Below are 46800 nucleotides of genomic sequence, written 5' to 3' on the forward strand. Positions count from 1 at the left end.
TGCCCACCCCGCCGCCGTCCCCGTCGCTCGGTCACCAGCCGATCGGCGGGGACGGCGGCCGGGCCCGTCATGGCATGCTCGACCCCGTGACCGTACGTGCCGCCAGCTCCGTCCTCGTCGGCCGCCAGCGCGAGATCGCCGTGCTGCGGGCCGCGCTGGGTCGGGCCCGGGCCGGGGAGCCCAGCACCGTGCTGGTCGGTGGTGAGGCGGGCGTCGGCAAGACCCGGCTGCTGGAGGAGTTCGCGGGCTGGGCCACCGACGGCGGCGCCCGGGTGCTGGTCGGCCAGTGCCTGGAGCTGGGTGAGGCCGGCCTGCCGTTCGCCCCGTTCGCCGCGGCCCTGCGCGCGGTGCTGCGCGCCGACGGCGCCGAGGTCTTCGCCGGATACGAAGCGGAGTTCGCGCGGCTCCTGCCGGAGCTGGGCCGGGTGTCCGCCGGGCTGGCCGCGCCGGCCGTGGCGCCGCTCACCGACGCGCCGCGCGGGTACCTGTTCGACCTGGTGGCCGAGCTGTTCCAGCGGCTCGCCGACGCCCAACCCCTGGTGCTGGTGATCGAGGACCTGCACTGGGCCGACCGATCCACCCGGGACCTGATCGGCTTTCTGGTCCGGGCCGCCCGGCCGGGCCGGCTGCTGCTGGTCAGCACCTACCGCACCGACGAGTTGCAGCGGGGGCACCCGCTGCGTCCGTTCCTGGCCGAGCTGGACCGGGCCCGCGGCGTCGAGCGCGTCGAGCTGGGCCGGCTGGACCGTGACGGCACCGGCGCGATCCTCGCCGACCTCCTCGGCGCCGAGCCGGCTCCCCGTGCCGTCGACGACATTCACGACCGCACCCAGGGCAACCCCTTCTTCGTTGAGGAGCTGGCCGTGGCCGGCGACCCGATCGGCTGTGCCGCGCTGCCCGACACCCTGCGCGACCTGCTGCTGGCCCGGGTGGACCGGCTGCCCGAGCCGTCCCAGCGGGTGCTGCGGATCGCAGCGGCCGGCGGCACCCGCTTCGCCCACGACCTGATCGCCGAGGTGGCCGGGCTGCCCGAGGCCGAGCTGGAGGACGCGCTGCGCGCCGCCGTCACCGCTCAGCTCGTGGTGGTCGACCGGGACGGCGACTACGAGTTCCGGCATGCGCTGGTCCGCGAGGCCGTGCACGACGAGCTGCTGCCCGGTGAGCACGCCCGGCTGCACGCCCGGTTCGCCGCCGCGATCGAGGCCCGGCCGCACCTGGTCGCCGAGGGCCGGGCCCCGGCCGAGATCGCGCATCACTGGTACGCCGCGCACGATCACCCCCGGGCCCTGGTCACCGCACGGGCCGCCGCCTGCGCCGCCGCTGACCGGTACGCCTACGCCGAGCAGCGCCGGCTGCTGGAACGGGTGCTGGAGCTGTGGGAGCTGGTGCCCGACGCGGCCGACCGGCTCGGCATGGACCACCTGGCGCTGCTGGAGCAGACCCTGGAGGCCGCGGTCACGGCGGGTGACTTCAGTCGGGCGATCACCCTGACCCGCGCCGGGCTGGCCGAGGTGGACGTCGACGCCGCGCCGCTGCGTGCCGCCCGCCTGCTGAACCAGCGGGGTCGACTGCTGGCCCTGCTCGGCAAGAGCGACGGCAGCAGCGAGTTGGGTGAGGCGTACCGGCTGGCGGCGGGCGGTCCGGCCGGCGTGGAGCGGGTACGGCTGCTCGCCGACATCGCCGCGCACCTGGTCAAGATCGACCCGCAGCAGGCGGCCCGGGTGGCCGCCGAGGCCATCACGGACGCCGAGGCTCTCGACGAGTACGTGGCTCTGCTGCCCACGCGGATCGCCCTGCTCTGCCACGGTGAGCGGGACCTGGAGCAGGGGCTCGCGGAGCTGCGCCAGGCCGAGTCCGTCGCCCGCGCGGCCGGGGACGCGCCGGCCCTGGTGATCGCCATGGTGTACCGCTCGGACGTGCTCTGCGAGCTGGGCCGTTACGCCGAGTCCGCGCAGGCGGCCGAGGCCGGCGTGGCCGAGGCGCGACGGGTCGGGATCAGCCGCTCCACCGGGGCGTACCTGCTGAGTAACCGGGCCGAGGCGCTGATCGCGCTGGGCCGGTGGGACGAGGCGGAGGAGGTGTGCGCGGAGGCCGCGCGGATCGATCTGTCCGGCGTCACCGGGCTGCACTGGCTCCAACTGGGCGCCGGGCTGCGTCTGGCCCGTGCCCACCCCGGCGCCGACGAGCTGGTCGACCGGGCGCTGGCCTTCCTCGGCCGGCCGTATCTGTGGCCGAACCACCGGCTGCCCCTGCACGAGCTGGGGATCGAGTCGGCGCTGGCCGCCGACGACAAGGTCGAGGCGGTTCGGGCGGCCCGCGTCGCGCTGGCCGATCAGAGCCTGCCGCAGCTGCCCCGCGAGGGCTGGCCGGTGCTCAGCGCCGTCGCGCGTACCGCCGTGCGGGTGGGGGACCGGGAGCTGGCGACCGCCGTCGCGGCGCTCGCCGCCGACCTGCCGGCTCGGTACCCGGCCGCGCGGGCGCACGCCGCGCAGGTCGCCGCCCTGCTCGCGACCGGGGCCCGGGCGCTGCCGGCCTGGCGTGCGGCGGTGGACGCGTGGCGGGTCGACGGGCAGCCGTACCCGCTGGGCCGGGCGCTGCTGGCGCTCGCCGAGGCGGCCGCCGCGGGTGGAGAGCGGGACGAGGCGGCCGCGGCGGTCACCGAGGCCGCCGAGATCGCCCGCCGGCTGGGCGCGACGCCGCTGGGAGAGGCGGCCGCCACCCTGGCCCGCCGGGTGGGCCTGCGCGGGCCGGGCGCGGTCGGGCCCGGCACCGACCTGCTGACCTCGCGGGAACGGGAGGTGCTGCGGCTGGTCGCCGAGGGGCACAGCAACAGCCGGATCGCCGAGCAGCTGTTCATCTCGCCGAAGACCGCCAGCGTCCACGTGTCCCGGATCATCGCGAAGCTGGGCGTGACCAACCGGGGGGAGGCCGCCGCCCTGGCCCACCGCCTCGGCCTGCTCGCCGAACCGGCCGCACCCCGCTGACCAGCACCGGCGGTCGGCCCATCCTCAGGCGCGCGGCAGGTAGATCCGCCAGCCGTCGAGGGTGACCAGGTCCAGGCTGTCCGGGGCGGCGCGCAGCCGTTCGTCGAGCCGGGCCGCCAGCGGAGACCCGGTCGGCGCGACCCAGGCCGGCGCCGCCGCGCGCTCCACCTCCCGCCGGTACGGGGGATAGCGGTCGAAGCCGGGGCGCAACGTGTCGTCGACGACCGCGCAGACCACCTCCTCCGCGCTGGCGAAGGTGAGCCGGTTGCAGGTCCAGTAGCCTGCGCGAACGTGCCGTACCCCGAGCTGGCGCAGGGTGGTGACCAGGTCGGCGTGCCGGGCCTCCGCGGCCCGGGTCGCCGGGGCGGTCTGCGCCGACCGCCAGGTGGCGTGGACGGCGGTGCCCACCGTGGCGGCGAGCACCACCAGCGCGACCGGCCGGGCGAACGCCCACCGACCCGGACGCCGGACCACCGTCCACAGTGGCCACAGCAGCACCGGTAGGGAGACGAGCAGGCACGACAGGTAGCGGGAACTCTCCACGGGGGTGAGCCCGGCGGCGCTGCTCAGGGTGTACGCGCCGAGGGTGGCCACCGCGCCCAGCACCAGAGCGAGCCGCATCGCCGCCGCGACCCGCGGCGACGGACCGGCCTCCGCGGTGGCCGGCCGGCGCAGCACCCGCCAGGCGGTGCCGGCGGCGACGGCCAGCAGCACCGGCAGGGCGAGCGCCCACCACAGCTGCCAGGTGGCACACCGCCCCGGCGCGCAGAAGCCCATGCCCAGCGGCGGGCCGAGCAGCAGCCCGCCGTGCAGCCGCTCCACCCAGCCCGCGCTGGCGTCCGCCCCGCTGGCGCCGAGCACCGCGTGCAGCGGGTTCCGCCCGGTCACCAGGCTGTGCGCCAGCAGCGGAGCCGCCCCCAGCGCGGCGGCCGCCCCGAGCAGCACGCCAGCCGTCCCGCGAAGTTCCCCACGGCAGAACGCGAGCAGCACCGCGCCGGTGGCGAGGACGTACGGCAGCACGAGCGGGTCGACCCAGAGCATCAGGCCGGCCAGGAACCCCCACGCCGCCCAGCGCAGTCGCCGACCCGGCCGTCCGGTGGCCAGGTCGAGGGCGAGCAGGGCGAGCGCCACGCCGGCCGCGTTCATCTCGGGATAGCCGCCGCCGGCGATCAGCTGGTTCTTGACGATCCGGTCGGAGCCGAGGGCGAGCAGCGCCACCACCAGCAGCCCGAACCAGCGGTCCCCGGTCAGCCGCAGGGTCAACCGCCAGGCCAGCAGCAGGAACAGCGCGTACAGCGCCAGCGTGGGCAGCCGCAGACCGAGCAGCGACGGCTCGCCGGCCAGGGCGAACACCGGCGCGGCCAGGTACGCCTCCAGCGTGCCCATGTACTGCTGGCCGTAGAACCAGACCGGGAAGCCGTCGCCCCGGGCGATGTGCAGCGCGGCCAACCCCATGGTGGCCTCGTCGCTGTTCGTCGGCGGCGTGGCGTGACCCAGCAGCCAGAGGCGGTAGCCCACCCCGGCGAGCAGGGCCAGCCCGGTGAGCCAGCCGACCAGCCCGGCGCGCGAGCCGGGCCGCGGGCGCGGAGAGCCCGCGCCGCGAGGCTGCTCGCGTACCCCGACGGTCATCGCACGATCATGGCACCCGGGCGCCGGCCTCCGGCGCGTTGGAGGCCGGCGGGTCAGCCGGCGGTGCTGACGGGGGCGCCGGCGCGGGCGTCGAGAGCCTGGCGGTAGAGCCGGCCGGCCCGGTACGACGAGCGCACCAGCGGCCCGCTCATCACCCCGGCGAAGCCGATCTCCTCGGCCTCCTCGCGCAGCTCCACGAACTCCTCCGGCTTGACCCAGCGGGTCACCGGGTGGTGCCGGGGCGAGGGACGCAGGTACTGGGTGATGGTGATCAGCTCGCAGCCGGCCTCGTGCAGGTCGCCCAGCGCCTGCGAGACCTCGGCCCGCTCCTCGCCCATGCCCAGGATCAGGTTGCTCTTGGTCACCAGGCCGTCGGCGCGGGCCTGCCGGATCACGTCGAGCGAGCGGTCGTAGCGGAACGCGGGGCGGATCCGCTTGAAGATGCGCGGCACCGTCTCCACGTTGTGCGCCAGCACCTCCGGGCGGGAGCCGAAGACCTCGGCCAGCTGCTCGGGGACGGCATTGAAGTCCGGGATCAGCAGCTCGACGCCGCAGCCCGGCTGGAGGGCGTGGATCTGCCGGACGGTCTCGGCGTACAGCCAGGCGCCGCCGTCGGGCAGGTCGTCACGGGCGACACCGGTGATGGTGGCGTAGCGCAGCCCCATCGAGACCACCGACTCGGCGACGCGGCGGGGCTCGTCGGCGTCGAACTCGGCCGGCTTGCCGGTGTCGATCTGACAGAAGTCGCAGCGCCGGGTGCACTGGTCGCCGCCGATCAGGAAGGTGGCCTCGCGGTCTTCCCAACACTCGTAGATGTTGGGGCAGCCGGCCTCCTGGCAGACGGTGTGCAGCCCCTCGCGCGAGACGAGCCCGCGCAGCTGGGTGTACTCCGGGCCCATCTTGGCCTTGACCTTGATCCATGGCGGTTTGCGCTCGATCGGCGTCTCGGCGTTGCGCGCCTCGATCCGCAGCAGACGCCGCCCCTCGGGGGCGGCCGTTGCGGTGCGCGCTGCCTGGCCGGTCGTCGGCGCGGAGTGCTCGATCGTCACGAAAACGAGCCTACGCCCGACGGCCACCATCTATGTGCGTCGGGCGACCGGCGTCACGCCGTGGATGTTGTGACGCCGGACACCGACTGGCCGAAATTGGCGTCACAGCCGCCGGGATCGGGTGTTACGGTCTCCGCCAACAGCGATGACGGAGCCGAGTAGCGCCCGACCCGCCAGTGCAGAGAGCCGCCGGTGCTGAGAGGCGGTCTGGCCCCGGTGCGCGAAGACCCTCCCGAGCTGCGGGAAGAACGGTTGCGGTCACCCCGTGCCCAGTAGAGCCCGCCCGGCTGGCCCCGGTCATCAGGCGACGAACGAGGCCTCCGCTCCGGCGGGGGCGAAGGTGTGGTGGCACCGCGAGGTTCCCGCTCGCCCACACCTCCCTGGGGCTGATGCGACGCTTCGCCACCCCAGGGCGGCGACGGCGTGGCGATCGACCGAGGAGCAGCCCGCCATGCAACGAACCCTGTCCCACCAACTGCCCACCAAGGTCGGCGCGACCGTGCGGATCGCCGGTTGGGTGCACCGCCGCCGACTGCTCAAGTCGGTGGCCTTCCTGATCGTGCGGGACGCCGCCGGCCTGGCCCAGGTCGTCGTCACCGACCCGGCCGCCCGCGCCGAGCTGGAGAAACTCACCGAGGAGACGGTCGTCGAGGTCACCGCGACGGTCACCGCGAACGACACCGCGCCCGCCGGGGTGGAGCTGACCAGACCGGCGGTACGTCCCCTCGGCCCGCCCGCCGTGCCGCCACCGTTCGACCTGTACCGGCCGGCGCTCACCGCGAGTCTGCCCACCCAGCTCGACCACGCGCCGACCGCGTTGCGGCACCCCACCCGATCCGCCGCGCTGCGGGTCTCGGCGGCGGCGGTGGCCGGGTTCCGTGCCGCGCTCGACGCCCGGGACTTCGTGGAGGTCCACACGCCGAAGGTGGTCAGCTCCTCCACGGAGAGCGGGGCGAACGTGTTCGCCCTGGACTGGTTCGGCCGGCCCGCGTACCTGGCCCAGTCGCCGCAGTTCTACAAGCAGCTGATGGTCGGTGTCTTCGAACGGGTCTACGAGGTGGGGCCGGTCTTCCGGGCCGAACCGCACGACACCGTCCGGCACCTCGCGCAGTACACCTCGCTCGACGTGGAGCTGGGCTTCGTCGCCGACCACCGCGACGTGATGGTCGTGCTGCGGGACACCCTGGCCGGGATGCTCGGCACGGTGGGCGAGCGGGCCGGAGGGGCGCTGGCCACGCTGGGCGTCGAGGTGCCGGCCGTGCCGGCCCAGATCCCGGAGGTGCACTTCACCGAGGCGCTGACGATCGCCGGCGCGCCGGCCGACGAGCCGGACCTCGCGCCCGCCCATGAGCGGGCGCTGGGGGAGTGGGCCCGGCGCGAGCACGGGTCGGACTTCCTCTTCGTCACCGGCTACCCGATGGCGAAGCGCCCGTTCTACACCCACCCGGACCCGGCCCGGCCGGCCTACTCCAACGGCTTCGACCTGCTCTTCCGGGGCCTGGAACTGGTCACCGGCGGGCAGCGGCTGCACCGGCACGCCGACTACCTGGCGGCGCTGGCGGCCCGGGGGGAGCCGGTCGAGCCGTACGCCGGCTACCTGGACGCGTTCCGGCACGGCATGCCACCGCACGGCGGTTTCGCCATCGGTCTGGAACGCTTCGTGGCCCGCCTGGTCGGCGCGGCCAACGTCCGGGAGGTCACCGCGTTCCCGCGCGACCTGCACCGCTTGACCCCGTGAACGGACGCACGGGCCGGGGGCACCACGCCGCCGGCCCGTGCGCCGGGAGTGTCAGACCTCGACCAGGGTGGACAGTCGGCGCTCGACGACCGGGAGCACGTCGGCGACGGTGATCGGGCGGCCCAGCTCGGCGGTGAGTGAGGTGACGCCGGCGTCGCGGATGCCGCAGGGCACGATCCGGTCGAAGTACGTCAGGTCGCAGTCGCAGTTGATCGAGAAGCCGTGCAGGGTGACGCCCCGAGCGACCCGGATGCCGATGGCGGCGACCTTGCGGGCCGGCCCCCGGTCGTCCTCGGGCACCCAGACCCCGCTGCGCCCCTCGATCCGGCCGGCGGCCAGCCCGAACTCGGCGCACACGTCGATCAGCAGCTCCTCGGTGCGGCGCACGTACGCGACCACGTCCACCGGGTCGGGCAGTCGCAGGATGGGGTAGCCGACGAGCTGCCCCGGCCCGTGCCAGGTGATCTTGCCGCCGCGGTCCACGTCGACGACCGGGGTGCCGTCCACCGGCCGGTCCCACGGCTCGGTGCGCTTGCCCGCGGTGTAGACGCTCGGGTGCTCCAGCAGCAGGACGGTGTCGCCGCGCTCGCCGGCCACCACCGACTCGTGCAGGCGCCGCTGCTCGTCCCAGGCGGCCTGGTAGTCGAGCAGGCCGGCGCGGACGGCCGTCAGGCCGGAGGTCGTCGTCGTCACGCCTTTCAGCCTAGTCCCGTGACCGGCAATGATCGCTGGTGAGCCGCCTCACCAGGGTGTCGCCGGCCCCGGCCGCCACCCACCGTCAGGCCTCGGGCTGCGGGGTCGGGCCGGGGCCCGTGTCGGCGGCGGAACCGCGCCGGCGACGCCGGTGGCGCACGAGGAGGGCGCCGGCGAGCAGTGTCGGCACGGCCAGCGCCAGATAGAACCAGAGCGGGGCCGCGAACGGCGACGGCCGGCGCTCCGGCCCACCGAACGCGGCCCGGGTGAGCAGGTCGCCCGGGACCGCCAGGTCGGTCGACCCGGGCGGCGCGGTCACCAGCACTTCTCGGGTGCCCCCTGGTGACAGCGCGGCGAGGATGGCCTGTCGGTCCCCGTCGTCGCCGTCCACCGCGATCGACTGCTTGGCCACCGGGTCGCCCCCGCGCCAGCCGACGATCTTCGTGGTCGAGTCGGCGACGGGCAGCGGCTGACCGACGGCTCGGCCGGTGGCGGCGTCCAGGAACTCGATCTGCCAGGTGCGCTCCGCCACCTGCTCGGGCGTGCAGTGCGGGCCGGCGCAGCCGTCGAAGGCGAGCAGCGCGATCCGCCGGCCGTCCGGGTGCCAGGCGGCCGGACCGGCCAGCATCCGCCGGTCGCCCAGGTCGACCTCCCACTGCGGGCTGGCGGACGTCGGATCGGTGACCACCAACCGCTGGCGCTCGGCGAGTTGCGCGGGCACGTCGGGCGGACCGGCCACCGCCACCAGGTCGCCGCCGGGTGACCAGGCCGCCGCGGCGTGCGCGGCGAACGTGCCGGCCTCGACCACCTGTTCGGTGCCCCGGTACGGGTCGAGGACGAGCAGATCGTCGGGCTTCTGCGGGTCGTCGAGTTGCTGGTTGTCCGGCCCGTAGCTGATCACCGGGTCGTCCTTGCTGCGGCTGCTCAGGACCCGCTGCCCGTCCGACGACCAGGCCAGCGGCCGCATGCCCACGGGGATCGTGCGGCGCTGCTGTCCGCTGGTGAGGTCCAGCAGGTCCCCGGACGGCCGCAGGTAGTGCCGACCGTCCGGGGAGATCAGTCCCTGGTCCTCGGCGACGTGCAGCGGAATCAGCCGGTAACCGCCGTCGCGGCCGACCAGCACTCCGGTCGACTCCAGATAACGGGTGCGGCTGGTGAAGAAGACCAGCGCGGCCTTTCCGGCTGGGCGATCCCCGACGGTGGCCTGCCACGCCCACGGGTTGTGCACCCGGGCCGGCACCACGCCGGCCGTGCTGTCGGTGGCCGTGCTGTCGGTGGCCGTGCTGTCGGTGGCCGTGGCGGCCGGCGTGCTGAGCGCCACCAGCGCCAGCGCGACACCGATCACGGCGCCCTGCCGCAGACGCCTGCCGGTCTTCCGCATCACCCCATTAGACGCGACGGCGGCCGGTCACGATGCCCCGGTCGGTCGCGCCACGGTCTACCGGTCCGCCAGCGGGATGCGCCAGATCCAGACGTCGTCGACCCGTTGCGGTTCGCCGAACAGGGCGGTGGCGGTGCGTCGGACCGCCTCCTCGTCGACGTCGAACTTCGCGCCGTGCACCCGGTCGGGAAGGACGACCGTCTCGATCCGCCAGTGCCGCAGGTCGGACCGGACCTCCCGCATCGTGCCGTCGGTGACAATCGGCACCAGCCCGGTCCGGCCGGCCTGGTCCATCAGCGCGCTCAGGGTGCGGGGCACCGGCCCGATCCTTCCGCGACCGTCCGGGCCGCCCGGACCGAGGAAGAAGCCGCCCGGAATGGCGAACTCGCCCTGCCGGTGCGACAGCGCGTACGCCTGCCAGCGCTGCCCGTCCGGATAGATGTCCACGGCCAGCGGCACCGACGTGAGCACCCCGTCGGGCGAGACGTACTCCTGCCAGGTGCCGGCCGTGATGAACCGCGGGATGGGCTCCCGCTCGTGGGTGAGCAGCGGGGAGGGCAACAGCGGCAGCAGAGCCACCGCGAACCCGAGCACCCAGGCCAGCTCCGTTGGGCGGTACCGGGGCGGGTCGTGCCGCAGCTGGTCGATGGCGTACGCCAACAGCACCCCGATCACCGGCGCGACCACCAGGGCCAGCCGGGCGGGCAGCGCGGCGTTGACCACCGGCAGTTGCCCGAGCACGTCGAACGGCATCGGCAGGTCGGTGCGGCGCCCGTCGACCTTCGCCACCGGCCCGAAGGAGAGCACGGTGAAGATCAGCGCGGTGACGCCGAGCGCCCAGAGGGTGGCCCGGCGGGTGGCATCGGCGCGTCGCCAGAGCGCGACGAAGCAGATCACGGTGAGCACCAGCAGGGGGATGCCGAAGAACGAGTTCTCCTCGGTCGGGTTCGGCGCCAGCGAGGTGCCCAGCCCGGCCTCGCCGGCCAGCGAGCGGCGGGGGAACGCGGCGAACGCGGCGATGTCCTCGGAGTGGATCACCGGGTCGAAGCCGGTGCCGTGGAACCGCTGGGGGCCGGCGAAGTGCAGCCACAACGGGTACGACAACAGCACACCGGCCACCACCGCGGTCACCCCGAGCCCGCGCAGGAAGCTGGGCAGCGCGGCGCGGGCCTCGGCCCGGTGGACCGGGTGCAGCGCCCAGACGGCGACGAACACGCCGAGCGCGAGCGCGGTGAAGAACAGGCCCTCGGCGGCGATCGAGAAGGCCACCGCGACCAGGATGCCGAGGATCACCCCGTCCCGGAGCCAGTGCCCGGGCCGGCGCAGCGCGAACAGCCGCCACACCAGCAGTGGCACCAGCCAGCCGGCGGTCCAGTTCAGGTGGGCGTTGGCGTGCGAGACCATGCCGGGGGAGTAGGCGATGAACAGGCCGCCGATCCCGGCGGCCAGCCGGCTGCGGACCAGGTGCCGGGAGAGCAGCCAGTACCAGGCCAACGCGGTGGCGAACAGGTTGAGGGTGAGGATCACCAGGAAGGTCGCCGGCGGCCCGATCAGGTACGTGAGCGGTGCGAAGACGACCGCGTACACCGTGATCGAGGTGTTGACCGCGAGGTTGACCCCGTCCGGGACGTTGATCAGGTACGTGAAGAACGGGTTCTCCCCGTGGGTGACCGCGTGCCCGCCGAAGGCGAGCAGCCACTCGAAGAGCGCCTGGTCGCTGGAGTTGACGGTGATGGTGCGCACGTTCGGGTCCCGCCACAGCCCACTGGTCACCCAGACGGCGAGCGCGAGCGCCACCAGCACGACGATCAGGTCGGCCCGGCGGTCCCGGGCGGCGCGAGGCGGTGACGCGGGTGCGGGCCCGGTGGCCAGCGACGGGGAGAACGGCACGCAGCGGACGTTACCAACCGGACCTGGACCGGCCGGTCATACATGCAAGGAGGGGACCGTTGTTGTCGCCTGAGGTAGGGGAGGAGCCCTTCCCGGCGGCTGGACCGTCCGACGTACACAGCGGTGGCCGTGAATGTGTGACTGTGACCCATGTCATGGCGGCGACACATCGACGTAACGTTCCGGCAATTCGACCATGACCCAGTTCACAGTCCTGCCCGTCAGGAGGCCGCCGTGCGCCGCTCCTCGTCCATCCTCACCCGGCTGATCGGAGCGGTCGCCGGGCTCGTCCTCGCCGTGGCCGGTGCGGTCGCCCTCGCCACGCCCGCCCAGGCGGCCAGCCTGACCCAGGTCACCGGCTTCGGCTCCAACCCGGGCAACCTCGCCATGTACGCCTACCGGCCGGACAACCTGCCGGCCAACTCCCCGGCCGTGGTGCTGCTGCACGGCTGCACCCAGAACGCCTCCGGCTACTTCACCAACTCCGGCTGGCGGAAGTACGCCGACCAGTGGCGGTTCGCCCTCATCGTCCCCCAGCAACCCTCCGGCAACAACGCCAACAGCTGCTTCAACTGGTTCGAGACGGGGGACACGGCGCGGGGCCAGGGCGAGGCGCTGTCGATCAAGCAGATGGTCGACCACGCGAAGGCGAACTTCGGAGTGGACGGTTCCCGGGTCTTCGTCAGCGGTCTGTCGGCGGGCGGGGCGATGAGCTCGGTCATGCTCGCCACCTACCCGGACGTCTTCGCCGCCGGGTCGATCATCGCGGGCATCCCGTACCGCTGCGCCACCAGCATGGTCAACGCGTTCAGCTGCATGAACCCGGGCACGGACAAGAGCCCCGCCGCCTGGGGTGACCTGGTCCGTGGCGCATACCCCGGCTACAGCGGCCGGCGTCCCCGGGTGGCCATCTGGCACGGCACCTCGGACACGACGGTCGCCCCGCTCAACGGCGCGGAGTCCCGCGACCAGTGGACGAACGTGCGGGGCGTCTCGCAGACCCCGACCAGCACCTCGTCGCTGCCCGGCGGCACCAGCCTGGAGGTGTACGGCAACGACGACGTGCGGCTCTACCGGGTCTCCGGGATGGGTCACGGCACCCCGGTCGACCCGGGCTCCGGCGCCGAGCAGTGTGGCAGCACCGCCGCGTACTTCCTGGACACCATCTGCTCGACGTACCGCGACGCGGTCTTCTTCGGGCTCGGCGGTGGCGGCACGACCCCGACCCCGACCCCGACGGCCACGCCCACCGCCACGCCCACGGCCACGCCGACGGCCACGCCCACGGGTACGGCCACGCCGACCCCGGGTGGCACGACGACGCCGGGCGCGACCACGTCGCCGGGTACGGGTGGCGGCGGTGGTGACGGCGGCGGCGGGCTGCCGGTGACCGGTGTGCAGGTCGGCCTGATCGGCGGCATCGGCGGCATGATCCTGCTCGCGGGCGGGGCGCTGCTGGTGCTCTCCCGCCGGCGCAAGGTTGTCCTGGTGGCCCCGGGCGACGAGAAGTCGACCGACTGACACACGGCACGACGCGAGGGCGGGGTGGGCGACCATCCCGCCCTTTCGCGTGCCGGGCCCGCGGCACCCAGCGACCACCGGTCGGGACGCGGCTGGCAGAGTGGAGGGGTGAGCCGTACCCCGCAGGGCCAGCGCGCCAGCCTGGACAAGCAGCCGCACGAGGTCGCCGCGATGTTCGACGGTGTGGCGGAGCGATACGACCTGACCAACACGGTGCTCTCCTTCGGCCAGGACCGCTCCTGGCGTCGGTCCACCCGTGCGGCCCTCGGGCTACGGCCCGGCGAGCGGGTGCTGGACGTGGGCGCGGGCACCGGTGTCTCGACCCGGGAGCTGGCCCAGTCCGGGGCGTACGCGGTCGGCGCGGACCTGTCCCTGGGCATGCTGCACGCCGGCAAGCGGGCCCGGCCCGAGGTGCCGTTGCTGGCCGGGGACGCGCTGCGGCTGCCGTTCGCCGACGCGAGCTTCGACGCGGTGACCATCTCCTTCGCGCTGCGCAACGTCAACGACACCGACGCGGTCCTGCGTGAGCTGGCCCGGGTGACCCGGCCCGGCGGACGGCTGGTGGTCTGCGAGTTCAGCACCCCGGTCAACCCGGCCTTCCGGACGGTCTACCTGTCGTACCTGATGCGGTCCCTGCCGGTCGTGGCCCGCTCGGTGTCCAGCAACCCCGACGCGTACGTCTACCTCGCCGAGTCGATCCGGGCCTGGCCGGACCAGGCCGCGCTGGCCGGTCGGGTCGCCGCGGCCGGCTGGGGACGGGTGGCGTGGCGCAATCTGACCGGCGGCGTGGTCGCCCTGCACCGGGGAATCCGCGAGTAGCCCTGGCGCCCACCGCCGACACCGACAATAGTCAGGTTTCGTGAATATCGGTCTTTAGTCCACTTTGCGCCGTACGCTCGTCCGCATGACCCGAGCAGAGCGGGCGGACCCGGTGGCCGCCACCGACGACGACGCGGCCGAACTCATCGCGCAGCTGCGCGCGCTGGCGGGCGCCGATCCGGCGGAGGTCCGGCAGGTCGTCGCCGAGGTGTTGGCCGCGCTGGACCGGGCGGCCGGCGGCGCGCTCCGCGAGCACCTGCCGGAGACCATCCGCGTCGATGCGGGCCTGGACGCGCCCAGCCCGGCCTGACACCTGCCTGCTGTGGACGGTCGTTGGCTGTCACATCTGCGAGTTAGGTACCCCTGATCCTGGGCAGGTATGACGCCGGTCATACACTCGTCCCGTCTGGCTTGTGAAGCATTTCACGAGCGTGCGGGAGGAGGCGCGGATGACCGCGGTGGAACACGATGCCGACGTCATCGTCGTGGGCGCCGGTCCCGGTGGATCGGCGACGGCTTACCACCTGGCGCGGCACGGCGTACGGGTGCTGATGCTGGAGAAGACCGAGTTCCCCCGGGAGAAGGTCTGCGGCGATGGGCTGACCCCGCGCGCGGTGCGCCAGCTCGTACGTATGGGCGTGGACACCTCGCCCGAGGCCGGCTGGCTGCACAACCGGGGCCTGCGGGTGATCGGCGGCGGGGTGCGCCTGGAACTGGACTGGCCGGAGCTCGCCAGTTTCCCCAACTACGGTCTGGTGCGTACCCGACTCGACTTCGACGACCTGCTCGCCCAACGGGCGGTGGCCGCCGGCGCCAAGCTGCGCACCAACGTCAACGTGCTGGGCCCGGTGCTCGACGGCGACGGCCGGGTAACCGGCGTCGAGGCGGAGGTGGGCCCGGGCAAGGAGCCCGCCACCTTCCACGCTCCGCTGGTCGTGGCGGCGGACGGGGTCTCCGGCCGGTTCCCGCTCGCTCTCGGGCTGGCCAAGCGGGAGGACCGGCCGATCGGCGTGGCCGTCCGCCGCTACTACCACTCTCCGGTCAAGCACGACGACAACTACCTGGAGTCCTGGCTGGAGCTACGCAGCAAGGACAGCGGCGACAACCTGCTGCCCGGGTACGGCTGGATCTTCGGGCTCGGTGACGGGCGGGTCAACGTCGGCCTCGGCGTGCTCAACTCGTCCTCCGCGTTCGGCAAGACCAACTACCGCCGGCTGCTCACCGACTGGCTGGCGAACACGCCCGCCGACTGGGGGATGACCGACGAGGCCAACGCCGACGGCCCGATCCTCGGCGCCGCGCTGCCGATGGGCTTCAACCGGGTGCCGCACTACACCCGTGGCGTGATGCTGGTCGGTGACTCCGGCGGCATGGTCAACCCGTTCAACGGGGAGGGCATCGCCTACGCCATGGAATCCGGCGAGCTGGCCGCGGAGGTCGCGTTGCAGGCCCTCGCGCGACCGGCCGGCCCGGAGCGGGAGCGGGCGCTGATGGCGTACCCGAACGAGCTGAAGGCCCGGCTCGGTGGCTACTACCGGCTGGGCGGCATCTTCGTGAAGCTGATCGGCCGTCCGGAAATCATGCGGATCGCCACCAAGCACGGCATGCCGCACCCGACGCTGATGCGCTTCGTCCTCAAGCTGCTGGCCAACCTGACCGACCCCCGTGGCGGGGACGCGATGGACCGGGTCATCAACGCGATGACGAAGGCCGCGCCAGCGGTCTAGACCGACCGCGTCGGGGCTGGTCACAGCCCCGACGCGGACAAAGATCGACCCCCGCCGGCAGCCACCGCGAGGGACGTGAATAGTGTGATTTTCGTCAAGCACCGAGGGCAGGGAAGGACGAGCAGGAGAAAACGATGTCGCTCTCGCCTTACGCACCGATCATCGGGCTGTTTGCCCTCGCCGCGGCGTTCTCGCTGTTCTCCGTCGGCGCCGCCCGCTTCGCTGGTCCCCATCGCTACAACAAGGCCAAACTCGAGGCTTACGAGTGCGGCATCGAGCCCAGCCCCCAGCCGGTCGGCGGTGGGCGGTTCCCGATCAAGTTCTACCTGACGGCGATGCTCTTCATCGTCTTCGACATCGAGATCATCTTCCTCTACCCCTGGGCGGTCTCGTTCGACGCTCTGCCGATCTTCGGCTTCGTGGAGATGGTCCTGTTCATCGTCGCGGTCTTCGTCGCGTACGCCTATGTGTGGCGGCGCGGCGGCCTGGACTGGGACTGAGGAAGGAACGTCAGATGGGCATCGAGGAGAAGCTTCCCGCCGGCGTCCTGCTCACCTCGGTGGAGAAGCTGGTCAACTGGTCCCGGAAGTCGTCCGTGTGGGGCGCCACCTTCGGCCTGGCCTGCTGCGCCATCGAGATGATGGCCGCCGGTGGTCCGCACTACGACATGGGCCGCTGGGGCATGGAGGTCTTCCGGGCCTCGCCCCGGCAGGCCGACCTGATGATCGTGGCCGGCCGGGTGAGTCAGAAGATGGCCCCGGTGCTGCGCCAAATCTACGACCAGATGGCCGAGCCCCGCTGGGTGCTCTCCATGGGCGTGTGCGCCAGCAGCGGCGGCATGTTCAACAACTACGCCATCGTGCAGGGCGTCGACCACGTCGTGCCGGTCGACATGTACCTGCCCGGCTGCCCGCCCCGGCCGGAGATGCTCATCGACGCGATCCTCAAGCTCCGCGAGAAGATCATGTACGAGCCGCTGGGCCCGACCGGCCGCAAGATGCTGGCGGCCCGGCAGGAGCGTGGCGACGTTCCGGTCGTGCCCTACGGCTCCATGCCGTCCTCGTACCGCAACGACAAGGCCCGGCGTGCCGAGTGGACCAAGGCGGTCCGCGAGGGGCGCGAGGAGCAGTTGCGGATCGAGAACTGGATGAACGCGCAGAACCACCTCCACCCGCAGGCAGGCCCCAAATGACCTCACCCACCGACAAGCCCAACGACGGCGGCGTGCCGGTTCCGGTCACCCCGGCCGGTGCCAGCAGCACCGCCCCCGCCGAGTACCCGCCGGCCAGCCCGGCCGGCCGCGGGATGTTCGGCAACCACGGCACCGGCGACGTGTCCGGCTACGGCGGCCTGGTCCGCCAGCGCCAGCCGATCGAGGAGGCCGCCCGGCCGTACGGCGGCTACTTCGACGAGGTCCGCGACGCGCTGGAGGAGGCGTACCCCGCCTTCGGCGACGCGATCGAGAAGGTCGTGGTCGACCGGGGTGAGCTGACCCTGCACGTACGCCCGGAGCGGATCGCCGAGGTCTGCCAGGTGATGCGCGACGACCTGGCGCTGCGCTTCGAGCTGTGCTCCTCGGTGTCCGGGGTGGACTACCTCGGCGCCGACGAGCGCCGGCTGCACGTGGTCTACCTGCTCACCTCGATGACCTACCGGCGTCGGGTCCGGCTGGAGGCCGCCGTCTCCGCGGAGAGCCCGCACCTGCCCAGCGTGACGGCGGTCTACCCGACCGCCGACTGGCAGGAGCGGGAGGCGTACGACATGTTCGGCATCGTCTTCGACGGCCACCCCAACCTGACCCGGATCCTCATGCCGGACGACTGGGAGGGCCACCCGCAGCGCAAGGACTACCCGCTCGGTGGCGTGGCGGTCGAGTACAAGGGCGCTGAGATCCCGCCGCCGGACCGGAGGAGGTCCTACCAGTGACCACGTCGAACTACGCGACCGAACGCGAGACCACCGAGGGCAGGGTCTTCACCGTCACCGGCGGGGACTGGGACACGGTCGTCTCGAGCACCGACCCGATCAACGACGAGCGGATCGTCGTCAACATGGGTCCGCAGCACCCGTCCACGCACGGGGTGCTGCGGCTGATCCTGGAGCTGGAGGGCGAGACGGTCCGTGAGGCCCGCTCGGTCGTCGGCTACCTGCACACCGGCATCGAGAAGAACCTCGAATACCGCAACTGGGTCCAGGGCTCGACGTTCGTGACCCGGATGGACTACCTCGCCCCGATCTTCAACGAGACGGCGTACGCGCTCGCCGTCGAGAAGCTGCTCGGCATCACCGACGACATCACCGAGCGGGCCACCACCATCCGGGTGCTGATGATGGAGCTCAACCGGATCTCGTCGCACCTGGTCTGGCTGGCGACCACCGGCATGGAGCTGGGCGCGATCTCGATCATGCTCTACGGCTTCCGCGAGCGGGAGTACATCCTCGACATCTTCGAGACCATCACCGGCCTGCGGATGAACCACGCGTACGTCCGGCCGGGCGGCGTGGCGCAGGACGTGCCGGACGAGGCGATCGTCAAGATCCGCGAGTTCCTGAAGATGATGCCGAAGAAGCTCAAGGAGTACGAGGACCTCCTCTCCGGCCAGCCGATCTGGACCGAGCGGACGAAGAACGTCGCGGTGCTGGACGTGACCGGCTGCGTGGCGCTCGGCATCACCGGGCCGGTGCTGCGCTCCGCCGGCCTGGCCTGGGACCTGCGCAAGACCATGCCGTACTGCGGTTACGAGACGTACGAGTTCGACGTGCCGACCCACCCCGACGGTGACGTGTGGGGCCGCTACCAGGTCCGGCTGGCCGAGATCCGGGAGTCGATGAAGCTGGTCGAGCAGGCGCTGGACCGGCTCCGGCCGGGCCCGGTGATGGTCGCCGACCGCAAGATCGCCTGGCCGGCGCAGCTGGCCATCGGTGTCGACGGCATGGGCAACTCGCTGGAGCACGTCGCGAAGATCATGGGTCAGTCGATGGAGTCGCTGATCCACCACTTCAAGCTGGTCACCGAGGGCTTCCGGGTCCCGCCGGGCCAGGTGTACGTCGGCATCGAGTCGCCCCGCGGCGAGCTGGGCGTGCACGCGGTCTCCGACGGTGGCACCCGGCCGTACCGGGTGCACTACCGGGAACCGAGCTTCGTCAACCTCCAGGCCCTCCCGGCGATGGCCGAGGGCGGCCTGATCGCCGACGTGATCGCCGGCGGCGCCTCGCTGGACCCCGTGATGGGTGGGTGTGACCGATGAGTTTTACCGAAACGACCCGCGAGCGGGCGCGCGAGATCATCGCCCGCTACCCGGCGGACCGGTCCCGCTCGGCGCTGCTGCCGCTGCTGCACCTGGTCCAGTCGGAGGAGGGCTACGTCTCCCCGGCCGGTGTCGCGTTCTGCGCCGAGGTGCTCGGACTGAACAAGGCCCAGGTCGGCGCGGTGGCCACCTTCTACACCATGTACAAGCGCAAGCCGACCGGCGACTTCCTGGTCAGCGTCTGCACCAACACCATGTGCAACGTGCTCGGCGGCCAGGAGGTCTACGACACCCTCGCCGAGCACCTCGGTGTCGGGCACGACGAGACCACCGCCGACGGGAAGATCACCCTGGAGCACGCCGAGTGCCTGGCGGCCTGTGACTACGGCCCGGTGATGACCGTCAACTACGACTTCTTCGACGGCGTGGACTCGTCCACCGCGGTCGGAGTGGTCGACGAGCTGCGCGCCGGCGGCCGGCCGATGCCGACCCGGGGCGCCCGGCTCTGCACGCTCAAGGAGATGGCCGTGCAGCTCGCCGGTTTCGCCGACGAGCGCGACGGCGCGGTCGCCGACGGTGGGCCGGGCGAGCCCACCTTGCGCGGGCTGCGGCTGGCGCAGCAGCACGGCGTGTCGGTGCCGGGCTTCGACCCGAACACCCCGATCCGCAGCAAGGCCGAGGCGGACAAGGCAGCCGCCAAGGCGAAGGCCGCCGGGGCGGCCGCCAAGCCGGTCGAGGCGCCCGCCCCGCAGGTCGGCCCGGTGAAGGGTGGCGACGGAGCGTCCGCCCCGACGGGTACGCCCGGCAACGCCGGCGCCGGCCAGCCGGTTCCCGCCGCGGCGGCGACCGGCAGCACCGCGCCGGACGTGAAGGCGCCGGACGACAAGTCGCCGCAGGTGCGTACCGCCGAGACCCGCCAGCCGGACGCGGCGACCGCCGTGCCCGACGCGCCCGGCACCAAGGTCCCGGTGGAGACCTCGCCGCCGGCCGCGCGCGACGCGCAGGAGGCGGAGGCCGCCGGCGTGGCGGACAACGCGCCGGCCGGTGACGGCAAGCCCGCCGGTGACTCCACCGGCGCGCAGGAGCGAAACCTCAACGAAGCGTCGGCGGGCGCCGGTGGCGCGAACTCCGCCGCCGCGAGCGAAACGGGGGCCCAGAAGTGACCACTCCCCGCCCGGAGACGTTGGCCAAGCTGACGCCGGTGCTGACCAAGCGCTGGCTGTCGCCGGATGCCTGGCGGATCGGCACGTACGAGCAGCTCGACGGCTACGCCGCGCTGCGCAAGGCGCTCAAGGCCCACCCGGACGACCTGATCCAGCTGATCAAGGACTCCGGGCTGCGCGGTCGTGGCGGCGCCGGCTTCCCCACCGGTCTCAAGTGGGGCTTCATCCCGCAGGGCGACGGCAAGCCGCACTACCTGGTGGTCAACGCCGACGAGGGCGAGCCGGGCACCTGCAAGGACCTGCCGCTGATGACCCACGACCCGCACTCGCTGGTGGAGGGCGTGATCATCGCGTCGTACGCGATCCGGGCCAACCGCGCCTACATCTACATCCGGGGCGAGGCGGTGCACGCCGCGCGCCGGCTGCGCAACGCGGTCCAGGAGGCGTACGACAAGGGCTACCTCGGCCGGAACATCCTGCGCAGCGGGTACGACCTGGAGCTGGTGGTGCACTCGGGCGCCGGGGCGTACATCTGCGGCGAGGAGACGGCGCTGCTGGACTCGCTGGAGGGGTTCCGGGGCCAGCCCCGGCTGCGCCCGCCGTTCCCGGCCACCCACGGCCTGTACGCCAGCCCGACGGTGGTGAACAACGTCGGCACCATCGCCAGCGTGCCGCCGATCGTGCTCGGCGGGGCCGACTGGTGGAAGAGCATGGGCACCGAGAAGTCCTCCGGGCCGATGATCTACTCGCTGTCCGGCCGGGTCGTCAACCCGGGCCAGTACGAGTGCTCGATGGGCGTCACGCTGCGCGAGCTGCTGGAGCTGGCCGGCGGGATGCAGCCCGGGCACAACCTGAAGTTCTGGACCCCGGGCGGCTCGTCCACCCCGCTGCTCGCCGCCGAGCATTTGGACGTGCCGCTGGACTTCGAGGGGGTGGCGGCGGCCGGCTCGATCCTCGGCACCACGGCCACCCAGATCTTCTCCGACCAGGACTGCCCGGTCTACGCGACGTACCGGTGGCTGGAGTTCTACCACCACGAGTCGTGCGGCAAGTGCACCCCGTGCCGTGAGGGCAACTACTGGATGGTCCGGGTCTACCGGCGGATCCTCGCCGGCCAGGGCACCCACGAGGATCTGGAAACCCTGCTGGACACCTGCGACAACATCCTCGGCCGCTCGTTCTGCGGTCTGGGCGACGGTGCGACCAGCCCGGTGACGTCGTCCCTGAAGTACTTCAAGCAGGACTACCTCGACTACATCGAGGGTCGGACCGCACCCAAGCTGTCGGAGAAGACCCTGGTAGGGGCGCACTGATGACCGACGTAGCCAAGCAGACCGAGACCGTCACGCTCACCATCGACGGCGTCGAGGTCACCGCCCCCAAGGGGACGCTGCTGATCCGGGCCGCCGAGCAGATGGGCACGGAGATCCCCCGGTTCTGCGACCACCCGCTGCTGGCCCCGGCCGGCGCGTGCCGGCAGTGCCTGGTCGAGGTGGAGGGGCAGCGCAAGCCGGTCGCCTCCTGCACCCAGACCGTCGCCGACGGCATGGTGGTGCGCACCCAGCTCACCTCCCCGGTGGCCAAGAAGGCGCAGGAGGGTGTGATGGAGCTGCTGCTCCTCAACCACCCCCTGGACTGCCCGATGTGTGACAAGGGCGGCGAGTGCCCCCTGCAGAACCAGGCGATGTCCACCGGCCGCACCGACTCGCGCTTCCACGAGCACAAGCGGGAGTACGAGAAGCCGATGGCGATCAGCAGCCAGGTGCTGCTGGACCGCGAGCGTTGTGTGCTCTGCCAGCGCTGCACCCGGTTCTCCGAGGAGATCGCCGGCGACAAGTTCATCGACCTGATGGGCCGGTCGTCCGCCGAGGAGATCAACATCTACCGGGACGACGCGTACGGCGAGGAGGGCGACGCCGGTGACGTGCCGTTCAACTCCTACTTCTCCGGCAACACCGTGCAGATCTGCCCGGTGGGCGCGCTGACCGGTGCCCAGTACCGGTTCCGGGCCCGGCCGTTCGACCTGGTCTCCAGCCCGAGCGTCTGCGAGCACTGCTCGGCGGGCTGCGGGCAGCGCACCGACTGGCGGCGCGGCAAGGTGCTGCGCCGGCTGGCCGGCGACGAGCCGGAGGTCAACGAGGAGTGGAACTGCGACAAGGGCCGGTGGGGCTTCCAGTACGCCCGGGCCACCGACCGGCTGACCACGCCGCTGGTCCGCGACGAGCACACCGGCGAGCTGCGCGAGGCCTCCTGGAGTGAGGCGCTCACCGTGGCCGCCGAGGGGCTGCACGCGGCCCGCGAGAGCGGGCAGGGCACGGCGGTGCTCACCGGCGGTCGGCTGACCGTCGAGGACGCCTACGCGTACGCGAAGTTCGCCCGGGTCGCGCTGAACACCAACGACATCGACTTCCGGGCCCGGCCGGTCTCCCGCGAGGAGGCCGACTTCCTGGCCAGCTCGGTCGCCGGGGTCACCGACGTCACCTACACCGACGTGGAGAACGCGCCAGCGGTGGTGCTGGTCGGCCTGGAGCCGGAGGAGGAGTGCCCGATCCTCTTCCTGCGGCTGCGCAAGGCGTACCTGAAGAAGACCCTGACGGTGTACGCGCTGGCGCCGTTCGCCACCCGTGGCCTGGAGAAGCTCGGCGCCAAGCTGGCCCGGGTGGTGCCGGGCGAGGAGGCCAGCGTGCTCGCCGAGCACGCCACGGTCGCCGAGGCGCTCAGCGCGCCGGGCGCGATCCTGATCGTCGGCGAGCGACTGGCCAGCGTGCCGGGCGGGCTCTCCGCCGCGGCGGACGTGGCCCGGCGGACCGGCGCGAAGCTGGTCTGGGTGCCGCGGCGCGCGGGTGACCGCGGCGCGGTCGACGCGGGCTGCCTGCCCAACCTGCTCCCCGGTGGCCGGCTGGTCACCGAGCCGGCGGCCCGGGCCGAGCTGGGCGAGGCGTGGGACATCCCGGCCGGGGTGATCCCGAGCCAGGCCGGTCGGGACACCGATCAGATCCTGGCGGCTGCGGCGAACGGGCAGCTCGGCGCGCTGGTGGTCGGCGGGGTCGACCCGGCCGACCTGGCCGACCCGCGGCTCGCCGAGACCGCCCTGGACGCGGTGCCGTTCCTGGTCAGCCTGGAGCTGCGGGGCAGCGCGGTGACCCGGCGGGCGAACGTGGTGCTCCCGATCGCCCCGGTGGTCGAGAAGGCCGGCAGCTTCCTGGACTGGGAGGGTCGGCTGCGCCCGTTCGAGGCGGTGCTGCAGACCGCGGCGATGACCGACGGCCGCGTGCTCGACGCGCTGGCCGCGCTGCTCGACGTGCGGCTCGGCACCGCGGACGTGCCGAGCGTGCGCCGCGAACTGGGCACGCTGCCGGCGACCCGCACCCAGCGGCCGGCCCCGCCGTCGGTGGCGCCGGGCAGGGTGCCGCACCCGGGCGCCGGGGAGGCCGTGCTGGCCACCTGGCACCAGCTCGTCGACCTGGGCACCCTGACCGACGGCGACGAGCACCTCGCCGGCACCGCCCGCCCGCCGGTGGTGCGGCTGGGCAAGGGCACCGCCGAGGCGCTCGGTGTCGCCGACGGTGACGCGGTCACGGTCGGCACCGACCGGGGGGCACTGACCCTGCCGGCGGAGCTCACCGAGATGCCGGACGGCGTGGTCTGGCTGCCGACCAACTCACCCGGCTCGACCGTGCGACGCAGCCTCGGGGCGACGTCCGGCGCGGTCGTCCGGATCTCCGTCCCCGCACCGGGTGCGGCCGTCCCGGCCGGGCGGGTCGCGGCGGACGAGACCGGTCTCCCGGGTCCGCTCCTCAACGCTGGGGGTAACCAGTGAGCCCCGCAGTCGCGAACGAAAGGTGGGCACAGTGAGCCCGTCTTACCTGGCCCAGGATCCGACGCTGGCCGACTTCGGCCGGGATCCGTGGTGGCTGGTCCTCATCAAGATTGTCTTCGCGTTCGCCTTCGGTCTGCTGGCCACGCTGCTCGGCGTCTGGTTCGAGCGGCGCGTGGTGGGCTACATGCAGGTGCGGCCCGGCCCCAACCAGGTCGGCCCGTTCGGCCTGCTGCAGACGCTGGCCGACGGTCTGAAGATGGCCTTCAAGGAGGACATCCTGCCGAAGGCGGCCGACAAGGTCGTCTACTTCTTCGCCCCGACCATCTCGGTGATCTGCGCGGTCACCGCGCTGTCGGTGGTGCCGTTCGGCCCGATGGTGAGCATCTTCGGCCACCACACGCCCTTGCAGGTCACCGACGTGCCCGTGGCGGTGCTGCTGCTGTTGGCCTGCTCCTCGATGGGCGTCTACGGCATCGTGCTGGGCGGGTGGGCCTCCGGCTCGACGTACCCGCTCCTCGGCGGTCTGCGGTCGAGCGCCCAGATGATCTCCTACGAGGTCGCCATGGGGCTGAGCATCGTGGCGGTGTTCATGACCGCCGGCACGATGAGCACCAGCGGGATCGTCGCCGCCCAGGGCTCCGGCACCCAGCTGACCATCTTCGGCCAGCAGCTCCCGGCGCCGGGCTGGTACGCGATCCTGCTGCTGCCCAGCTTCATCATCTTCTTCATCGCCACCGTGGGTGAGACCAACCGGGCCCCGTTCGACCTGCCCGAGGCCGAGTCCGAGCTGGTCGCCGGCTTCATGACGGAATACAGCTCGCTGAAGTTCGCGCTCTTCATGCTCAGCGAGTACGTCGCGATGGTGACCATGTCGGCGGTCACCACCACGCTGTTCCTCGGTGGCTGGCGCGCGCCGTGGCCGATCACCATCTGGGAGGGCGCCAACTCCGGTTGGTGGCCGATGCTCTGGTTCTTCGGCAAGGTGATCGCGCTGGTCTTCGTCTTCGTGTGGCTGCGCGGCACGCTGCCTCGGCTGCGCTACGACCAGTTCATGCGCTTCGGCTGGAAGGTGCTGCTGCCGATCAACCTGGTCTGGATCCTGGTCCTGTCGGGCCTGCGCTCCATCGAGGACTGGGACACGCGCGGCAAGCTGATCGCCGTCGGCATCCCGGCCGGCATCCTGCTGATCGCCACGCTGTTCTGGCCCAGCCGCCGGCCGCAGCCGAAGCCGACGCCGCAGGAACAGGTGGACAGCCGCCCGTACGGGAGCTTCCCGCTGCCACCGATGGATCTTCAGGTACCACCGAGCCCGCGTATCACGCGCGTGGTCGCCGAGCGGGAGCCGGCCAACATCGCCACCGGCTCGGACTCCAGGGAGGTGTGACGTGGGCACGATCACCGGAACGTTCAAGGGCTTCGGGGTCACCTTCTCGCACATGTTCAGGAAGGTCGTCACCACCGACTACCCGTTCAAGCCGCCGGTGTCGGCGCCGCGCTACCACGGGCGGCACATCCTCAACCGGCACCCGGACGGGCTGGAGAAGTGCATCGGCTGTGAGCTGTGCGCCTGGGCCTGTCCGGCGGACGCGATCTTCGTCGAGGGTGGCGACAACACCGACGAGCAGCGCTTCTCGCCGGGCGAGCGGTACGCCAGCGTCTACCAGATCAACTACGCCCGGTGCATCTTCTGCGGGTTGTGCATCGAGGCCTGCCCGACCCGGTCGCTCACCATGAGCAACGAGTACGAGCTGGCCCGGGACAATCGGCAGGATCTGATCTTCACCAAGGAGCAGCTGCTCGCACCGCTGCTCGAAGGCATGGAGCAGCCGCCGCACCCGATGCGTCTGGGCGACAGCGAGAAGGACTACTACGTGGGCGCGTTGGACAACCCGGGCACCTCCGCGGGTGCCGAGACGTCCCCGATGGGCCCCGGCCGCTACCAGGTCGAGGAGCACCCCGGCGTGACGTTCCCGGGCGCCGAGCAGGCGGCCCAGCGAGCCGGCGCGGGTAAGGGAGACGGAGCATGACCACGCAGACGGTGCTCGCCGCGGCGGGTTCGGTGCCCGGCGGCGAGGCGGTCACCTTCTGGATCCTCGCCCCGCTGGCGCTGATCGGCGCGATCGGCATGGTGGCGGCGCGCAATGCCGTGCACTCGGCGCTCTGGCTGGTGCTGACCATGCTCTGTCTGGGCGTGTTCTACGTGCTCCAGGCCGGTCCGTTCATCGGCATGGTGCAGATCATCGTCTACACCGGCGCGATCATGATGCTCTTCCTCTTCGTGCTGATGCTGGTCGGTCGGGATTCCACCGACTCGCTGATCGAGACGCTGCGCGGCCAGCGGGTCGCCGCGATCGTGCTCGGGCTCGGCTTCGCCGGCCTGGTCGGCAGCGGCGTCTACCACGCACTGGAGAAGACCACCGCGGTCGGCCTGGAGCAGGCCAACGCGGAAGGCAACGTGCAAGGCATCGCCCGGCTGCTGTTCACCAAGTACGTCTTCGCGTTCGAGCTGACCTCGGCGCTGCTGATCACCGCGGCGGTCGGCGCCATGGTGCTGGCGCACGTCGAGCGGCGCAAGCAGGACAAGATGGACCAGCCGGCCACCATGCGGGCGCGCTTCGCGCCGGGCAACTACCCCGGCCCCAAGCCGGGCCCCGGCGTCTTCGCGACCTCCTCCTCGGTGGCCACCCCGGCCCGGCTGCCCGACGGCCGCCTGACCGACCGCAGCACCCCGGCGATCCTTCCGCAGCGCGAGCTGACCGCCGAGGAGACTTCGCTGAAGGGGACGGACAAGTAATGAACGGGTTCTTCTCGGTCGAGCCGAACTACTACCTGGTTCTCGCCGCGGTGCTGTTCACCATCGGCGCCGCCGGGGTGCTCGTCCGGCGCAACGCGATCGTGCTGTTCATGTGCGTGGAACTGATGCTCAACGCGGCCAACCTGACGCTGGTCACCTTCAGCCGGATCAACGGTGACCTCAACGGTCAGATCATGGCGTTCTTCGTGATGGTGGTGGCGGCGGCCGAGGTCGTGGTCGGTCTCGCGATCATCATGTCGATCTTCCGGACTCGACGCTCCGCGAGCGTCGACGACGCCAACCTGCTCAAGTACTAAGGGGCAAGCAAGTGGAAGAGACTGTGCAGTACGCCGGTGCCACGGGCTTGCTCGGCAGCGTCTGGCTGCTGGTGGCGATCCCGCTGGTCAGCGCGGCCATCCTGCTGCTGCTCGGCCGGCGGGCCGACCGCTGGGGGCACTGGTTGGGCGTCGCCGCCATCGGTGCCGCGTTCGTGCTCGGCCTGGCCTCCTTCTTCCAGCTGCGCGGCCTGGAGAACAAGTCGGTCGAGCTGAGCCTCTGGGACTTCATCGCGGTCGGTGACCTCCGCGTCGACTTCGGTCTGCTGTTCGACCCGCTGGCCGCGGTCTTCGTGCTGCTGATCACCGGGGTGGGTTTCCTGATCCACCTGTACGCCGTGGAGTACATGGCGCACGACGGGGGCCGCCGCCGGTTCTTCGCGTACTTCAACCTGTTCGTCGCGGCCATGCTGCTGCTGGTGCTCGGCAACAACTACGTGATGCTGTACTTCGGCTGGGAGGGCGTCGGTCTGGCGTCGTACCTGCTGATCTCCTTCTGGTACGGACGGCCGAGCGCGGCCACCGCCGGCAAGAAGGCGTTCCTGATGAACCGGGTCGGCGACGCCGGCCTGGCCATCGGCATCTTCATCATGTTCGCCACGCTGGGCACCACCCAGTACGACGAGGTGTTCAACGGCGTCGGCGCGTTGACCGGCGCCACGGTGCTGGTGCTCGGCCTGTTGCTGCTGCTCGGCGCGGCCGGCAAGTCCGGCCAGTTCCCGCTCCAGGCGTGGCTGCCGGACGCCATGGAGGGCCCGACCCCGGTGTCGGCGCTCATCCACGCCGCCACCATGGTCACGGCGGGCGTCTACCTGATCGCCCGCTCCAACCCGATCTTCTCCGCGAACTCGACGCTCCAGCTCGTGGTGGTCAGCGTCGGTGCGCTCACGCTACTGATGGGCTGCATCATCGGCGCGGCCAAGGACGACATCAAGCGGGTGCTGGCCTGGTCGACGGTGAGCCAGATCGGCTACATGTTCCTCGGCGTCGGCCTGGGCGGTGGCGCGTACGCGCTGGCCATCGTGCACCTGCTGGCGCACGGCTTCTTCAAGGCCAACATGTTCCTGGGCGCCGGCTCGGTCATGCACGGGATGAAGGACCAGGTGGACATCCGCCGCTTCGGCGGGCTGTCCAAGCACATGAAGATCACCTGGTTGACCTTCATGATGGGCTGGCTGGCCATCATCGGCATGTTCCCGTTCTCCGGCTTCTTCTCCAAGGAGCCGATCATCGTGGCCGCCTTCGAGCGGGAGGACTGGACCGCCTGGCTCTTCGGCGGGGCGGCGCTGCTCGGCGCCGGGCTGACCGCGTTCTACATGACCCGGCTCTTCGTGCTCACCTTCCACGGCCCGAAGCGGTGGACCGAGGACATCGAGCACCCGCACGAGTCGCCGGCACTGATGACCATTCCGCTGGTCCTGCTGGCGATCGGCTCGGTCGGCGCCGGTTTCCTGCTCTCCACGTCGGTGCCGGACTGGCTGACGGCGGCCGGCGGGCTGGGCGGCGAGCACGCCGAGCACGAGGCGGTCCTCTCGCACGCCGTGATCACCACGCTGTCGCTGCTGGTCACCGTGCTCGGCGCCGGGTTGGCCTGGTTCCTGTTCCGGGCCGGTACGGCCACCGCGCCGCAGCCGGCCGGTGTGCTGGTCACCGCCGCCCGGCGCAACCTCTACACCGACGCGGTGAACGAGGCGGTCTTCGAGAAGCCCGGCATCTTCCTCACCCGGGCGCTGGTCTTCCTCGACAACCGGGGCGTCGACGGGCTGGTCAACGGGCTCGCCGCCGCGGTCGGCGGTGGTTCGGGCCGGCTCCGGCGGCTCCAGACCGGCTTCGTCCGCTCGTACGCCACCTCGATCCTGGCCGGTGCGCTGCTGGTGATGGCGGCGTTCCTGGCGGTGCAGGCCGGGTGGTTGGCGTGATCGACCTCTTTCCGGCCGCCCCCGCCGGCGGACCACGCAGTGACGACGGAGGTAAGGCCGCATAATGTCCAACTTCCCGTTCCTCTCGGTGCTCACCGTGGCGCCACTGGTCGGCGCCCTGGTCGTGGCGTTCCTGCCGCGCCACCGGCCGGAGCTGGCCAAGCAGGTGGCGTTCGCCTGGTCGCTGCTGGTGCTGGTGCTCTCGGTGGTGATGTGGGTCAGCTTCAACGCCGGCGGTGACCGGTTCCAGTTCCGCGAGTCGTACACGTGGATCCCGAACTGGGGTGTCAGCTTCACCTTCGCCGCCGACGGCATCGCGCTGGTGATGCTGATGCTGATCGCGGTGCTGGTGCCGCTGGTGATCCTGGCGTCGTGGCACGACGCGGAGTCGTCGAAGCGGTCCGTGCCCGTCTACTTCGCGCTGCTGCTGGTCCTCGAATGCACGATGATCGGCGTCTTCGCGGCCGCCGACGTCTTCCTGTTCTACGTGTTCTTCGAGGTCATGCTGGTGCCGATGTACTTCCTCATCGGCAGTTACGGCGGCCACCAGCGGCAGTACGCGGCGGTGAAGTTCTTCCTCTACTCGCTCGTCGGCGGCCTGTTCATGCTGGCCGCGGTGATCGGGCTGTGGGTGGTCGGCGGCAAGACCTTCGACTGGCAGGCGCTGTCGCAGGTCGACATCAGCACCGGCACCGAGCGCTGGCTGTTCCTCGGCTTCTTCCTCGCGTTCGCCATCAAGGCGCCGTTCTTCCCGTTCCACACCTGGCTGCCGGACGCCGGTGGCGCCGCACCCGCGGGCGCGGCGGCGCTGCTGGTCGGCGTCCTGGACAAGGTCGGCACGTTCGGCATCCTGCGCTACTGCCTGCCGCTGTTCCCCGAGGCGTCGAAGTGGTTCGCGCCGTGGGCGCTGGCGCTGGGCGTGATCGGCATCGTCTACGCCGCGCTGCTGGCGGTCGGCCAGAACGACCTCAAGCGGCTGGTGTCGTACACCTCGATCGCGCACTTCGGCTTCATCGGAGTGGGCATCTTCGCCTTCACCACCCAGGCCGGCACTGGCGCGGTGCTCTACATGCTCAACCACGGTCTGGCCACCGGCCTGCTCTTCCTCGTGGTGGGCATGCTGATCGCCCGGCGCGGCTCGGCCCTGATCAGTGACTTCGGTGGTGCCGGCAAGCTGGTTCCGGTGCTCGCCGGGGTGCTCTTCTTCGCCGGTCTCGCCTCGCTCGCGCTGCCCGGCACCGCGCCGTTCATCTCCGAGTTCCTGGTGCTGATCGGCACCTTCACGGTGAACAAGCCGGTCGCGGTCATCGCCACGCTCGGCATCATCCTGGCCGCCGCGTACGTGCTGTGGATGGTGCAGCGCACCACCCAGGGCACGCTGAACCCGGCACTGACCGAGGTCGACGGGATGCGCAAGGACCTCAACCTGCGCGAGAAGTTCGTGGTCGCCCCGCTGATCGCGCTGATCGTGCTGCTCGGCTTCTATCCCAAGCCGGTCACTGACGTGATCAACCCCGCCGTCCAGGCGACCATGGACGACATCGGCAGGACCGACCCCGCCCCGTCGGTGGGCGGCACCGTCCAGGAGGCAGGCCGGTGAGCGCGAGGAGTGAGCTTGCGAGCCCCGCAGTCGCGAACGAAAGGTTAGCCCGGTGACCGAGTTGAAACTGCCGTCGCTCGACTATGCGGCGCTCGCCCCGATCCTGATCATGCTGGGCGTCGCCCTGCTCGGCGTGCTGGTCGAGGCCTTCGTGCCCCGGCGCCTGCGGCACGTCGTGCAGCTGACGCTGGCCCTGCTGGCCGTCCTCGCCGCGCTGACGATGGTGGTCCTCAACGCCGACGACCGGATCATCACCGCCGGCCAGGCTCTCGCGGTGGACGGGCCGACGCTCTTCCTCCAGGGCGCGATCCTGGTGCTGGCCGCGATGGCGCTGCTGCTGATCGGCGACCGCTCGGTGGAGCGCGGTGGGGCGTTCGTCGCCCAGGCCGCGGTGACCGCCGAGTCGGCCGACGACCGGCGGCAGGCCGAGGGGCGCAACGGCCTCACCGAGATCTACCCGCTCACCACGTTCGCGATCGGCGGCATGCTGATCTTCGTGGCGGCGAACGACCTGCTGACGATGTTCATCGCGCTGGAGGTCTTCTCGCTGCCGCTGTACCTGCTCTGCGCGCTGGCCCGTCGCCGGCGGCTGCTGAGCCAGGAGGCGGCGATGAAGTACTTCCTGCTCGGCGCGTACGCCTCGGCGTTCTTCCTGTTCGGCGTGGCCCTGATCTACGGCTTCACCGCCGGCATCCCGGGCCGCGTGGCGGGGGTCGACTTCGCCACCATCAACGCGGCGGTGACCGAGTCGCCGGCCAGCCGGGTGCTGCTCTTCGCCGGCATGGGGCTGCTCGCCATCGGCCTGCTCTTCAAGGCCGCGGCGGCTCCGTTCCACGTCTGGACGCCGGACGTCTACCAGGGCGCGCCGACCCCGATCACCGGCTTCATGGCCGCCTGCACCAAGGTCGCCGCGTTCGGCGCGCTGCTGCGCGTCTTCCACGTCGCGTTCGCCGGCGCCGCCTGGGACTTCACTCCGGTGCTCGGCGTGGTGGCGGTGCTGACCATGCTGGTCGGCGCGGTGCTCGCGGTCACCCAGACCGACATCAAGCGGCTGCTCGCGTACTCCTCGATCGCCAACGCCGGTTACCTGCTGGTCGGTGTGCTGTCGCCGGGCAGCGAGGGGCTCTCCGGCACGATGTTCTACCTGGTCGCGTACGGCTTCTCGGTGCTGGCCGCGTTCGCGGTGGTGACCCTCGTCCGGGACGACGACGGGGAGGCCACCCACCTGTCCCGCTGGGCCGGGCTGGGCCGGCGTTCGCCGTTCTTCGCCGGACTGTTCACGTTCATCCTGCTGGCCTTCGCCGGCATCCCGCTCACCAGCGGCTTCACGAGCAAGTTCGCGGTCTTCGGGCCGGCGCTGGACGGTGGCCACGCCTGGCTGGTGATCGCTGGTGTGCTGACCAGCATGGTGCTGGCCTTCCCGTACCTGCGGGTCGTGGTGATGATGTGGCTCTCCGAGCCGGGCGAGTCCACGCCGACCGTCACCGTGCCCGGCGGCCTCACCTCCGCCGCGCTGATGATCGGCGTGCTGGCCACCCTGGTGCTGGGCATCGCCCCGGCGCCGCTGCTCGACCTGGCAACCGGAGCCGCTGACTTCGTACGATGACCAGAGCCTCGGCAACCGGGGGCCGGCACGCGTTCGCGTGCCGGCCCCCGGTGCGTATCCCCGGCCCGGAGCAGGTAGAACGGGTGTGGCATGGTTGATGCGTGGTGATTCCGGCTGGCGAGCGTTCAGGTGCCACCGGCTCCGGCGGTCGCCGGGGTCGGGCGAGCACGAGTCAGTTCGGCGCGCTCGGCCTTCATCTCGCCGATCCCCGCGTCGAGGCGTCCGTGCTGAGGCTGTTGGACGGGGTCGAGGTCGAGCTGCGGGCCAGTGTGGCCAGCGCCGACCCGTTCGTCACCGAGGCCGCCCGGCATCTCCTCGAGGCCGGCGGGAAGCGGTTCCGGCCGTTGCTGGTGGCGCTGGGCGCCCAGTTCGGTGACCCGACCAGCCCGCAGGTGGTCTCGGCGGCGGTGGTGATGGAGCTCACCCACCTCGCCACGCTGTACCACGACGACGTGATGGACGAGGCGGACGTGCGCCGGGGCGCTCCGAGCGCCAACTCCCGCTGGACCAACTCGGTGGCCATCCTCGTCGGTGACTACCTCTTCGCCCGGGCCGCCGACATCGCGGCCGACCTGGGTCCGGAGGCGGTCCGGTTGCAGGCGCGGACCTTCGCCCGCCTGGTGCACGGCCAGATCGCCGAGACCGTCGGGCCGCGCGCCGGCGACGACAGGGTCGCGCACTACCTGAGCGTGATCGCCGACAAGACCGGCTCCCTGATCGCCACGTCGGCCCAGTTCGGCGGCATGTTCGGTGGCGCCTCCACCGAGCACGTCGAGGCGCTGGCCGGATACGGCGAGACGATCGGCGTCGCCTTCCAGCTCTCCGACGACCTGCTGGACATCGCCTCCGAGTCGGTGCAGTCCGGCAAGACGCCCGGCACGGACCTGCGCGAGGGTGTTCCCACGCTGCCGGTGCTCTACGCCCAGGCGGCGGACGACTTCGACGCGTCCTCGGTGCGGCTGCGGGAGATCCTGGCCACCGGCCCGCTGACCGACGACGCGCTGCACGCCGAGGCGCTGGGGCTGCTCCGGGAGAGCCCGGCGCTCAAGCGTGCCCGGGAGACCGTGCGCAGCTACGCCGAGGACGCTCGTGAGCGCCTGGCCCCGCTTCCGGCCGGCCCGTCCCGCCGCGCCCTCGAATCGCTCTGCGACTACATCGCCGACCGCACCAGCTGATCTTCAGCTCGACCCGCCCCGGCCGCGATCCGGGTCAGCAGGCGGCTACCGACGAGCATCAGAGCGGCGGCGAGCAGCATGGACACCGCCGCCGTGGTCCACATCGCCGGGTAGCCGAGGTGCGCGGCCAGCGGGCCGAGACTCAGTGGCCCGAGGCAGCCGCCCGCGTACACCCCGGTCTGGGTGATCGACGTGGCGGCGGCCGGGGCCTGCGGGTGGAGCCGGACCACCGCGAAGTTCACCAGGCCGGGCCAGGCCCAGCCCAGGCCGAAGCCCAGCACCACGCCGACCACCAGCGGCACCGTGCCGGTCAGCGCGAGCAGGCCCAGCCCGCCGGCGCCGACCACCAGCATCGCGGCGATGAGCGCGACGTGGCCGCTGGTGCGGCGGTCGGCCAGCCAGCCGGCACCGACTCGGGCCGCCACGCAGACCGCGCTGCCCAGGGTGAGGGTGAGACCGGCGAGGCCGGGCGAGAGCCCCCGGGCGGCCGCTGAGTCCACCAGGAACGTGCCCAGCGCGTTGGCGGCGGCCGCGGCCAGTGTCGCCGCCACACCGATCACCACCAGGGCCGTCGTGGCGCGGCCAGCACGCTTGGCGTCGGCCCGCCGGGCGCGGCCGGGCAGCTGCCGGGGTACGGCGGGGAGCGTCGTCAGCGCCGCACCGGCGGCGGCCACGAACGCCCAGCGCCAACCGGCGGTGAGCGCGATGGTGGGCACCGCCACCCCGGCCAGCAGGGTGGAGACGGGGATGGCCGCCTGCTTCACGCCGAACGAGAGCCCCTGCCGGCGGGTCGGGACGTGCTGCGCCAGCGCGGCGTTGCTGGCCAACTGGCCGAGGGCGTTCGCGGCGGCGCTGAGCGCCAGCAGCGCGACCAGCACCGGATACGACCGGGCCAGCACCGCCATGGCCAGCATCGACCCGGCGGCCAGCACGATGCCGCAGCGGGCCACCAGTGCCGGTCCGAACCGCTCGACCAGACGGCCGGAGGGCACCGAGGCCAGCGCGCTGACCCCGAAGTAGACGGCCACGGCCAGGCCGAGACCGGCCGGGGAGAACCCGAGGTCCGCGCCCATCTGCACGGCGAGACCACCGAGCAGGAAGACGGGCAGCACGCAGGCCACGGTGGTGAGGACAGCGCCGGCGCTGGCCCGGATCGGGCGGGTCCGGGCGGTGTCCGGGGCGGAGGTGTGGGCGGTGTCGGTCATCGTCCGGCAAACCTACGCGAGTCGCGCTCGGACCACTCCCGGTGACCGTCGGTGCACAACGCGTGGATGGTGATCTGGCATCCTCGACCCGAACAGGCATTTCGCACCCGGCCTGTTTTTCATATGGTGTAAGTCCCCGGCGGCGGAGGTGGTTGTGCGCGACCCCTTGGCAGAACCTTCGGACCTGATCCGCAGCGTGTCCCGAGCGCTGCGGGTGCTGGAGTCGGTCGGTCGCGCCCCGAAGGGCCTGACCGTCAAGCAGATCGCCCGGCGGTGCGAGTTGACCGTGGCCACCACGTACCACCTGGTCCGCACCCTGGCCTACGAGGGCTACGTGATCCGTCGGGAGGACGGCACGTACATCGTCGGGTTGGAGGTCGCCGACCGGTACCGGGAGCTGGTGACCGCGTTCCGGGGCCCGCCGGCGGTCGGTGAGACGCTGCGGCGGGCCGCCGGGGACACCGGCTACAGCCACTACCTGGGCCGCTTCGTCGGCGGCCAGGTCGCCCTCACGGCGGTCGCCGAGGGGCCCCGGTCGCCCTACCTGGAGGACCTGGTTCCCGGCTTCGACGAGGGGGCGCACGCCACCGCCCTCGGCAAGTCCCTGCTCGCCACCCTCACCGCCGAACAACGCTTCCGCTACCTGCGGGAGTACGGCATGCGCCCGTTCACCACGGCGACGTTGACCAGCACCGAGACGTTCGAGGCCGACCTGGCCGCCGGCGACCGGCGTGGGATGCAGTTGGAGCTGGGTCAGTTCCGTCAGGGAGTGGCCTGCGCGTCCGTGCTGGTGACGCCGGACAAGGACATGGAACGCCGCGTCGTGCTGGCGTGTGCGCTGCCCGCCAGCGAGATGATGACCTCCGCCCGGGTGGTCCGGGCGAAGCTGCTCACGGTGGCCCGCGCCGTCGCCGACGGCATCGCCGCCGACCACTGACCCGGCGCCGAAAGGCCCTCTCCCCGGCTGGGAGAGGGCCTTTCGTGGCGGTCCAGCGCCGGACCGCCGGAGCAACGTCAGCTGCCCACCGGGCCGCCGTCCAGGCGCCAGGTGACCACCACGCCCGGCTTGGCGTAGTCCCCGTCGGGCCAGTTGGAGGCCGGGTTCGCCACCGAGGCCCCGGTGATCTCACCCGGGTGCTGCACGGCGACGAACACCGAACGGTTGTCGCCGGTGATGAACGGGCCGCAGGTCTCCGCGCCGAGCGGCACGGTCAGGAACTGCTTGAGGTGGCCGCGCTCCGGGCCCTCCACGGCGGTGGCGAAGAGGCCGTCGTTGCTGCCCAGCGCGTTGCCGTCCGTGGAGACCCACAGGTTCCCGGTGGCGTCGAAGGCGACGTTGTCCGGGCAGGAGATCGGGGAGACCTTCGTCTTGTCGTACCCGGCGAAGAAGGTCGACGGGTCGGTCGGGTCGCCGCAGACGATCGGCAGCGACCAGGCGAACGTCTCGGCGGTGTTGTCGCCCCGGTCCTCGACCAGCTCCAGGATCTGCCCGTGCTTGTTGGCGTTGCGCGGGTTGGCCTCGTCGGCCTTCGGGTTGCTGCCGACGCCCCGGTTGGTGTTGTTCGTCAGCGCCACGTACACCTTGCCGGTGAGCAGGCTCGGCTCGACGTCCTCCGGGCGGTCCATCTTGGTCGCGCCGACCCGGTCGCCGGCGAGCCGGGTGAAGGTGAGCACGTCCGCGGCGGTCATCCCGTCGACGAACGAACGGTTACCGCTGACCAGCTTGATCCAGCGGCCCCGGCCGTTGAACGCGCCGTCGGCGGGAAGCCCGCCCGAGCCGTCGATCTCGGCCGCGCTGGTCTGGTCCAGCTTCGCCACGTACAGCGTGCCGGACTCCAGCAGCGTCAGGTTGTGCTTGCGGGCAGCCCACGAGTTGCCCTTGAGGAACTTCTTGTCCGACACGAACTTGTACAGGTAGTCGAACCGCTCGTCGTCACCCATGTACGCGACCACGTGGCCGTCCTTCGCCACGATCACGTTCGCGCCCTCGTGCTTGAACCGGCCCATCGCGGTGTGCTTGCGCGGGCGGCTCTCCGGGTCGAACGGGTCGATCTCGACGATCCAGCCGAACCGGTGCGCCTCGTTGGGGTGCTTCGCCAGGTCGAAGCGCTCGTCGGCGCGTTCCCACTTGCGGCTGCCGCTCGGGTAGCGGGACGCCGTGCTGATGCCGTAGCGGTCCAGCTTCGGCTTCAGCTCCGCGGGCGCGCCGTCGGCGCCGACGAAGTACTGGTTGAAGTTCTCCTCGCCGGAGAGCACCGTGCCCCACGGGGTCACGCCGCCGGCGCAGTTGTTCAGCGTGCCGACGACCGTACGGCCCTTGGGGTCGGCGGCGGTCTTCAGCCAGGCCGAGCCGGCGGCCGGGCCGGTCAGGTCGAACTTGGTGGCGTGTGCGGTGACCCGGCGGTTGTACGGTCGGCGGCCGTTGTCGACCGGCTTCCACTGCCCGGTGCCGGCGACCCGCTCGATCTCCACCACGGACATGCCGTGCGCGGCCATCGCGGTGCGCAGCTGCTCGACCGAGAGGCCGTCCAGCCCCGGGAAGCCCGGGAACATCAGGTCCTCGTTGGTGTACTCGTGGTTGACCACGAGCAGCGCCCGATTGCCCCGCTTGTCCAGCGGCAGCACGCCCACGAAGTCGTTGTTGTAGCCGAACTGCCTGGACTGCGCCGCGGCGGTCTGCCCGTGCACGTTGAACTCGGGCGCGCCCGGCACCACCGGGTCACCCCACTTGATGACCACGGCGTGGTCGTACCCGTTCGGCACGACCAGGGTGTCCAACTTGTTCGGCGGGATCGGCTTGAAGGTCAACGCCCCGCTGCCGACACCGGTGCTGGGCCGTCCGAAACCGAACGCCTCCGGAACTTCCGGAACGGCGGGGGCGGCCACGGCCGGCGCCCCGCCGGCCAGCGCGCCGGCCGCCGCACCACCGAAGCCGAGGACCAGGGCGCCGACCGCGCCGGCCCGGACCACGCCGCGCCGCGAGACCTCCGCGTTCACCACATCACCGAAGTACGCGTTGTCGGAGGTGTTCGGGACCGGGTGGTCACAGGCGTTTCCGCAGCGGTAGAGACAGGTCATGGCGTCACGGCTGCCGTGACGACTGGCGCCCAACAGCGGGAGCAGCCGGGGACGGTCGCTCATGGAAGGAGCCTCCTGGTAAGTCGGTGGCACGCGGGATCTGTCGATGGCCGGGGCGTACCTGCCGGACGCTAGGAGGACGCGGTGAGCGGTCGTCGGCCGCAATGTGAACCAGGCGTGAACACCTCCACGGGCACCGGCCGGGTGCGACCGGTCTGACCTCGGGCTGAACCGTTCGGCGTGACCACACGTATTCACGAGCGGACACACCGCCGGACGCGCGCCGGAAGTGAGGAGACCGCCATCAGCGACCACGACGCCCAACTGCTGCGCGCGCTGCACGACGAGCACGCGGAGGCGCTGTACGCGCACGCCCTCCGCCTGGTCAACGGGGACCGGCAGCGGGCGGAGGACCTGGTGCAGGAGACGCTGCTGCGGGCCTGGCGGCACCCGGAGTCGCTCGATCCGCGGCGCGGCTCCGTACGCGCCTGGCTCTTCACCACCGCCCGCAACCTGGCCATCGACGCCTGGCGGCGGCGGTCCACCCGGGTCGGTGAAGTGTTCACCGACGAGATGCCCGAACCGCCGGAGGTGGTCGACGAGGCCGAGCGCGCCGTGGAGGCGTGGACCGTCGCCGAGGCGCTGAACCGGCTCAGCCCGACCCACCGCGAGGTGCTGGTCGAGTGCTTCTACCAGGGGCGGTCGGTGGCCGAGGCGGCGTCCCGGCTGGGCGTGCCGCCGGGCACCGTGAAGTCCCGCACCCACTACGCGCTGCGGTCACTACGGTTGGTCCTGGCTGAGATGGGAGTGACGGGATGACCCGGTGCGAGTTCGCGCACGACGATGGCGCGTACGTGCTGGGCGCCCTGGCCCCCGCTGAGCGGGCGGCCTACGAGCGGCACCTCGCCGGCTGCGCCTCCTGCCGGGACGCGGTCGCCGAGATCGCCGTCCTGCCCGGGCTGCTCGGTCGCCTCGACCCGGCGGGTCTGGAGCAGTTCCTGCCGCCGCCCGCCCCGCCCCGGGTGCCCGCGCTGCTTGAGGAGGCCCGGGCCCGCCGGCGTCGGGAGCGGTGGGCCACCCGCCGGCGGTACGCGCTGACCGGGCTGGTCGCCGCCGGGCTGGCACTGGTGGTCGGCGCGGGAACCGCGACGGTGCTGCGCGGCACCCCGGGCTCGCCGGGGACCCCCGGGCCGCAGGTGTCGATGGTCGCCATGCGACCGGTGGCCTCCGCCGGGCCGGTGCACGCGGAGATCGGGCTGACCGGCACCGACTGGGGCACCGAGGTGACCATGCGCTGCGGGTACGACCCGCGGACCGGCTACGGCAAGGCGTACACCTTCCGGTTGGTGGCGCGTGGCCCCGACGGCGCCACCGAGCAGATCGGTTCCTGGCTGGCCGCGCCGGGCGACGCCCTCCAGTTCACCGGCGCCACCCGGTTCACCGACGCCGAGCTGGTCAGCGTCGAGCTGCAACGCGCCGACGGCACCCCGGTCCTCTCCTACGCCGTTCCCTGAGCCCGATCAAGGCGCGGTCACGGGGGTTCGGGGGGTGGCGGCCCGGGCGCGGGTGCGGGTGCGGCGGGACTGGCGGACGGCGTCGGCGGTGAAGACGACGAGGGCGAGCCAGACCAGCGCGAAGCCGGCGAGGCGGGCCGGCGGCATCGGCTCGTGGAAGATCAGCACACCGCAGCCGAGCTGCAGGATCGGCGCCAGGTACTGGACCATGCCGAGGCTGCTCAGCGGCAGCCGGTTGGCGGCCCCGGCGAAGAGCAGCAGCGGGATCGCCGTGGCGGCGCCGGCCAGCACCAGCAGCGCGGTGTGCCCGGCCGAGACGTGCCCGAAGGTCGACTCGGCGCGCCGGGTCAGCCAGGCCAGGTAGCCCAGCGCGGGCAGCGCCAGCACCGCCGACTCGACGAAGAGGCCCTCCGCGGCGGGCAGCCCGAGCCGCTTCTTGACCAGGCCGTAGCCGGCGAAGCTGAACGCCAGGGTCAGGGCCAGCCAGGGCAGCCGGCCGTAGTCCACGGCGAGCACCGCGACCGCCGACGCGCCGATGCCCAGCGCCACCCATTGCGCCGGGCGCAGCCGCTCCCGCAGCACCGTCACCCCGAGCAGCACCACCACCAGCGGGTTGATGAAGTAGCCGAGCGCGGTCTCCACCACCCGGTCCGAGTTCACCCCGTAGATGTAGGTGCCCCAGTTGATCGCGATCAGCGCGGCGGCGGCGACGATCCCGGCCAGGGCCCAGGGTCGGCGCAGCAACGCCCGCAGGAAGCCGACGTTGCGCAGCGCGGCCAGCAGCAGGGCCACGAAGAGCACCGACCAGACGATCCGGTGGGCGAGGATCTCCAGCGGACCAGCCGGTCGCAGCAGCTTGAGGTAGAGCGGGAAGAAGCCCCAGAGCAGGTACGCGCTGAGGCCGTAGAGGTATCCCAGGCGGAGTGGCGTCACGGCTCCACCGTAAGGGGTCAAACCGCTCTTTGTTCCTTTCCGGTGACCGGGGTCACCGGTGGACGCCGGTCGAGCTGCATCCATCTCGTGGGGTTGTCCAGGGGAGTGAAACCGGCCCGTGCGTACACTTCGTGCGCGTCGTTGGTGCAGAGCAGGATCCGGCGTACGCCCAGCTCGGCCAGATGGTCGCGGACGCCGGCGGCCAGCCAGCCGCCCAACCCGTGACCCCGGGCGGGGCGGTCCACGTACACGTCGCAGAGCCAGGCGAAGGTAGCGCCGTCGGTGACCACCCGGGCCACCGCCACCTGGCGGCCGTCCCCGGGCCGGTAGACGCCGAACGGCAGCGAATTGGCGAACGCCCGGACGACCGTCTCCCGGTCCCGGCCCAGTGCCCAGTACGCGTCGGTGGACAGCCACCCGTGCACCCGATCCAGATCCAGCCGGTTGGGATCGGTGCTGAGCAGGTGGCCGTCGGAGCGGGTCAGCGAGAACACCCCGCGACGGTAGCCGCCAGGACCGAAGCCCGCGCCGGCCAATTCCCGGACTCTGGTCACCGGAACGCCCGGGCTCCGGCCACGGCCGGGGCCCGGGCGTTCCGGGTCGATCCTGGTCGCCGCCGGTCGGTCAGTCCCGGTCGAGGATGGCGCCGAGCACCCAGGTCACGATGCTCACGAAGAGCGCGCCCAGCACGGCGGCAGGCCAGAAGCCGTCCACCGAGAACGGCAGCCCGGCCTGGTCGGCGATCCAGCTGGTGAGCAGGAACAGCAGCCCGTTCACCACCAGCGCGATGAGACCCAGGGTCAGGAGGTAGAAGCCACAACCGACGGTCTTGATGATCGGCTGGAGCACCGCGTTGACCACGCCGAAGATCGCTGCCACCAGGAGCAGCGTGGTGACCGTCTCGACGGTGGAGTTCGACTCCAGAGTGATGCCCGGAATGAGGAGTGTGGCCAGCCAGAAGGCCAGCGCCGTGGTGGCCAGCCGAATCAGCAGCCCTTTCAGAAAACCCATGGCGGGGATCGTGCCACGGACCGGGCAGCGGCGTAACCCGCCGATCGACGATCGGTTCAGCGTCGCGCGGGCCGTCCGATGAGCTGCGCCTCGATCGGGGTGGCGGAGAGCAGCGCCCAGCGCAGCGCACGCCGGTTCACCACGGCCACCATGTCGTCCCGGATCCGCGTCAACCACTCGGCCGAGCCGCCCAGCCCCAGCGCGGTGCCGGCCAGCGCGGCCTCGGTGGCGTCCAGCGGTTGCAGCACCGCCAGGTCGGCCCGGGTCAGCGCGTCCACGTCCGCCGGGGTCAGCTCGTCCCGGACCACCAGGGTCGCCCGCCAGGGCGGACCCGGCTCGGTGTCGGCCGGCACCGGCCCGGCGTCGACCACCAGCAGCAACGGCCGCAGCGCCGTGCCCACCCCGTCGGCGACCGGCCGACCCAGCGGAATCAGCGGGATGGTCCCGCCCGGCGCGCCCACGCCCCGGACGAACGGCTCCCAGGCGCGGGGGCGTCCGGTCTGGACAACCACCAGGGCGCCCAGCGCCATCGCGCGCAGTGCCACCAACTGGGCGGCACGCACCCCGCCGACCAGCAGCACCCGGGTGCTCTCCGGCCGGAACAGCCGTACGGTGACCGCCCCACCGTGCCGGTTCGTGCCGACCATCATCCCCGCCTCGCCGAGGGTCAGCTCCCAGTTGTCCAGCGCCGGCCGCGACCGCGGCCCCGGGGTCGCGAGCGCCAGCGGCAGTGTGCCGGCCAGCCCGGCCAGGTGCGCGCCGTCGAGCCGGCTCAGCTCTCCACCCAGGCCGGTCACCAGCCGGCCCAGCGCCTCGGCGGCGGCGGTCAGCTCCGTCGCCGTTCCGGCGGCCAGGCGTACGGTCAGCTCGGTCGGCACCCCGCTCCCGCCGTTGGCCGGCGGCGGGCCCGCGCAGAGCGACACCGTCGTCGCGGTCGCCGGCAGCGCGAGCAGCCGGGGCACCAGCCGGCGGGCGCCCGCATCGTCGGCGGTCGGCCAGTGGATCAGCCGGAAGGTGGCCTGGACCAGAGCACCGGACCGGAGCACCGGCCAGGACTCCCGCACCGGATGCCCGTCGTGGTGGGCCAGTTCGCTCAGGACGCGCAGCGCCGCCGGCACACCGAGCGGCCGGGCGGTCAACGGCCCCAGCCGGCGGACGATCCGGCGTAGCGTGCCGGCGAGCACCCGGCGCAGGTCCTCCTCGGACCAGCCGTCCACCCGCAGCACCCGGACCGCGAGCACCGCCCGCTCCCGCCCGGCGAGCCTCCCGTCGGTGAGCTGCCGGTACGACGTGCCGACCGTGCCGCCCGCCGTCGGCACCGGCGCGGGTGTTCCGGCGAGCAGCAGTTGGATCCGCAGCGGCGGCGCCTCCGGCCCGGTCGGCGGCAGCAGCGCGGACGGCACGGGGACAGCTCGGGACGCGTCGCCGAGCAGGTCGCCGGGGTCGCCGAGCTCCAGCAGCGCCACCATGCCGTCGGTGTCCTCCAGCACGGCGGCCGGCCCACCGGAGAGCTCCGTCGAGCGGACCACGGTGCCGGGGGCGACCAGGCCGAGCAGCTCGGCCGGGCCGGCCGGCCCGGTCAGCGCGCGGCGGCGGGTCAGGTACCCGGCGGCGGTGCCCAGCCATTCGAAGAGCCACCGCCCCCGGAACCGGACCGAGGAGGTCGCCACCAGCAGCACGGCCGCCAGCAGGGCCGCGAGGGTGGCCGGTGCGCCCCCGCCCAGGGCGGCGAGGACGAGCGCCACCGCCACCTGCCCGGTGACCAGCTGGCCGGCGCGTACCCCGCTGCGCCCGCCCCGACCGCGGAAGGCCCATCGGGCGGCCGGTGCCGGGCGGCGGAAGACCTCTGGCCCGGTCGCCGGCTCGACGATGCCTGGCCCGGTCGCCGGCGCGGCAACGCCTGGCCCGGTCGCCGGCGCGGCAACGCCTGGCCCGGTCGACGGCGCGCCGACGCTCGGCCCGGACCCGACCGGAGTCGCCGGATGCGGCTCTCCGGTGGCTGTCGCCGGCACCGCGCCTCCTTGAGCAGTGGATCGTGCCGGGCGGCCGGCCGCTTCCGCGGCCCGTCACTCGCCGCGACGTGGCTGCGGCACATCGTAAGCGACCGATGTCGTCCGTGGTTGTCCACAGGGGAGACGCGGGGGGTAGCAGAACCGCTACCGGGCCGCTACCGTCAGCCACGAAGTTCTTCGCTGACCCGCGTTAACCGTGCTCAACGACCGGGCCACGCGAGCTACGCGCCCCCAGGGTGGGCGCGTCGACGGCCAGTCACGACCGAGGAGACGAGGTGACGTCCGGGTGTCCCAGACCCAGGCAGAAGCCGCGGTGATGCAGCAGACCGCCGCGAAGTTCGAGCAGGTGGACCAGTCGTTGCAGTCCATGCTGACCGGCCTGCTGGCCGAGCTGGAGGTGTTGCAGCAGGCCTGGCGCGGCGCCGGCGGGCGGTCCTTCGAGCAGGTCAAGCAGCAGTGGTCACAGGACCAGGCGGCGCTGCACCGGGCGCTGCGAGAGACCTCCGGAGCGATCCGCACCGCCGGTCGGCAGTACGACGTCTCGGACGACGAGGCGGCCAGCCGGGTGGCCGGCACCAACCGCGGCGGCATCCAGCTGCCGCTCTGACCCCACTCGGGAGGAGATCCGATGGACCACGGTGTGCTGGTCGTCAACTTCGCCGCGCTTCAGCAGGCCGGCGCGGACATCCAGAAGGCGCTGAACACGCTCGACTCGCAGCTCGGCCAGCTCGAACGGGACGCCGCACCGCTGGTGGCGAGTTGGACGGGCGAGGCCCGGCAGGCGTATGAGCAGCGCCAGGCGCGGTGGCGGTCCGCCTCGCAGGACCTCCAGGCGATGCTGCGCGACATCAAGCTGGCGGTGGGCGACTCGGCCGCCGACTATCTGGACACCGAGAAGAAGAACACCGGGCTGTTCCAGTGATGTAGGACGTGTTCCGAAGTGTCGGTCGCCCGAGGTGGGCCGGGAGCGCTGACCGTGTCCGGGTCGGCGCCCCGGCCCTGCCTGGGCGGGGAACGCGGCAGCCCGGTGCCAGGGTCAGTCCGGGTCGGCGGGCCGCCAGCGTCGGCGGGCCGCTCGGGGCAGCACCAGGGCGAGCAGCGCCACCGTGATCGCGGCTGTGCCGATCACCGTCCCGACCAGCAGGGCCCGGTCCCGGGCCGTCGCCCGACGGGCCTGACGCGCGACCAGCGCCGGATCGGCCCGGTCGTCGGCGAGCGCGGCGACCACCCGGTTTCCGCCCGGTCGCCCACCACCGGTCTCGGTGACCGCCCGGTACGGGTTCAGCACACCGGTTCCGTACCCGCCGCCCGCACCGGGCGCCGGATCGGTGGTGGCGACGATCCGCTCCGCCACCTGGGCGGCGGTCAGCTCGGGCCGGTACTGGCGCAGCAGGGCCGCGGTGGCGGCCACGAACGGCGCCGCGTAACTGGTGCCCTCGACCCGGTGGTGGCCCTGACCGGGTGCGGCGGTCAGCACCTCGCTGCCCGGCGCCACCAGGTCGACGTAGGGGCCGGTCTGCGAGAAGGTCGCCCGCCCGCCGTCCGCCCCGATCGCACCCACCCCGAGCACCCCGTCGTACGCGGCGGGGAACGGGCGCGGGTTTCCGTTGTCGTGCAGGTTGCCGGCGGCGGCCACCAGCACCACGTCCCGGTCGACCGCGTACCGCACGGCGGAGCGGACCTCCGGGTCGTCGGCGTACAGCACCAGGGAGAGGTTCACCACGTCGGCGTCGTGGTCCACGGCCCAGCGGATGGCCCGGGCGAACTCGCGGGCGCTGACCGTACGCCCCGACTCCCGCCCCTGCACCACCTGCTGCTCGCTCACCCGCACCGGCAGGATCCGGGCGCCCGGCGCCAGGCCGTGGAAGGCGACACCGGGCCGGGGTGCTGCCGCGATGATGCTCGCCACGCCGGTGCCGTGACCGGCGCAGTCCCGGCGACCGTCCCCGCCGGGGTCGAGGAGGTCGGTGCCGGTCAGCACCCGCCCGGCCAGTTGGGGGTGCACCCGGTCGACCCCGGAGTCGACCACCGCCACCGTCACCCCGGTGCCGGTGGCCAGCGGCGCGAGCCGTGCGGGGTCGTACCGCTGCTGCGGCCAGGGCACGGTCGTGACCGGCCGCGCGGGAGCGAGTGCGGTCGTGCAGGCCGGAGCCGCCCGGCGCGCGGCACCGGCGGCGACGGCCGGGGCGGCCGCGCCGATCAGCAGGGTGGCCGTCAGCCCCGCCAGGACCGGGCGCGCGATCGACCGGGACATCGACGGCCTCCGTATGGTGTCGGCTCCGGGACGGGATGTTATCGCCTCACCGCCGCCCAGGCAGACCGCCGACGGCCAGCCATTGTGATCTTGATACCACCTTGTAGGTTGTACGCGATACCTGTGGCCTGTTCTCGGAAGGAGAGGTGGCCGTGACCGAATGGGAGCCGGCCACGGAGGCCGAGGTGGCGATGCGGGACGCGCTGCGCGCCAACGACCAGGAGTTGTACTTCCGGCTCCTGTCCCGCACCGATCTGCTGTTGCCGGTCTCCGCGCCAGCAGTGCCCGGTCAGGCGTCCCCCGGCTGGGGCACCTGGACCACCGGCGGCCGGACCCACGTGCTGGCCTTCACCTCCGCTGCCGCGTTGCGGACCTGCCTCGGCGAGCACTCCGGCAGCAACCGGCGCATCCCGTTCACCGACCTGGCGGTCGGCTGGCCCAACCACGAGTGGTGGCTCGCGGTCAACCCGGGGCTGCCTGTCGAGGGATACCTGCCGGCCTGGTTCGTCGCCCAGCTGTCCCGGGGTGACGTCCGGCTGCCCGGCCGAGCCATGGGTGCGCGGGCCCGGCTGGAGCGCGCGGAGACCCTTGCCCGGTCCAGGACCGGCGCGACCGGCCGCGACGTCCCGGCCGCCACGGGGTCCACGTCGTCCGGGTCCGAGCCGGTGGCGACCCCGCCCGGGCGGCCGGCGCCGACGCGGGGCGCGGTGCCCCGGGTGGGCGCTCCGACGGCGCCCGGCACGTCGTCCCGTGCGCCCGGCCCCGGTGAGCTGTCGCGGCGAACCGGTGGAGAGGACCTGCCCGCCGCCGGCCAGCGGTACCCGACCGGGCCACCCCGACCGGGTGGTCCGGGCGCAGAGTCCGTGCCCACGAGCCGGCCCGCCGCGTCCCGGTTCGCGCCGTTGAAGCCCGCCGACCATCCCGGTGTCGTCCCGGCCTCCCAGCCGGCGCCCGGCCCGGCCTGGCCGCCCGCGAGTCGGCCGGGTGCCGACGTCGACGGCCCGGCCGTCGGCAACGGCAGTGCCCAGGGCGGCGCGCGCTCCTTCTTCGAACCTGCGACCGACCGGGACCGGCTGGTCGGTCCGACCTCGGGCGGTGGCCGATCCGGCGACCGCGCGACGCCGCCGTCCCGGTTCGGGCGGGGCAGCCAACCTTTTCCGCGCCGCCGTCCCGCCGACGCACCGTCCGGCGATGGCGCGACCGCGGCCTTTCCGATGCCGGATCCGGACGCCACCCGGCCGCTGCGGTCGCCGGCCGGTGACCTGGGCGCGCCCAGAGGAGTACGAGCACCGACACCGGACGACGAGGACACGCAGCCCCTGCCGCCCCGCCGGCCTGCCCCGCTCGCCGAGGAGCCCACCCGCGCCTTCCGGTCGCCCGGTCGGGCCACCGGTGAGCCGCCGCTGGACCGGGCCGGGCGGCCCACTCCCTCCGCGGAGGAGACGCAGGCGATCCCGCGCGGCCGGCCGGGCGATCCGGGCCGGTTCGAGCCGGCGGAGGAGCTGCCGGCGTCCATCGCGGAACCGGTCTCCGGCCCGCCCGCGCCGCGCCGCGGTTTCACGCCCATCGTCATCGAGGGCACCATCATCGAGTCCCGCGACCTCACCGACCCGGCCGGGGCGAGCAGCGTCCCGGGTGCGGCCGAGCGGTCGGCCCCGGACTCTCCCGCTGCCCCGTCGTTCGGCCCACCGCCCTCCGGCCC

At 72.7% G+C, this 46800-nt stretch carries 39 protein-coding genes; 27 read left to right on the forward strand and 12 right to left on the reverse strand.

Annotated features, from left to right (window positions below; genetic code table 11):
• Positions 1 to 86: 86 nt before the first annotated feature.
• Positions 87 to 2984 carry an AAA family ATPase gene (locus EAD89_RS22920; RefSeq protein WP_233578954.1) on the forward strand — a complete coding sequence of 966 codons (2898 nt, stop codon included), beginning with the start codon at positions 87 to 89 and terminating at the stop codon, positions 2982 to 2984.
• A 24-nt stretch (positions 2985 to 3008) separates the two neighbouring features.
• Here EAD89_RS22920 and EAD89_RS22925 read toward each other — a convergent pair whose 3' ends face one another.
• Together EAD89_RS22925 and lipA are read right to left on the reverse strand one after the other, a co-directional pair.
• Entirely contained in the window at positions 3009 to 4613 is a 1605-nt protein-coding gene (locus EAD89_RS22925) for a hypothetical protein (RefSeq protein WP_121677167.1), read from the reverse strand.
• A gap of 53 nt (positions 4614 to 4666) precedes the next feature.
• Positions 4667 to 5689 carry a lipoyl synthase gene (gene lipA / locus EAD89_RS22930; protein ID WP_199733600.1) on the reverse strand — a complete coding sequence of 341 codons (1023 nt, stop codon included), beginning with the start codon at positions 5687 to 5689 and terminating at the stop codon, positions 4667 to 4669.
• A 424-nt stretch (positions 5690 to 6113) separates the two neighbouring features.
• Here lipA and aspS point away from each other — a divergent pair, with 424 nt between their 5' ends.
• The gene (aspS, locus tag EAD89_RS22935) at positions 6114 to 7400 is read left to right on the forward strand and encodes an aspartate--tRNA(Asn) ligase (RefSeq protein WP_121677169.1); all 1287 of its coding nucleotides are present in this window, start codon (positions 6114 to 6116) and stop codon (positions 7398 to 7400) included.
• A gap of 51 nt (positions 7401 to 7451) precedes the next feature.
• On the opposite strand, the gene lipB is transcribed toward aspS, so the two are convergent.
• The 3 genes from lipB to EAD89_RS22950 form a co-directional block, all read right to left on the reverse strand.
• Complete coding sequence (lipB, locus tag EAD89_RS22940; protein WP_121677170.1) at positions 7452 to 8093, reverse strand: lipoyl(octanoyl) transferase LipB; 642 nt, start codon at positions 8091 to 8093, stop codon at positions 7452 to 7454.
• 85 nt (positions 8094 to 8178) lie between these two features.
• Positions 8179 to 9474 carry a hypothetical protein gene (locus EAD89_RS22945; protein WP_121677171.1) on the reverse strand — a complete coding sequence of 432 codons (1296 nt, stop codon included), beginning with the start codon at positions 9472 to 9474 and terminating at the stop codon, positions 8179 to 8181.
• 57 nt (positions 9475 to 9531) lie between these two features.
• On the reverse strand, positions 9532 to 11364 hold the full coding sequence (locus tag EAD89_RS22950; RefSeq protein WP_121677172.1) for a DUF2079 domain-containing protein: 1833 nt from the start codon (positions 11362 to 11364) through the stop codon (positions 9532 to 9534).
• Between the two features lie 234 nt (positions 11365 to 11598).
• Between EAD89_RS22950 and EAD89_RS22955 the strand changes: the two genes are divergently transcribed.
• The 19 genes from EAD89_RS22955 to EAD89_RS23045 all read left to right on the forward strand — a co-directional run bounded on the left by EAD89_RS22955 (position 11599) and on the right by EAD89_RS23045 (position 33091).
• Entirely contained in the window at positions 11599 to 12885 is a 1287-nt protein-coding gene (locus EAD89_RS22955) for a PHB depolymerase family esterase (RefSeq protein ID WP_121677173.1), read from the forward strand.
• Between the two features lie 108 nt (positions 12886 to 12993).
• Positions 12994 to 13704 carry a demethylmenaquinone methyltransferase gene (locus tag EAD89_RS22960; RefSeq protein ID WP_121677174.1) on the forward strand — a complete coding sequence of 237 codons (711 nt, stop codon included), beginning with the start codon at positions 12994 to 12996 and terminating at the stop codon, positions 13702 to 13704.
• An 85-nt stretch (positions 13705 to 13789) separates the two neighbouring features.
• Entirely contained in the window at positions 13790 to 14014 is a 225-nt protein-coding gene (locus EAD89_RS22965; protein WP_121655466.1) for a hypothetical protein, read from the forward strand.
• Positions 14015 to 14153: 139 nt separating this feature from the next.
• The gene (locus tag EAD89_RS22970; protein ID WP_121655465.1) at positions 14154 to 15431 is read left to right on the forward strand and encodes a geranylgeranyl reductase family protein; all 1278 of its coding nucleotides are present in this window, start codon (positions 14154 to 14156) and stop codon (positions 15429 to 15431) included.
• A gap of 134 nt (positions 15432 to 15565) precedes the next feature.
• Complete coding sequence (locus tag EAD89_RS22975; RefSeq protein ID WP_121655464.1) at positions 15566 to 15931, forward strand: NADH-quinone oxidoreductase subunit A; 366 nt, start codon at positions 15566 to 15568, stop codon at positions 15929 to 15931.
• A gap of 14 nt (positions 15932 to 15945) precedes the next feature.
• Positions 15946 to 16623 carry an NADH-quinone oxidoreductase subunit B family protein gene (locus EAD89_RS22980; protein WP_121655463.1) on the forward strand — a complete coding sequence of 226 codons (678 nt, stop codon included), beginning with the start codon at positions 15946 to 15948 and terminating at the stop codon, positions 16621 to 16623.
• Positions 16620 to 17357, forward strand: a complete 738-nt coding sequence (locus tag EAD89_RS22985; protein ID WP_121655462.1) for an NADH-quinone oxidoreductase subunit C — start codon at positions 16620 to 16622, stop codon at positions 17355 to 17357. The genes EAD89_RS22980 and EAD89_RS22985 overlap by 4 nt, the downstream gene beginning before the upstream one ends.
• Positions 17354 to 18679 carry an NADH-quinone oxidoreductase subunit D gene (locus tag EAD89_RS22990; RefSeq protein WP_121655461.1) on the forward strand — a complete coding sequence of 442 codons (1326 nt, stop codon included), beginning with the start codon at positions 17354 to 17356 and terminating at the stop codon, positions 18677 to 18679. Before EAD89_RS22985 ends, EAD89_RS22990 begins: the two co-directional genes overlap by 4 nt.
• Positions 18676 to 19842 (forward strand): NADH-quinone oxidoreductase subunit NuoE, encoded by a 1167-nt coding sequence (nuoE, locus tag EAD89_RS22995; protein WP_121677175.1) that lies wholly within the window; start codon positions 18676 to 18678, stop codon positions 19840 to 19842. Before EAD89_RS22990 ends, nuoE begins: the two co-directional genes overlap by 4 nt.
• A complete protein-coding gene (gene nuoF / locus EAD89_RS23000; RefSeq protein WP_121655459.1) occupies positions 19839 to 21155 on the forward strand; it encodes an NADH-quinone oxidoreductase subunit NuoF in 1317 nt (438 codons plus the stop codon). Before nuoE ends, nuoF begins: the two co-directional genes overlap by 4 nt.
• Positions 21155 to 23662, forward strand: a complete 2508-nt coding sequence (locus EAD89_RS23005; RefSeq protein WP_121677176.1) for an NADH-quinone oxidoreductase subunit G — start codon at positions 21155 to 21157, stop codon at positions 23660 to 23662. The genes nuoF and EAD89_RS23005 overlap by 1 nt, the downstream gene beginning before the upstream one ends.
• A gap of 31 nt (positions 23663 to 23693) precedes the next feature.
• On the forward strand, positions 23694 to 25046 hold the full coding sequence (gene nuoH / locus EAD89_RS23010) for an NADH-quinone oxidoreductase subunit NuoH (protein WP_121677177.1): 1353 nt from the start codon (positions 23694 to 23696) through the stop codon (positions 25044 to 25046).
• A gap of 1 nt (position 25047) precedes the next feature.
• Positions 25048 to 25689 carry an NADH-quinone oxidoreductase subunit NuoI gene (gene nuoI, locus EAD89_RS23015; RefSeq protein WP_121655456.1) on the forward strand — a complete coding sequence of 214 codons (642 nt, stop codon included), beginning with the start codon at positions 25048 to 25050 and terminating at the stop codon, positions 25687 to 25689.
• Positions 25686 to 26456 (forward strand): NADH-quinone oxidoreductase subunit J, encoded by a 771-nt coding sequence (locus EAD89_RS23020; protein WP_121655455.1) that lies wholly within the window; start codon positions 25686 to 25688, stop codon positions 26454 to 26456. Before nuoI ends, EAD89_RS23020 begins: the two co-directional genes overlap by 4 nt.
• Positions 26456 to 26773 carry an NADH-quinone oxidoreductase subunit NuoK gene (nuoK, locus tag EAD89_RS23025; protein ID WP_121655454.1) on the forward strand — a complete coding sequence of 106 codons (318 nt, stop codon included), beginning with the start codon at positions 26456 to 26458 and terminating at the stop codon, positions 26771 to 26773. The genes EAD89_RS23020 and nuoK overlap by 1 nt, the downstream gene beginning before the upstream one ends.
• Before the next feature lie 11 nt (positions 26774 to 26784).
• On the forward strand, positions 26785 to 28710 hold the full coding sequence (gene nuoL / locus EAD89_RS23030) for an NADH-quinone oxidoreductase subunit L (protein ID WP_121655453.1): 1926 nt from the start codon (positions 26785 to 26787) through the stop codon (positions 28708 to 28710).
• A gap of 64 nt (positions 28711 to 28774) precedes the next feature.
• On the forward strand, positions 28775 to 30310 hold the full coding sequence (locus EAD89_RS23035; protein WP_121677178.1) for an NADH-quinone oxidoreductase subunit M: 1536 nt from the start codon (positions 28775 to 28777) through the stop codon (positions 30308 to 30310).
• 52 nt (positions 30311 to 30362) lie between these two features.
• A complete protein-coding gene (gene nuoN / locus EAD89_RS23040) occupies positions 30363 to 31916 on the forward strand; it encodes an NADH-quinone oxidoreductase subunit NuoN (RefSeq protein WP_121677179.1) in 1554 nt (517 codons plus the stop codon).
• A gap of 101 nt (positions 31917 to 32017) precedes the next feature.
• Positions 32018 to 33091, forward strand: a complete 1074-nt coding sequence (locus tag EAD89_RS23045; RefSeq protein ID WP_121677180.1) for a polyprenyl synthetase family protein — start codon at positions 32018 to 32020, stop codon at positions 33089 to 33091.
• Here the strand turns inward: EAD89_RS23045 and EAD89_RS23050 are convergent.
• Positions 33067 to 34296 carry an MFS transporter gene (locus EAD89_RS23050; RefSeq protein ID WP_121677181.1) on the reverse strand — a complete coding sequence of 410 codons (1230 nt, stop codon included), beginning with the start codon at positions 34294 to 34296 and terminating at the stop codon, positions 33067 to 33069. The two genes, EAD89_RS23045 and EAD89_RS23050, sit on opposite strands and share 25 nt — an antisense overlap.
• 154 nt (positions 34297 to 34450) lie before the next feature.
• Here EAD89_RS23050 and EAD89_RS23055 point away from each other — a divergent pair, with 154 nt between their 5' ends.
• Entirely contained in the window at positions 34451 to 35233 is a 783-nt protein-coding gene (locus tag EAD89_RS23055) for an IclR family transcriptional regulator (protein ID WP_121655448.1), read from the forward strand.
• 77 nt (positions 35234 to 35310) lie between these two features.
• On the opposite strand, the gene EAD89_RS23060 is transcribed toward EAD89_RS23055, so the two are convergent.
• Positions 35311 to 37437 (reverse strand): PhoX family phosphatase, encoded by a 2127-nt coding sequence (locus EAD89_RS23060; RefSeq protein ID WP_121677182.1) that lies wholly within the window; start codon positions 37435 to 37437, stop codon positions 35311 to 35313.
• 240 nt (positions 37438 to 37677) lie between these two features.
• Here EAD89_RS23060 and EAD89_RS23065 point away from each other — a divergent pair, with 240 nt between their 5' ends.
• Together EAD89_RS23065 and EAD89_RS23070 are read left to right on the forward strand one after the other, a co-directional pair.
• A complete protein-coding gene (locus EAD89_RS23065; RefSeq protein WP_109817284.1) occupies positions 37678 to 38193 on the forward strand; it encodes a sigma-70 family RNA polymerase sigma factor in 516 nt (171 codons plus the stop codon).
• Entirely contained in the window at positions 38190 to 38888 is a 699-nt protein-coding gene (locus EAD89_RS23070; protein ID WP_121677183.1) for an anti-sigma factor, read from the forward strand. The genes EAD89_RS23065 and EAD89_RS23070 overlap by 4 nt, the downstream gene beginning before the upstream one ends.
• A 6-nt stretch (positions 38889 to 38894) precedes the next feature.
• Here EAD89_RS23070 and rarD read toward each other — a convergent pair whose 3' ends face one another.
• The 4 genes from rarD to eccE all read right to left on the reverse strand — a co-directional run bounded on the left by rarD (position 38895) and on the right by eccE (position 42598).
• Positions 38895 to 39821, reverse strand: a complete 927-nt coding sequence (rarD, locus tag EAD89_RS23075; RefSeq protein ID WP_121655360.1) for an EamA family transporter RarD — start codon at positions 39819 to 39821, stop codon at positions 38895 to 38897.
• 17 nt (positions 39822 to 39838) lie between these two features.
• Positions 39839 to 40315 carry a GNAT family N-acetyltransferase gene (locus EAD89_RS23080; protein ID WP_121677184.1) on the reverse strand — a complete coding sequence of 159 codons (477 nt, stop codon included), beginning with the start codon at positions 40313 to 40315 and terminating at the stop codon, positions 39839 to 39841.
• Positions 40316 to 40445: 130 nt separating this feature from the next.
• Positions 40446 to 40832 carry a phage holin family protein gene (locus tag EAD89_RS23085; protein WP_121655358.1) on the reverse strand — a complete coding sequence of 129 codons (387 nt, stop codon included), beginning with the start codon at positions 40830 to 40832 and terminating at the stop codon, positions 40446 to 40448.
• A 56-nt stretch (positions 40833 to 40888) separates the two neighbouring features.
• Positions 40889 to 42598 carry a type VII secretion protein EccE gene (gene eccE, locus EAD89_RS23090; protein ID WP_233578965.1) on the reverse strand — a complete coding sequence of 570 codons (1710 nt, stop codon included), beginning with the start codon at positions 42596 to 42598 and terminating at the stop codon, positions 40889 to 40891.
• A gap of 532 nt (positions 42599 to 43130) precedes the next feature.
• Here eccE and EAD89_RS23095 point away from each other — a divergent pair.
• Both EAD89_RS23095 and EAD89_RS23100 read left to right on the forward strand, forming a co-directional pair.
• Positions 43131 to 43451 carry a WXG100 family type VII secretion target gene (locus tag EAD89_RS23095; protein ID WP_121655357.1) on the forward strand — a complete coding sequence of 107 codons (321 nt, stop codon included), beginning with the start codon at positions 43131 to 43133 and terminating at the stop codon, positions 43449 to 43451.
• A gap of 21 nt (positions 43452 to 43472) precedes the next feature.
• A complete protein-coding gene (locus tag EAD89_RS23100) occupies positions 43473 to 43766 on the forward strand; it encodes a WXG100 family type VII secretion target (RefSeq protein WP_121655356.1) in 294 nt (97 codons plus the stop codon).
• 114 nt (positions 43767 to 43880) lie between these two features.
• Here the strand turns inward: EAD89_RS23100 and mycP are convergent, their stop codons facing one another.
• The gene (gene mycP, locus EAD89_RS23105) at positions 43881 to 45098 is read right to left on the reverse strand and encodes a type VII secretion-associated serine protease mycosin (RefSeq protein WP_121677185.1); all 1218 of its coding nucleotides are present in this window, start codon (positions 45096 to 45098) and stop codon (positions 43881 to 43883) included.
• Between the two features lie 152 nt (positions 45099 to 45250).
• Here mycP and EAD89_RS23110 point away from each other — a divergent pair.
• Positions 45251 to 46800: SseB family protein (locus EAD89_RS23110; protein ID WP_199733599.1), on the forward strand; the 1550-nt coding region annotated here is incomplete at its 3' end.

Source organism: Micromonospora sp. BL4, assembly GCF_003667505.1.
Lineage (GTDB): Bacteria > Actinomycetota > Actinomycetes > Mycobacteriales > Micromonosporaceae > Micromonospora.

Coding starts and splice junctions, on each gene's coding strand:
- EAD89_RS22925 (WP_121677167.1), bottom strand. CDS start 4,613: ATGACCGTCGGGGTACGCGAGCAGCCTCGCGGCGCGGGCTCTCCGCGC.
- aspS (WP_121677169.1), top strand. CDS start 6,114: ATGCAACGAACCCTGTCCCACCAACTGCCCACCAAGGTCGGCGCGACC.
- EAD89_RS22945 (WP_121677171.1), bottom strand. CDS start 9,474: ATGCGGAAGACCGGCAGGCGTCTGCGGCAGGGCGCCGTGATCGGTGTC.
- EAD89_RS22965 (WP_121655466.1), top strand. CDS start 13,790: ATGACCCGAGCAGAGCGGGCGGACCCGGTGGCCGCCACCGACGACGAC.
- EAD89_RS22970 (WP_121655465.1), top strand. CDS start 14,154: ATGACCGCGGTGGAACACGATGCCGACGTCATCGTCGTGGGCGCCGGT.
- EAD89_RS22975 (WP_121655464.1), top strand. CDS start 15,566: ATGTCGCTCTCGCCTTACGCACCGATCATCGGGCTGTTTGCCCTCGCC.
- EAD89_RS22980 (WP_121655463.1), top strand. CDS start 15,946: ATGGGCATCGAGGAGAAGCTTCCCGCCGGCGTCCTGCTCACCTCGGTG.
- EAD89_RS22985 (WP_121655462.1), top strand. CDS start 16,620: ATGACCTCACCCACCGACAAGCCCAACGACGGCGGCGTGCCGGTTCCG.
- nuoE (WP_121677175.1), top strand. CDS start 18,676: ATGAGTTTTACCGAAACGACCCGCGAGCGGGCGCGCGAGATCATCGCC.
- EAD89_RS23005 (WP_121677176.1), top strand. CDS start 21,155: ATGACCGACGTAGCCAAGCAGACCGAGACCGTCACGCTCACCATCGAC.
- EAD89_RS23020 (WP_121655455.1), top strand. CDS start 25,686: ATGACCACGCAGACGGTGCTCGCCGCGGCGGGTTCGGTGCCCGGCGGC.
- nuoK (WP_121655454.1), top strand. CDS start 26,456: ATGAACGGGTTCTTCTCGGTCGAGCCGAACTACTACCTGGTTCTCGCC.
- EAD89_RS23035 (WP_121677178.1), top strand. CDS start 28,775: ATGTCCAACTTCCCGTTCCTCTCGGTGCTCACCGTGGCGCCACTGGTC.
- EAD89_RS23050 (WP_121677181.1), bottom strand. CDS start 34,296: ATGACCGACACCGCCCACACCTCCGCCCCGGACACCGCCCGGACCCGC.
- EAD89_RS23060 (WP_121677182.1), bottom strand. CDS start 37,437: ATGAGCGACCGTCCCCGGCTGCTCCCGCTGTTGGGCGCCAGTCGTCAC.
- EAD89_RS23070 (WP_121677183.1), top strand. CDS start 38,190: ATGACCCGGTGCGAGTTCGCGCACGACGATGGCGCGTACGTGCTGGGC.
- EAD89_RS23085 (WP_121655358.1), bottom strand. CDS start 40,832: ATGGGTTTTCTGAAAGGGCTGCTGATTCGGCTGGCCACCACGGCGCTG.
- EAD89_RS23100 (WP_121655356.1), top strand. CDS start 43,473: ATGGACCACGGTGTGCTGGTCGTCAACTTCGCCGCGCTTCAGCAGGCC.
- mycP (WP_121677185.1), bottom strand. CDS start 45,098: ATGTCCCGGTCGATCGCGCGCCCGGTCCTGGCGGGGCTGACGGCCACC.